The sequence below is a fragment of the Terriglobia bacterium genome (genome assembly GCA_036496425.1).
Lineage (GTDB): Bacteria > Acidobacteriota > Terriglobia > 20CM-2-55-15 > 20CM-2-55-15 > 20CM-2-55-15.
This window is the reverse complement of the sequence record DASXLG010000338.1, coordinates 1-42,277: the sequence shown is the minus strand read 5'-3', so window position 1 is coordinate 42,277 and position 42,277 is coordinate 1. Positions and strand designations below refer to the sequence as shown.

General features: G+C 57.4%; 35 protein-coding genes. 21 read left to right on the top strand and 14 right to left on the bottom strand.

The window, feature by feature from the left end; genetic code table 11:
• The 5 genes from VGK48_24615 to VGK48_24595 form a co-directional block, all read left to right on the top strand.
• On the top strand, window positions 1–181 hold a 181-nt coding region (locus tag VGK48_24615; GenBank protein HEY2384372.1), incomplete at its 5' end, for an ATP-binding protein.
• Window positions 181–1,590, top strand: a complete 1,410-nt coding sequence (locus VGK48_24610) for a PepSY domain-containing protein (protein ID HEY2384371.1) — start codon at window positions 181–183, stop codon at window positions 1,588–1,590. The genes VGK48_24615 and VGK48_24610, both read left to right, overlap by 1 nt.
• Before the next feature lie 146 nt (window positions 1,591–1,736).
• Window positions 1,737–2,885, top strand: coding sequence for a YncE family protein (locus tag VGK48_24605; protein ID HEY2384370.1), 1,149 nt, complete (start codon window positions 1,737–1,739; stop codon window positions 2,883–2,885).
• A complete protein-coding gene (locus VGK48_24600) occupies window positions 2,885–3,745 on the top strand; it encodes an SCO family protein (protein HEY2384369.1) in 861 nt (286 codons plus the stop codon). The genes VGK48_24605 and VGK48_24600 overlap by 1 nt, the downstream gene beginning before the upstream one ends.
• Window positions 3,735–4,067, top strand: a complete 333-nt coding sequence (locus tag VGK48_24595) for a cytochrome c (GenBank protein HEY2384368.1) — start codon at window positions 3,735–3,737, stop codon at window positions 4,065–4,067. Before VGK48_24600 ends, VGK48_24595 begins: the two co-directional genes overlap by 11 nt.
• A 102-nt stretch (window positions 4,068–4,169) precedes the next feature.
• Here VGK48_24595 and VGK48_24590 read toward each other — a convergent pair whose 3' ends face one another.
• Together VGK48_24590 and VGK48_24585 are read right to left on the bottom strand one after the other, a co-directional pair.
• Window positions 4,170–8,105, bottom strand: a complete 3,936-nt coding sequence (locus VGK48_24590; protein ID HEY2384367.1) for a carboxypeptidase-like regulatory domain-containing protein — start codon at window positions 8,103–8,105, stop codon at window positions 4,170–4,172.
• A 151-nt stretch (window positions 8,106–8,256) separates the two neighbouring features.
• A complete protein-coding gene (locus VGK48_24585) occupies window positions 8,257–9,174 on the bottom strand; it encodes a dienelactone hydrolase family protein (protein HEY2384366.1) in 918 nt (305 codons plus the stop codon).
• Window positions 9,175–9,395: 221 nt separating this feature from the next.
• Here VGK48_24585 and crcB point away from each other — a divergent pair, with 221 nt between their 5' ends.
• Genes crcB through VGK48_24570 form a run of 3 tightly spaced genes read left to right on the top strand, consistent with a single transcriptional unit; the run spans window position 9,396 to window position 10,972 of the window.
• A complete protein-coding gene (crcB, locus tag VGK48_24580; GenBank protein ID HEY2384365.1) occupies window positions 9,396–9,764 on the top strand; it encodes a fluoride efflux transporter CrcB in 369 nt (122 codons plus the stop codon).
• Between the two features lie 13 nt (window positions 9,765–9,777).
• Window positions 9,778–10,500, top strand: a complete 723-nt coding sequence (locus VGK48_24575) for a DUF190 domain-containing protein (GenBank protein ID HEY2384364.1) — start codon at window positions 9,778–9,780, stop codon at window positions 10,498–10,500.
• Complete coding sequence (locus VGK48_24570) at window positions 10,490–10,972, top strand: hypothetical protein (GenBank protein ID HEY2384363.1); 483 nt, start codon at window positions 10,490–10,492, stop codon at window positions 10,970–10,972. Before VGK48_24575 ends, VGK48_24570 begins: the two co-directional genes overlap by 11 nt.
• Window positions 10,973–11,068: 96 nt before the next feature.
• Here the strand turns inward: VGK48_24570 and VGK48_24565 are convergent, their stop codons facing one another.
• Together VGK48_24565 and VGK48_24560 are read right to left on the bottom strand one after the other, a co-directional pair.
• Window positions 11,069–12,076, bottom strand: a complete 1,008-nt coding sequence (locus tag VGK48_24565; protein ID HEY2384362.1) for a beta-propeller fold lactonase family protein — start codon at window positions 12,074–12,076, stop codon at window positions 11,069–11,071.
• A 217-nt stretch (window positions 12,077–12,293) separates the two neighbouring features.
• Window positions 12,294–15,263 carry an FAD-linked oxidase C-terminal domain-containing protein gene (locus VGK48_24560; protein ID HEY2384361.1) on the bottom strand — a complete coding sequence of 990 codons (2,970 nt, stop codon included), beginning with the start codon at window positions 15,261–15,263 and terminating at the stop codon, window positions 12,294–12,296.
• 601 nt (window positions 15,264–15,864) lie between these two features.
• Here VGK48_24560 and VGK48_24555 point away from each other — a divergent pair.
• Window positions 15,865–16,437: a hypothetical protein gene (locus VGK48_24555; protein ID HEY2384360.1), complete on the top strand. Its 573-nt coding sequence runs from the start codon at window positions 15,865–15,867 to the stop codon at window positions 16,435–16,437.
• Window positions 16,438–16,630: 193 nt separating this feature from the next.
• Here VGK48_24555 and VGK48_24550 read toward each other — a convergent pair whose 3' ends face one another.
• Together VGK48_24550 and VGK48_24545 are read right to left on the bottom strand one after the other, a co-directional pair.
• A complete protein-coding gene (locus VGK48_24550; GenBank protein ID HEY2384359.1) occupies window positions 16,631–17,389 on the bottom strand; it encodes a metal ABC transporter permease in 759 nt (252 codons plus the stop codon).
• Window positions 17,379–18,146 carry a metal ABC transporter ATP-binding protein gene (locus tag VGK48_24545; GenBank protein HEY2384358.1) on the bottom strand — a complete coding sequence of 256 codons (768 nt, stop codon included), beginning with the start codon at window positions 18,144–18,146 and terminating at the stop codon, window positions 17,379–17,381. The genes VGK48_24550 and VGK48_24545 overlap by 11 nt, the downstream gene beginning before the upstream one ends.
• Window positions 18,147–18,304: 158 nt before the next feature.
• On the opposite strand from VGK48_24545, the gene VGK48_24540 reads away from it, so the two are divergent.
• The 3 genes from VGK48_24540 to VGK48_24530 all read left to right on the top strand — a co-directional run bounded on the left by VGK48_24540 (window position 18,305) and on the right by VGK48_24530 (window position 21,060).
• Window positions 18,305–18,898, top strand: a complete 594-nt coding sequence (locus tag VGK48_24540; protein ID HEY2384357.1) for a hypothetical protein — start codon at window positions 18,305–18,307, stop codon at window positions 18,896–18,898.
• 356 nt (window positions 18,899–19,254) lie between these two features.
• Window positions 19,255–19,806, top strand: a complete 552-nt coding sequence (locus VGK48_24535) for a hypothetical protein (protein ID HEY2384356.1) — start codon at window positions 19,255–19,257, stop codon at window positions 19,804–19,806.
• Window positions 19,807–20,415: 609 nt separating this feature from the next.
• On the top strand, window positions 20,416–21,060 hold the full coding sequence (locus VGK48_24530; GenBank protein HEY2384355.1) for a fibronectin type III domain-containing protein: 645 nt from the start codon (window positions 20,416–20,418) through the stop codon (window positions 21,058–21,060).
• Between the two features lie 107 nt (window positions 21,061–21,167).
• Here VGK48_24530 and VGK48_24525 read toward each other — a convergent pair whose 3' ends face one another.
• Complete coding sequence (locus VGK48_24525; GenBank protein HEY2384354.1) at window positions 21,168–21,743, bottom strand: cob(I)yrinic acid a,c-diamide adenosyltransferase; 576 nt, start codon at window positions 21,741–21,743, stop codon at window positions 21,168–21,170.
• A gap of 144 nt (window positions 21,744–21,887) precedes the next feature.
• Between VGK48_24525 and VGK48_24520 the strand changes: the two genes are divergently transcribed.
• The 5 genes from VGK48_24520 (at window position 21,888) to VGK48_24500 (ending at window position 29,441) form a co-directional block, all read left to right on the top strand.
• A complete protein-coding gene (locus VGK48_24520; GenBank protein ID HEY2384353.1) occupies window positions 21,888–24,317 on the top strand; it encodes a DUF1592 domain-containing protein in 2,430 nt (809 codons plus the stop codon).
• Between the two features lie 30 nt (window positions 24,318–24,347).
• On the top strand, window positions 24,348–25,700 hold the full coding sequence (locus VGK48_24515; GenBank protein ID HEY2384352.1) for a DUF1552 domain-containing protein: 1,353 nt from the start codon (window positions 24,348–24,350) through the stop codon (window positions 25,698–25,700).
• A 9-nt stretch (window positions 25,701–25,709) separates the two neighbouring features.
• Entirely contained in the window at window positions 25,710–27,293 is a 1,584-nt protein-coding gene (locus VGK48_24510) for an ankyrin repeat domain-containing protein (GenBank protein HEY2384351.1), read from the top strand.
• Window positions 27,294–27,336: 43 nt separating this feature from the next.
• Window positions 27,337–27,807 carry a hypothetical protein gene (locus VGK48_24505; GenBank protein HEY2384350.1) on the top strand — a complete coding sequence of 157 codons (471 nt, stop codon included), beginning with the start codon at window positions 27,337–27,339 and terminating at the stop codon, window positions 27,805–27,807.
• 317 nt (window positions 27,808–28,124) lie between these two features.
• Entirely contained in the window at window positions 28,125–29,441 is a 1,317-nt protein-coding gene (locus tag VGK48_24500) for a tetratricopeptide repeat protein (GenBank protein ID HEY2384349.1), read from the top strand.
• A gap of 17 nt (window positions 29,442–29,458) precedes the next feature.
• Here the strand turns inward: VGK48_24500 and VGK48_24495 are convergent, their stop codons facing one another.
• The 6 genes from VGK48_24495 to VGK48_24470 all read right to left on the bottom strand — a co-directional run bounded on the left by VGK48_24495 (window position 29,459) and on the right by VGK48_24470 (window position 34,118).
• On the bottom strand, window positions 29,459–29,923 hold the full coding sequence (locus VGK48_24495) for a hypothetical protein (protein ID HEY2384348.1): 465 nt from the start codon (window positions 29,921–29,923) through the stop codon (window positions 29,459–29,461).
• 14 nt (window positions 29,924–29,937) lie between these two features.
• On the bottom strand, window positions 29,938–30,690 hold the full coding sequence (locus tag VGK48_24490; GenBank protein ID HEY2384347.1) for a hypothetical protein: 753 nt from the start codon (window positions 30,688–30,690) through the stop codon (window positions 29,938–29,940).
• Window positions 30,691–30,774: 84 nt separating this feature from the next.
• A complete protein-coding gene (locus VGK48_24485; GenBank protein HEY2384346.1) occupies window positions 30,775–31,599 on the bottom strand; it encodes an ABC transporter ATP-binding protein in 825 nt (274 codons plus the stop codon).
• The gene (cbiQ, locus tag VGK48_24480) at window positions 31,586–32,449 is read right to left on the bottom strand and encodes a cobalt ECF transporter T component CbiQ (GenBank protein ID HEY2384345.1); all 864 of its coding nucleotides are present in this window, start codon (window positions 32,447–32,449) and stop codon (window positions 31,586–31,588) included. Before cbiQ ends, VGK48_24485 begins: the two co-directional genes overlap by 14 nt.
• The gene (gene cbiM, locus VGK48_24475) at window positions 32,446–33,519 is read right to left on the bottom strand and encodes a cobalt transporter CbiM (protein ID HEY2384344.1); all 1,074 of its coding nucleotides are present in this window, start codon (window positions 33,517–33,519) and stop codon (window positions 32,446–32,448) included. The genes cbiQ and cbiM overlap by 4 nt, the downstream gene beginning before the upstream one ends.
• A 2-nt stretch (window positions 33,520–33,521) precedes the next feature.
• Complete coding sequence (locus VGK48_24470; GenBank protein ID HEY2384343.1) at window positions 33,522–34,118, bottom strand: hypothetical protein; 597 nt, start codon at window positions 34,116–34,118, stop codon at window positions 33,522–33,524.
• Between the two features lie 374 nt (window positions 34,119–34,492).
• On the opposite strand from VGK48_24470, the gene VGK48_24465 reads away from it, so the two are divergent.
• A complete protein-coding gene (locus VGK48_24465; GenBank protein ID HEY2384342.1) occupies window positions 34,493–34,936 on the top strand; it encodes a hypothetical protein in 444 nt (147 codons plus the stop codon).
• A gap of 4 nt (window positions 34,937–34,940) precedes the next feature.
• Here VGK48_24465 and VGK48_24460 read toward each other — a convergent pair whose 3' ends face one another.
• Complete coding sequence (locus tag VGK48_24460; GenBank protein HEY2384341.1) at window positions 34,941–38,552, bottom strand: carboxypeptidase regulatory-like domain-containing protein; 3,612 nt, start codon at window positions 38,550–38,552, stop codon at window positions 34,941–34,943.
• Window positions 38,553–38,715: 163 nt separating this feature from the next.
• Between VGK48_24460 and VGK48_24455 the strand changes: the two genes are divergently transcribed.
• From VGK48_24455 to VGK48_24445, 3 genes are all read left to right on the top strand, one after another.
• The gene (locus VGK48_24455) at window positions 38,716–39,105 is read left to right on the top strand and encodes a hypothetical protein (GenBank protein HEY2384340.1); all 390 of its coding nucleotides are present in this window, start codon (window positions 38,716–38,718) and stop codon (window positions 39,103–39,105) included.
• A gap of 67 nt (window positions 39,106–39,172) precedes the next feature.
• A complete protein-coding gene (locus tag VGK48_24450; GenBank protein ID HEY2384339.1) occupies window positions 39,173–40,498 on the top strand; it encodes a hypothetical protein in 1,326 nt (441 codons plus the stop codon).
• 258 nt (window positions 40,499–40,756) lie between these two features.
• Window positions 40,757–42,277, top strand: a 1,521-nt coding sequence (locus VGK48_24445) for a carboxypeptidase-like regulatory domain-containing protein (protein HEY2384338.1), incomplete at its 3' end; no start/stop codon positions are given.

Here is a 42,277-nt window from a genome sequence, read left to right as displayed (position 1 = left end):
CTTCTACCGCGTCGATCGGGCCCGCTCACGCGAGAACGGCGGCACGGGCCTGGGACTTGCGATTGCCAAATGGGCGGTGGAAGTCAACGGCGGCCATCTTACACTCGAGCCAGGGGACGGGGCCGGCAGCCGCTTCCGGATCACGCTTCCGCAAACCGTCACCACTTCCGTTGCGGTTTAATGAAAATATTCCGGAAATGGTTGATCCTGACGCACCGTTATCTCGGAATCCCTCTCTCGTTTCTGTTCTTCATGTGGTTTGCTTCGGGTATCGCCATGATTTTCGCTCGTGGTATGCCGGGCCTCACACCCGAGTTGGAACTACAGCGATTGCAGGCCTTGAATCTCGACGCGGTCAAACTCAGCCCCTCTGAAGCCCTCGAAAAAGCTCAATTCGACGGCGCTCCATCCCGCGCGACGCTTCTGATGATCATGGGCCGCCCGGCGTATCGTTTCAGCAGCCGCGGCTCGGTGACGGTCTTTGCAGACGACGGGGACCTTCTCGAACAGGTTGGCGAGCGCGAAGCGCGCAAGATTGCAAGCCAGTTTCTGGATCTGCCCGACGCCCGCCTGCATTACGCCGGCGAACTCACAACGCCGGATCAATGGACGTTCGAAGACACGCGCTCGCTGCCGATGCAGAAGATCATCGCAGACGACGGCGCGCGCACTCATCTGTATATCTCCGAAGAGACCGCCGAACCGGAAGTGATCACGACGCGAGGCGGCCGGGCCCTTGCCTGGTTTGCTGCGATTCCGCACTGGATGTACTTCTCATGGTTGCGATCGAACGGCGCCGCGTGGAGGCAGGTGGTTCTCTGGACCTCCGGAATCGGCGTGATTCTCGCCTGCCTCGGGATCATGCTGGCGTTCACACAGTACGCAACCCGCTATGCGGGATGGATGCGTTGGCACTACATTACCGGAGTTGCTTTTGGAGTGTTTTCCCTGACCTGGGTTTTCAGCGGGCTGCTTTCGATGGAACCGTTTTTCTGGGCATCGGACGGCGGAACCGGCAACCGCATCCCACAGGCGCTGCGCGGCGGCCAACTGGATCTTGCAGCGTTTCACAAATGGCCGCCGGCGCAGGAAGGGCTGAAAGAGATCGACTTTCTCCGCATTCAAGGCGAGCCGTATTTCGTGACGCATAGCGTGGGTTCCGAGCCACGGCTCGTCTCCGCGCAGTCGTTCGAAGTTCGCAGCCGGCTATTTCCCACCGACGCCCTGATGGCGCGCGTGCGGCAAGGTAATCCCGATGTGCCGATAGCCGAAGCAGCCGTGCTCTCCAGCTACGACTCGTACTATCACGCGACGGAACGAAAGCCGCCGCTGCCGGTACTTCGCGTGAAGTTCGGCGATCCGGACGCGACCTGGTTCTACATCGATCCGCAGATGAGCCAGGTGGTCGGCCGCTTCACCCGCCGTGAGCGCCTTCAGCGCTGGATTTATCATGGCCTGCACAGTCTCGATTTCAATTTCTGGGCCTATCAAGGGTGGGCCTGGACGGCGGCCATGGTTACGTTGAATGCAGGTGGAACGCTGTTGAGTGGAATTGGTGTGATCATAGGAATTCGGCGTTTATTCAGGTGATGTATTGCAACATTGCATCAATGGAAGTTGCTGCATTTCTTATATTTAAAATGAAACAACTTCCAATGATGCAATGTTGCAATGAGTGTTTTCTGCCTCTCGTGGTTTCGTTCCTTTGATACGATCGTGAATGAGGAACTGCGTCGATGTCTTCCACTCTCTTATTCGCATATTTTCTTTTCGCTCTTTTTGCCCAGAATGCGCCCGGAATGCCGCCGGTCATCGACCCCCACAATGTTTACAGCGAGTCGGTCACCGGCAAAATGAGTCCTGCCACAGCGGGTGCCCTCAACCGCGTCTATGTTCCCAATGTGAAGTCGGGTGATGTTTATGTGATCGATCCGGCGACCTTTCAGGTGGTCGATCATTTCGTTACGGGTGGAAATCCCCAGCATGTGATTCCTTCGTGGGATTTGAAGACGTTGTGGATTGCCGGAAGCGCAGAGCGCGGGCGGTCGGGGATTCTGGTTCCGATCGATCCGAAGACCGGGAAACCCGGTACGACCGTCAAAGTGCCGGATGCATACAACCTCTATTTCACGCCAGACGGCAAGTCGGCGATCGTGGTGGCCGAAGCTTTGAAGCGTCTTGAATTTCGCGATCCGCACACGATGGCGATGCAGTACAACGTCGCAACGCCGCAATGTTCCGGCGTCAATCACGCGGATTTTGCGATCGATGGAACCTACGCTGTCTTCACCTGCGAGTTTTCCGGCGGCGGCCTCGCGAAGATCGATCTGAAGCAGCGCAAAGTTGTGAGCTATTTGAGGCTGGCGCGTCCCGACGCTACTCCCGGCGTGATCGGGCATAGCATGCCTCAGGACATCCGTATTGCTCCCGACGGCAAAGTATTTTTCGTGGCCGATATGGAAGCCGACGGCGTCTACGTCATCGATGCTCAGACCTTCAAACAGTTGGCGTTCATTCCGACCGGACGCGGCGCGCACGGCCTTTATCCGAGCCGCGACGGCAAGAAGCTTTATGTGACAAACCGCGGCACCCATATGGGCGACGTGAAGGCCAAGGGCCCGGGCACGATCTCGGTGATCGACTTTGCGACCCGCAAGATTGAGAAGACCTGGACGATTCCCGGCGGGGGCAGTCCGGATATGGGGAACGTCAGCGCTGACGGCAAAACGCTCTGGTTGTCCGGCCGCTTCGATAAAGTCGTGTATGCCATCGACACGGCCTCGGGCGCAGTCAAAACGATCGCCGTCGGCACGGAACCGCACGGTTTGACGATCTGGCCGCAGCCCGGACGCTATTCTTTGGGTCACACGGGGGTCATGCGGTGATGAAACGCAGCTGTCTGTTTGTTTTTTCAGTTCTGCTCGTCGCGGCCTGCAAGCCCGCGACGCGTGAGTTTCAACTCCATGGGCAGGTCATTCAGAGCGATCCGGCCGGGAAGATGATCGTCGTCAGACACGGCGACATTCCCGGTTTCATGCCTGGTATGATCATGCCCTATAAGGTCAAACAGTCCAGCGACGCCAGCGGGCTGAGGCCCGGTGATGTCATCGATGCCAAGGTTTCCGTCCTTCGCGACGGAAGCGACTACTGGCTCAGCGGAGTCCGCATCACTCAACGTGGCGGAGCAAATTCCGCACCGCCGGTTGTTCACATGCTGAAACCCGGCGAGCACGTGCCGAATCTGGAATTGATCGATCAGGACGGCAAGCCGTTTCACCTGGCGGATTTCAAGGGCAAGGCTGTCCTGATGACATTTATCTATACGCGCTGTCCGTTGCCCGAGTTTTGTCCGCGGCTGACAAGTCAGTTCGCGAGGATTCAGGACGACCTTGCCAAAACGCCTGAGGATTATGCGCGCACGCACCTGGTGACGGTGAGTTTCGATTCTGAATACGACACGCCACCCATTATGCGGAAATATGGGCTCGCATATCTTCGCGACGATGCTTCCGGGTTTTCGCACTGGGACTTCGCTTCCGCCAAGCCGGACAAGCTGCGGGAGGTGGCGAATGCGTTCGGCCTTGTCTATATTGAAGAGGACAATCAGATCTCTCACACGATGAACATTGTTTTGATTGGACCGGACGGGACCGTTTCCAAATACTGGTCCGCCGACTGGACGGCTCCCGAATTGGAAGATGCGCTCCGGCAGGCGGCGCATTCATCCTCCGCGCATGGCGACTAAATTCGCGTGGGCCTTGTTAGCGGCTTCATTTCTCGCGGCCTGTTCCAAACCTTCAACCAGTGGCGACGAGCGGCAGGGAAGGGAACTTTTCCAGCTCCATTGTGCTCCCTGTCATGAAACACCGCCTCCTGATCTGTTGAAACAGCCGCCGAAACTCAACGGCCTGTTCGACGCGAAGACTTTACCGAGCGGCGCCCCCGCAACAGACGATCAGGTTCGGATGGTGATTATCGAAGGTTTGAGAACCATGCCGGCTTTCAAGGGCCGGCTTCAGGATCAGGAAGTCCGGGATTTGATCGCTTACCTGCATCATTTGCGCTGAATACCTTTTTAGCCGCAGATGACGCGGATGACGCAGATGGGGCGCCTCCAAAGTTCGTTTGGGCCCCATCTGCGTCATCCGCGTCATCTGCGGCTAAATTTTTCAGAAATTCACGCGGGTGTTGAACACGAACGTGCGGGCGCCGGTGGCGCTGGTGATACGGCCGAATCCGGAAGCGCCTGTCGAGTCGATGTTGACATTAGGATCCCCGAAATTGGGATGGTTCAGGATATTGAGCGCATCCACCCGAAATTCGAAGTTCATGGTCTCGTGAATAGGAAACCGTTTGACCATATTCATATCCAACTGAATGCTTGACGGCCCCTTGAGATAGGTCAGGCCCAGGCTGCCCACTTGTCCCGGCTGGGGATTCACCAGGACGACGTTTCCACTCGGGTCCGTAATCGCCTTGTTGCTGAAAGCCGTATTCAAAGTGTTGACGGACGTCACCTGACTGAGGTACGGATCCGTGATCTGTGAATAACCATTGAGATAAACGACGCCATTGACAACCTTGGTTACTTTCCCGGTACTTTTCGGGAACGCGCCCAGGATATTCGGCAGATCGTTCACGTTGCTGATGGTCTGAGTGCTGGACGTGACGGTCAGAGGGTCGCCGGAGTTGAAGTTCAAAATGCCGCCCATCTGCCATTTTCCGACAATCTCCTGAACCCAGCCGGGAGCCGAGCCAAGCAGAAAGTGGTTGGTTCCGAACGGCAGTTCGTACGTGCCGTTGCTGGTGATCTGCTGAGCGTGATCGTAGCTGAGCAACCGCTTGTCGATTGCGCGGCGGGTCGGATCGCGGTAGGTGGTGCCGCTATCGGTTTCCGCTTCGCCAAGCGCCTTGCTCCAGGTCCACGTGGTTGTATTCGTAAAGCCCTTCGCGAGCCGCCGGGTCATCTGGATCTGCATGGAGTGATAAGTCGAACTTCCGGGATTGCCCAACAGGCTCACCCCATTGTACTGAGGATCTGGGACTATGTAGTTTTCCGGGAAGCCGTTCTTGCGCAGCACGGCTCCGGTCGACGAACTGCCTGAACCTGTATTGATCGTGTTCAGCGTACTCACAAATGCGCCGACGCTGCCGTTGGCCAACTGGGTGCGGGTTGTCGTGTTCAGACGTACCGCATTGGCGCCGGTGCAGGTGGTGCCGTTAACGGTACAGGAACCCGTGCCCCCGAGATTCATTCCCATCATCATCTGCGTCAGGAGGGCGGAATCACCGCCGGCGCGGACCGCATTAAATGCATTGAACAGGTCGGGATTGTGGTGCAGGGCATCGATCTGGTTCATATTTACCGTTCCCCACAACTTCGTGCCTTTCGTGCCGATATAACGGACTTCGATCGTTGTATTCCTCGCAACTTCGCGCTGAATTTCGAGATTCCAGTTCTCCGTGTAGGGTGAAACGTGGTCGTAGGTGCCGATTGTCAGTGTTCGATCGGTAGTCGGAACGGTAAAAGGAGCGCTGGCGGGAGTCCCCACGGGAAACGGAATCGGGAGGCTGACGGTCGATAGCGAGGTAAAGGTATTGGGCGTGTAGGTGACTCCCGTCCCGCCCGAAGAGATCAGTGTCATGCCCGGGACTGTGCCGACGGTGCTATCCACAGTGATGAAGTTGCGCAACGACCCTTCATAGCTGATGCCGAATCCGGAGCGCAGGACTGTCTTTCCCTTTCCGAACCACGGCAGACTCCAGCTGAAACCGGCAGCAGGAGCGTAATTGTTGTAATCGTTGCCCTTGAGGTTGGTCGTAATATTCGGATTCGTCGAATTCTTGCCCACAAACTGCACTTGAGCCAGATTGCTGCACGTGCTCACAAAGTTTGGATTTCCGATATCGGAAGTACAACTGACATTTGCAAATGCGCTTTCGCCGCCGATCACTCTTGCGTCGAGACCGTGCTGTTCGTATGGCTGGCCAAAATATTCCCAGTGCATTCCGAGGTTGAGTGTCAAATCCGGACGGAACTTCCAATCGTCCTTCATGTAGACGCTCATCTCGCTCTGGATTTGTCCGAATAATTTGAAAGGCACCGCCGGCGGCCCCTGCAACAACGTATTGGCCGGGCTCAAGATACCGAAGGCTTCGTTGATCGAGGCGACCGATCCGGAAAGATCGGTCAGCAGGTTGCGTGCAGCCGCCTGGTTATTCGCGCTCATGCCATTCGTCGCATCGATGACGGATACCGGAGAGCTCCCGGCGCCCAGGGAGACGAGCGGCGTGTTATTGGAATCGCCATGTCCGTAGGAACTGACGCGACGCCATTCGACACCGCCTTTGAAAGCATGTTTGCCGTGAGTCCAGCTCAGGTCATCGCCAATGGTGTATGTCGGACTGGCCTGGAAACGCCAGACGCCGAAGCCGCCGTATTTATCGAACGACGTCCATTCCGTTGGAGTTATCGAATAGATGATACCGTTCGTGACCGGTTCGAATTGGAGAGCTTGCTTACCGATCGCATCGGATCGATTGGCCGGTGCATCCTGACTATTGATTGTCCGTTTGCGGCCGATACGAAACTCGTTCAGCAAATTGCTGGATAGCGTCGAAGTAAAGGTGAACGCATACAGATCGGGATGCTTCTTTGCAATTCCGTCAAAACCGTTCGGCCAGGCGCGCTGGCCGGCCTGGGCGGCGCCGCCCCAGGTATGTTCTTTGGTTGCAATCAGGCTGAGCTTGTTTCTCGAATTGAAGTTGTAATCCAGCCGTGTATTGAACTGATCGCGATTGACGTCGGTTCCGTTTCCATTTGCCAGGTCCAGGCCTTCGACACGGCGGGTGAAGCGAATGCTTGCCGTGTTCAAACCGTCACCCCCTGTCACGAAATCGTTGGGAGACGGCATGCGGCGGAGGGTTTCCTGCATATATGCACTGTTGTCGATTGCGGGACGAAGCGGATCATGCACGGAGCGGCAATTTGCAACCGGAGCTCCCTGGAACGTACAGTTACCGAAAACATCAACCGCGGCTAAGGGACCGGTAGCGCCGGTCGGCATTACAGGTACTCCGCTGCGGTTGACCGAGGGATTGAGGGCCGCGGCATTGGCATTGTCGACTCCCGGCCAATACCTGTAAATGCCGCTTCTGGCCATATCCGTGAGCGTATTGCCCGCAGCCTGCTGCCTTTTCAGATCGCGCTGTCCTTCGTAAAGGAAGAAAAAGAATGCCTTGTTCTTTTGTATCGGACCGCCGAGGCGGCCGCCGAACTGATTGCGGTTATCGTAATCCTTCGAGGCGCCGGCAAAATTGTTGAACCAGCTGCTGGAGTCCATGAGGGAGTTATGGTTGACCCAGAACAGACTGCCGCGGTACTGGTTGGTTCCCGAACGCGTTACCATGGCGACCTGGCCGGAACCACGGGAGGTTTCGGCGTCTATCGGAGCCACGACGACTTTCACTTCTTCGACCAGATCGGGACTCGTATACGTGCCGGAGAAGGCGCCGTTCTCAAACCGTCCTTCAGTCACGCTGATGCCGTCGCGGGTCGTATTGACGGCACTCAGGCGGCCTCCCGCAAAGTTTCCGGTGAAGCCGCCGCTCGACTGCACGCCAGCCGTGGTCGCAACAAGGCCGAAGACGTCGCGCGTCGCCAGCGGCAGATCGCGAACTTTGTACTCGGGCAGGACCGCTCCTATGGAATTGGATGCCGTCGTCAAAGCAGCATCGGCCGTGGTTGTGACGTCCACAACCGTAGTGGTCGCACCGACCTGTAGCGAAAAGTTGACCGTCGCCTGCGCCGATCCACCGAGCGCGTAATTGTTCACAACCGAGATCGCGAACCCGGGCAATTCAGCCTGCAGCTTATAAGTTCCCGGCTGGAGACTGGGAAACTGATACGTTCCCGATTCGTTCGACACCGCCGTATTGACGACTCCCGTGCCGGTATTGGTCGCCGTGACCGTCACTCCCGGAATCAGCGCCCCCGAAACATCCTGTACCGTTCCTCCAATAATGGAGTTTGCCGACTGGCCGAAACCGTTCAGGCAGAAACCCACAAGACATAGCAGTATGATTGCTCCAATACATTTTTTCATTCATCCCCCTTCAACCAAACAAGAACCAGTACAAAATCCTGCATAAGGATCGCGTGAAATAGTTGCGAATCATTGTCTATATGAAGCGGAAGGTCAAGCCAAACCTGTTGGAATTGAGGATTGGCCGGACGAATCCGGCCAATCCTCAATTCTAAGATGCGGCGCGGGCGTACTGATTGAACCACTCGATGGTTCGACTCCAGGCCTGGGGAGCCGTGACTTTGTTGTAGCGTTCGGGCGTGGCGTCATTGAAGAAACCATGCACTGAGTTTGGCCAGATGTGGCCTTCGCACGGAACGTTGTTTTTCTTCAGTTCCGCTTCAAACGCGGGCCAGGCGCCGGCCGTCTGCGTGTCCAGCGCTCCGTGGTGCACCAATATCGCCGCCTTGATTTTCGCCACCTCCGCCGCTGCAGGCGCGGCGCCATAAAACGGAGCAGCCGCCGCGAGGTCCGGGCCCAGCAGCGTCGCTAGCGTATTCGACGCGCCGCCGCCAAAACAGAAACCGGTGACGCAGACTTTCCCGCTGGAGAGGGCATGAGACTTCAACCATTGCGCACAGGCGGCAAAATCCTGGGTCAGCTTGGGTTTATTGATCCCGTTAAACAACTGGCCGCCCTTGTAGTCGTCGCTCGGATAACCTCCAACGGTCGTCAGCGCGTCCGGAGCAAAGGCGATGAAATTCTCCAGCGCAAACCGCCGTGCAACATCCTCGGTGTGCGGATTCAATCCTCGATTTTCGTGTATCACAAGAACGGCGGGCAGTTTTGTCGCCGCCGCGGCGCGCGTATCCTGGCTGAACGGCCGGACGAAATAGCCCCGGATATAGCCGTTGCCATTCGGCGACGGAATGGTTTCGTAACTTGCTTTGATGCGCTCGTCATCCTTCCGAATCTGCTGCCCCAGCGCATAATTCGGCATCAACCTTTCGACAATTGCCGCTGTTGAAAGGCCGGCGATCGCGAATCGTGAGACTTTACTGAAGAACTCGCGGCGATCGATTTCACCGTGAATGTAACGTGAATACAGTTCCACCGCCTCCGCGGGGATCTTGATTTTCTCTTCTTCCATAGCTTGCTCCTTTCCCGCAGGTACGATACTCACTTTTGGGAAAAATCGCGACATCTTCAGGGTCTCCATTTGCGGTGAGCTCGGACAATGTCGTATATTTCCGCCAGCGGTGGAGTTCGCTTAATGCTGCCCACGCAGCCAATAACTCCTACAGTTCGTGCTGTGGGAGCCCTTCCGGTTATCACAGCCGTTTCAAGTCAAAATCCTGGAGACGCCTGGCATTGGATAGATATCTCATGGTGCTGTTCGGCGGTGGCGGTGGCGCTCTTGCGCGCTATGTGATTGGCACCGCGATTGCGGAGAAAGCCGGTGGTCGTTTTCCTTCACTGGGCACGATGGTCATCAACATAACAGGCTCGTTTTTAATTGGTCTGATGATGACGCTCTTGACCCAGCGGCTGGCAAATCCGAATTGGCGGCTTCTGCTGGTGGTAGGTTTCCTCGGAGGGTATACGACGTTTTCCAGCTTCGAATACGAGACATTTCAGGCCGTACAAGCCGGTGCGATGTGGATGGGATTGATCAACGTGGTCGGAAGCGTCGCGCTCGGGTATCTCGCGGTTTGGCTCGGTTCCGCGATCGTCAAATGACTCGGGAGTGATCATGCTTCAGAAAGGCTCGGCAAAGAAAGTCACCATTTATGTCAACGAAGACACCCAGTATCACATGCAGCCCCTGTATGAGGCGGTTCTGACCTATCTCATGCACAAGGGGGTTGCGGGTGCCACCGCGAGCCGGGCGCTGGCAGGCTTCGGCCCGCACCACGTGATGCACACGACACGGACGGAACTGCTGACGGAACACCTGCCGATTCGTGTCGAGTTTGTGGAGAGCGAAGATAAAGTTAACGCTTTGCTGCCGACGATATACGACATGGTGACGGATGGCCTGGTCGAAATTCACGACACAATAATCGTCAAGTCCGCCATGCAGGGGAAAACAGAGGAATCCACGCGGTCCCACCAGAAACAGCAGGGCAAGGGAAAACTGCTGCAAATCTATATGAACGAAGGCGACAAGTGGAACGGTGAACCTTTGTATGACGCGATCGTCAAGCAACTCCGCATGATGGACATCGCGGGCGCCACGGTTTACCGGGGCATTATGAGTTACGGCCTGACCGGCGAGACGCATAAGCAAGGCGCGTTTCACCTGTCGCACGACCTGCCCGTGATGGTTTCGGTGATCGAATCGGCGGAGAAACTCGACCAGGCGATGCCTACGATCGAATCGATGATCGAAGACGGTCTGATTGTCACCTCCGACGTGGAATATATCCGCCTTGTCCGCAGTCCCATGCCGTCGGATTCTTCAGATGCAAACTAGCTTGAAGAAGACGATCTACATAGTGGGGACGCTATTCCTCGCTTCGGCCGGTTTCGGCGCGATGAGGCAGGCCACGGTCGAGCTGCCCGAGGGCCCCGGCAAGCCGATTTTCGAGATGGCGTGTACGTCCTGTCACGGGCTGGATGCGGTCGCAAAGAACGAGGGACTCGGTCAGGACGGCTGGAAAATGGTCATCGACCGGATGATGCAGAACGGCGCGGCGCTCAGCGCGGAACAATCTCCGGTCCTGGTTCAATATCTTGCCGACTACTTCGGAGAAGGCCGTAAGATTCTGGACACCAGCTGCACGGCCTGCCACGGATTAAACGAAGTGAAAAAGTTTCAGGGCTTTTATAAGCGCGAAGACTGGCAGGACGTCGTCACCACGATGGTGAAGTACGGTGCAGATGTGAAAGAGGCCCAGGTTCCCAGCCTGGTGGACTACCTGAACAGGGCCTACGGCAAGAAATAAGCTTATTGGAAGTTGCATCATTGGAGGTTTCTGCATTTCAAATTTAGAACTGCAGAAACCTCCAATGATGCAACCTCCAATAAGTCTTCACAGTCCTTACTTCATGACGACCGTTATATTCCGCTTGGGGTTCTCGCCGACCGGGATGCGCGCGACTTCTTTCCTCGCGACCGTGTCTATTGCCGACACCGAGTTGGATTCGGCATTCGCCACGTAGACCATCTTTCCGTCCGGTGTCATGGTGATCCAGTCCGGATCGTTGCCGACCGGCACTTCGGCGAGCAGCTTCAGATCGGGAAGCGAATACGCGTAGACGCGCCGGTTCATCCGGCTGGTAACCCACAGCGTCTTTCCGTCCGGAGTGACGCCCATGCCGTGCGACGGCGCGCCCTGGAATGTTCCTTTCGCGCGTTCTTCGACCGGGATGTCGGGCAGCTTGATTCTGGCCATTTCTTTATGCCCGGCAAAGTCGACGGCGACAAAACCGTGGAATCCGGAAACCTGAACGAAAGCGCGCTTCGTGGAGCCGTCGGAATCGGTTTCGAATACGATGGGCCGCACGCCCTCCGTTTTTAGTGTCCAGGCGAGTTCGTCTGTTCTGGAATCGAAAACCGACATCATGCCGCTCGCGATCGATCCGGAGACCAGGTATTTCCCATCCGGCGTCAGGTAAACGTTGTGGACGCCGCCCATTGCCGGGATCGTTTTGATCTTTTCCTGTTTCGCCGCGTCGATGACATCGATCGCACCGGGCTCGGAAACGATCGCCACGTACACGCGTTTTCCGTCTTTGCTCGCCGTGATGTTGTTCGGCCGGCCGCTCAGTGCGATCTTCTTTGTAATCGTCAGGGTCTTTCCGTTCACGACGTCCAGCGTCCGTTCGGCTTCGCTGCTGAAATAGAGGGTTCTTCCGTCCGGAGACGCGGCGGCGCCGTGATTGACCGGGACGCCTTTGACTTCGCCGACAACCTTGTTTGTCGCCGGGTCGATCAGGTGAATGTTGTCGCCCCCGGAATTGGTCTGGACGATACGAACCTGAGCCAGGCCGGAAAGCGGCAAACTCAGACAGGCAAGAACCATCACCATCACTCGCTGGAAAGTCATGTTCTCTGTGCTCCTTGTGTGCGCGGTTTACACCGTGGGATTCTATTACGAATCGTGCCGCCGGCACAGCAGAGAAGGAACCACGAGAAGCACAAAAGGCACAAGAACAGCACCGTTCTCCTTGTGCCTCTTGTGCATCTTGTGGTTTCGTCCCCCTTCAGTCAGATTCCGGCTTCTTCGGTAGTCGACGTCGTTCGTTCGAGGACCGCGCGAAACCTCATTTCTGAGATTGGGACGCGAGGTAAATCAATTCCGCCAGGTGAATCGCGCGCCGGCCGGTTCCATGCGCGATCTGTTCCTGACAGCTGAATCCGTTGGCCACGATCAGCGTGTCCGGCGCAGAGGCCCTCACGGCAGGTAGCAGCAGGCGCTCCCCGATGATCTGCGAGACCTCGTACTTGCTTTTCTCGAATCCGAACGGCCCGGCCATTCCGCAGCAGCCTGCATCCGGCGCCCTGACTTCGGCGCCCATTTTCTTCAGCAACGATTCTTCGTCGGTCATCTTGAGGATGGCCTTGTGGTGGCAATGACCGTGGACCAGAACCTCGCGGTTCAACCGGGGAGGTACATAGCGCGGGGCTTGCCGTTCCAGGAATTCGCTGAGCAGGAAGGTTTGCTTCCGCAGGCGTTCGGCCCGCTCATCGGACGGAAACAGGTTGCGCAGTTCGTCTCGAAACACGGAGGCGCAACTCGGTTCGAGCACGACGATCGGGACACCTGCATCGATGGGCCCGGCCAGCTTCCGGAGAATCTCCTGCAAATACGATCGCGCGCGGCCGATCATGCCGAAATCGTAGAGCGGCCGCCCGCAGCAGAAGTGTCCGGCCGGCACACTGACTTCGAAGCCCGCCTGCGTCAGCACTTCGTAGGCGGCTTCACTGGTTTGCGGATGAAAGTAGTTGTTGAACGTATCCGCCCAGAGGATCACTTGCCGGCTTCCGTTGCGGGTTGCTCCGGCCGTGACGGTATCGGGCACATGCCGGCGGCGAGCGAACTGCTGGAACGTATGCGTGGCAAAGCGGGGAAGCTGGCGCTGCGGAGCCAGGTGCAGAGCGGAACCGAGCAGCTGCCGGACACCCGGCGCATTGTTGGCGAAGTTCGCCAGTCGCGGCGCGACTGAAGCCAGCTGCGCCCACCGGTCGATCATGCCGAACACGTAAGCCTCAAGCGGGCGCGAGTGCGACTCGTAATAATGCGACAGAAACTCGGCCCGGTAGGTCGCCAGGTCGACGTTGGTCGGACATTCCGATTTGCAGGCCTTGCACGACAGGCAGAGGTCCATGGCCTGTTTGACCTGTTCGCTTTTCCAGCCATCCTGGATGACCTCGCCCTGAAGCATCTCCCACAGCAGGCGGGCGCGTCCCCGCGTGCTGTGTTCCTCCTCGAGTGTCGCCATGTAGCTCGGGCACATCATGCCCTCGCTGCCTTTGCGGCAGGCGCCGACACCAATGCATCTGAGCGAAGCTTTGGCGAACGACCCCTGATCCTCCGGAAAAGCAAAGTGCGTTGGCGGATCCTTCGGTTTGTAATCTGCGCCCAGCCGCAGATTCTCTGTAGGCGGATACGGATCCACGGCCGCCTTGTGCGGATTCATTTTGTTTTCCGGATCCCAGACGGCTTTGAAATCACGGAAGGCCTGCATCAGTTCCGGACCAAACATCTTCGGAAGCAGCGCGCCGCGGGACTGTCCGTCGCCGTGTTCTCCCGAAAGCGAACCTCCGTATTTCACGACCAGATCGGCGGCGCGCTCAATGAAGGCGGCATAGTTGCGGATTCCCTGGCCGGTGAACAGGTCGAAGCTCACCTGCATGTGGATGCAGCCGTCGCCGAAGTGACCGTAGTACGCGGCCTGATAGTTGTAGGAGTCCAGGAGCTGCCGCAATTCCCGCAGGTAGGGGCCAAGCTTGTCCGGAGCAACGGAGGCGTCATCCCATCCTTCGAAGCGAGGCGGCATGCCGGGCCCGCCGCCGGCGGCCCGTGGTCCCGATTCGCGAATGCGCCACACGGCTTTCGCCGCTGCCTTCGTATACAGACGCATGTTCGGAGGATCCGGAAGCCGCTTTAAACGCTCGATCAGCTCGCTCGCGCGTTGCTCGGAGGCGCCGGGGGCATCGGCTCCGAACTCGACGAGCAGGTAACCGCGGCCCTCGGGAATCAATTCGAGATTCGGCGCGCCCTTCCGCCGGAGTCCGTCGATCATCGCTCCTTCGAAGCCTTCCAGGCCGATCGGCTCGAGGGCAAGTATCTCCGGGACGTGGTCCGCGGCGGCAAACGCGTCGCGGTAACCGAGGCCGACCAGCGAGCGGTATTGCGGACTTGGAATGAGCCTGGCCTTTGCCTCGAGCACAGCGGTACACGTGCCTTCCGTTCCCACCAGCGCCCGCGCGATGTTGAAACCGTTTTCGGGGAGCAACTGTTCGAGGTTGTAGCCCGACACCCGCCGCGGAATGGCCGGGTATTTCGAACGGATCAGGTCCGCATAGCGATCCCGAATCCCGCGTAAAGCGCCGTAGATTTCGCCGCGCCGCCCTCCCGCCGCCACGATGGCATCGAGTTCCTGCGGTTGAGTCGGCCCGACGGTCAGTTGCGTGCCGTCGTACAGGAGGATTTTGAGTTCCTCAATATTGTCCGCCGTCTTTCCCGCGAACAACGAATGAGTGCCGCACGAGTTGTTGCCGATCATCCCGCCCAGAGAGCATCGGTTGTGCGTGGAAGGATCGGGCCCCCAGGTGAGCTGATAGGTTTCCGCAGCATCGCGAAGCGTATCGCAGACGACACCGGGCTGAACCCAGGCATACCGTTGCGCCGGATTGATCTCGAGAATCCGGTTCATGTACTTCGTGTAGTCGAGCACAACCGCAACATTGCAGCACTGCCCGGCAAGGCTGGTTCCCGCACCCCGCGACAAGACCGGCGCGCCGAACTTGCGGCAGGCCGCCATGGCCGCAATCACATCGTCGTTATCGCGAGGAACGACCACGCCGATTGGGGCCTGGCGGTAGTTCGAGCCGTCGGAGGCGTAGATCGCGCGCGCACCGGCGTCGAAGCGGACTTCGCCGCGGACCACACGCCGCAGCTCGAGTTCGAGCTCCATCGCAGGGCCGAAGGTATTCACGGGCTTCGCATGCGAACTTGGCGGCAAGGGGATTCCGTCCGGGTGAGGATTTCTCTCGGGAACGTGGTTCATGCGGTCATAAGGCCTGATCAAATTCGACGTACATCCTATAACAAGTAAGAGATTAGCCACAAAAGGCACAAAAGTCTGCGTCCCCTTCTGTGCCTTTTGTGGCTAATCTCTTTGTTGAAGATTGGATATCGGCTAATCGGACTTTCTCACGCTGGAGCCGTTAGCCCCGAAGAAAGTCCTCAATCGTCAGTTTATTCGGAAACCGGTCAACCGATTCCAGTTTGCTGCCGCAGACCCGGCACTTCATTAACTCTTTCTCCTCCTTCTTAAGTCTGCTTCCCATTCCGATAAATCAGGCCGATAGGTCGTTATGGTTCCCGCCGATATCGACAGTCATGGGGCCGCGCCATGATCACCGGCAGAGGCTTCCGCCAATCCCGATCCTGGTAATACGCATCGTATTGATCGAGAGTTCGAAGCTCCATTCCGCAAATCAGATCGATTGTTCGCAAGGTGTCGGACGGATTTGCCAGGGAACTCCATCAAGACTGACGTCGAACCTGATGGAGGAAACAACGAAGTATGAATCTGTCGAAAACTTCAGAAACTTTCGAGAATTCCCTCGCCGTTTTTCACCTAGAATGATGTACCGCAGACCGTTATGAGAATATCCAACCTGTTCCTGGCCGGCGTCCTCGCTGCGGTATCGGGCGCGTGCTCCAGAGCGCCCGCGCCACCTGATCTTTTGAAACCCGCAACGATCAAGGACATCATGGATTCGATGGTCGATCCCAGCGGAGACTTCCTATTCGAATCAGTTCAGGAAATCGCCGACGAGAACGGCGTTAGAGAAAAAGCTCCGCAGACGGATGAAGAGTGGGAGGAAGTGCGTCATCGCGCTTTCATTCTTATGGAAGCGCCGAATCTATTGACGATGGAGGGCCGGAAGGTCGCGCATCCGAGCGAAAAGTCCAAGAATCCCCAGGTGGAACTCCAGCCGGAGGAAATCCAGAAGCTTGTGGACGGGGACCGTCCAGGCTTTTTCCGGCGCGCGCGAAGGCTTCAGGATGCGGCGGCGATGACACTGAAGGCTGTCGACGCCAAAGATAAGGACGCATTGTTCAAGGCGATCGACAGCATCGACAAGGCTTGTGAAAATTGCCACCTTCATTATTGGTATCCCAACGACAAGCGCGCTCAACAAGCTGCAAAGGAAGACGGAATCGTCGACTGATTCACGACAGGACACACAAATCCGATTCGCGAAAGTAGCTTCGGTGTTGGTTTTGTTCACAGCAGCGATCGGCCTCTCTTCGGCCGAGGACAAGATGACAACGGCTTGCGCGAACTGCCACGATAAGTATTGCGAGAAGCCCACGCTTGCCGCCAGGTGCCAATAGGAGAATACCCTCCGCTCGGCGTGGCATTTAGGCGGGCTCTCGTGTAAGACTAAGCAGGAAGACGCCTGTCGCCGTCATCACGATCAGCGGGCCGCTGGGCCGGTTGAGGTAAATCGCCGCCCAGGTACCGACGACGGTGGCCAGTACAGCGATACCGGCCGCCATGTACAGCATGCCTGTGAGATTGCGTGCCAGTCCCTTTGCGGTGGCGGCGGGCACAATAATCAGAGCCCCCATCAACAGCACCCCCAGGTAGCGCAGCCCGAGCGCAATCGTCAGCGCGAATGCTTCAAGATACAGCAGATTCAGGCGGCCGACGTTGATCCCGGCCGTGCGGGCCACTTCTGTCGACACGAGCATCAGGATCAGCCTGTCCCGTTGTGTAATGATGAAGACGATCACTGCTACCGCGCCGACGAGGCCGAAGATCAACTCCGGCCTGCTGAGCGCGCTGTTGGTGCCGAACAACGCCCCTATCAGATCCTCGCCCGTGGTGATCATGCTTCCGACAGCCAGCGCCGCGGAAAAGACAACGCCGATCATCGTTTCGGTGGCGGCACGGGTCCGTTGCTCGAGCGCCCACACCAGGAGCGCGCCGAAGAACAGCAGCGCCGCGGCGCCGAAGATCGGATGGATCCGTAGCGCCAGGGCGACGCCGATACCGGGCAGCGCGACGTGCGAAAGCGGATCGGCCGCCAGCGACATCCGCCGCATCACGGCAAAGCAACCGATCAGGCCGGAGGCCACGGCCATCACTACCGCGAGGGCCAATACATCAACGGCCATCGGCGTGATCGTGGATGTGATAATGCACGTCCGTCCCGTACATGTCTCGCAGGATTTTCGGCGTCAGAACGGTGCGTGGCGAACCAAAGCATGCGGCGCTCTGGCTCAGGCAGAGCACGTTCGTGGCGTAGCGGGTCACCACCGTGAGCTCGTGCGAAATGAACAGCACGGTAAGCGCGTGATCGCGCTGAAGAATGCTGACAAGCTCGTTGATTTGTTCCTGCCCCGGCTCGTCCACTCCCGCGGTCGGCTCGTCGAGCAGCAGCGCGTTCGGATCGCCGAGCAGCGCGAAGGCGAGCAGCAAACGTTGGAACTGGCCGCCCGAGAGCACGCCTATCGGCTGTCTCACCACGTCGGGGGCAATGCCGACGAGCTCCAGCACACGAGAGACGTCGGCCCGCGTGCCACGCGCGAGCGCGCTGCGTGCGGTCAGAAAATCGAGTCCGGTGATCGGGATGTCACGCTCGAGGTCCAGCTTCTGAGGCACATAGCCGATACGCGTGCCGGCGGCCCAGCGCACCGTGCCGTCAAAGGGCGTCGCACCAATCAGCGACCGAAACAGCACGGTCTTGCCCGCGCCGTTCGGCCCGAGAATCGCGAGCGAAGTGCCGCGTTCGACCTTGAAGCTCAGGTCGCGCAGCACATGGCGCCGACGAAAGTTCACAGAGAGGTGGTGTACATCGAGGATGCTGTCCATGGTCCCGCCGACCAGCATATCTTGAAAGCACTGGTGCACGGTGAGTGAACTGGAAGCCATAGCCAGTATTTCCGGAGAAGCCGCAGGAGTCCCACCAATGAACGGTCGGCGAAAGGCCGGACTTGTTGCTCATCGCTTTCTTAAGAAAAATTCAGCGATTCTTCAGATACAATCCGGGCAGCCCGCGATAACATGCCATTTTTTTGAGGAGGGTTTCAATGCGAAGGTTTTTGGGATTTGTCTGCACGATAGCGGCCGTCATGACGGCTTCATGTGCGCAGCAGCAAACTCAGCCGGCTGCCAAGGTTGAGCCGCAGCCGGAGTATCAGCTTACGGCGAGTGTAAAAGACATCATGGATGCTCTTGTCGATCCGGGATCGGATTACATCTGGGACTCCGTCGAGACCATTGTCAGCGCCAAGGGTGTCGAAGAGAAGTATCCAAAAACCGACGAAGACTGGAAGCAGGTCCGCAATCACGCCATCATGCTGCTGGAAGCCACGAACCTGCTGCAGATGCCCGGCCGCAAAGTTGCGAAAGAAGGCGAGAAAGCCAACGATCCGAACGTTGAACTCGCCCCGGACCAGATCGAAGCCGCAATCAACAAGGACCGTGCAGCCTGGTTCAAACATGCGCACGACCTGCATGATGCCACCATGAAAACCTTGCAAGCGGCCGAGGCCAAAGACAAAGACAAGCTTCTCGACGTCGGTAACGACATCGACGAAGCCTGTGAGAAATGCCATCTGCAATACTGGTACCCCAATGAGAAGCGGCCCGACGCGGCGCCCAGCTTGAGGAAGTCCGATTAGCCGGTTTCCAAGCTTAGACGGGGAGATTAGCCTCAAAGGGCACAAAAGACATCCCTCCCTCTTGTGCCTTTTGTGGCTGATCTCTTTGTTGAACGGCGACTTTGAACAGCAATCCAGGAACTCTTCAGGAAACCAGAAACCGGCTAGCTTGTCCATTCGGACGATCGTCCTTCGGCGACTAACAATGGTGTATTCGAATGTCTCTTAAACACACGCTATTAATCAGAAATTTTTTTTTGTTTCTTTTGTCATCCGCTTTATCGCTTCTGGCCGGGGGGTGTTCCTCGAAACCGGCGGCTCCCGCGGGATCTATCAGCGAGCCGCAGTACCGGCCTACTGCCACAATCAAAGATCTGATGGACGCTGAGGTCGACTATAACTCCGACTGGCTCTGGGATGCCGTTTCAACCGAGGAGACCGCCACAGGCGTGATTGACCGAAGGCCCAAAACCGACGACGATTGGAAGGAGGCCCGCAACCACGCGATCGCGCTTCTCGAAGCCAGTAATCTTCTTCAAATGCCAGGCCGCCTGGTCGCGAAACCCGGAGAAAAATCCGAGAACCCTGGCATCGAGGAAGGTCCTGAAGAAATCAAGGCGCTGATCGATGCCGATCGAGCCGGTTGGGTAAACTATACCCATGGCCTTTACGACTCCACGAAGCTTCTGCTGGATGCGATCGACAAGAAGGATGCCGATCAAATGCTCGACCTCGGCGATCAGCTCGATCAGGCCTGCGAAAAATGCCACATGCATTACTGGTATCCGCACCAGTTTGACCCGCATCCGGCAGGAGTGCCACTTGGCGAAGGGACATCCAGGGACCATGAATTTTCCGATCACCATAAGGGCTATAGCGATGCGGAAAGCCGCGGCCAAATAGCAACCCCTCCAGGCCCGAAGAAGTAGCCGCCAAAAGTCTCTCTGGGCGGCCTTTTGCCGCGCTACTGGAGGCTCAATGCGACTGCGCCGTCTACTGGCACCACTGCTCTCGATCGGACGCGCGGTCTCCATCGACGTACAACCGGAGTCCGCCGTTCGACAACGTCGGTTGCTGCTTGACGAGATGAAATTACGTCCGACAACGTGAGATTTGGCCCGACGTTGTGAATTTTCGCTCGACAATGTCAACTTTCGCTCGACGAGATGAAATTACGTCCGACAACGTGAGATTTGGCTCGACGTTGTGGATTTTCATTCGACAACGTCAATTTTCGCCCGACGTTGTGACTTTTCGGTCGACAATGCGGGCGCGGCTTTGACGTCTCAAAGGCGGCCGGCCACCTCCGTTTTTCGCACTTCTGCGAATGGTTTTTCGCACAAGTGCGAAAAACCCGATGTCGAATACCCATCGCATTCGCTTAAGTCATTGAAAACACATAGTTGCGCTTTTGGGCGCCATCACGCCGTTTTTGGGCACCCGCTTGCCTTAGTAGAAGCATCCGCGGCGCAACCGAGACGCGGTCCACAACCCAACGCTAACCCATTACAAAGTCCCGAAAGGGCAAAAGGGGAACTATGTCCAATTCAACGACTAAACTGGCGCGTGTGGCGATGATTTTCAATCGGCTGACGCCCGATCAACTTGTATCCGCGGGCACGGCCGCGGTGAACGGTATGGATGGCAACCCGAAGCTGACGGCACCGCCGATCGCCATAGCCGACTTGAAAGGCGGGTTGCAGAGTCTCAGCACTTCCGTTGCAGCGGCTCAGGACGGCGGCAAAACTGCCATCGCCGAGAGGAATAAGCAATTCAGGGCGTTTGTAAAGATGCTCAAGAAGGAGGCGGTCTACGTCGAGGACGTCTCGGGTACCGACCCGACGGTGATCACGGCCGCCGGTTTCCAGGTGATGGCGGGCCCGACGCCGGCCCCGCCATTGATCAAATCGGTAGTCGAAAAGCTCGTGCAGGACGGTCCCGGCCAGCAGAAGGTTTTCGTCGAACCTCAAGCCGGCACACGCATGCTCGAAATCCAATCGGGTGAGCAGGGACCGAACAACACGCCGCCGGCGTCCTGGACCACAATACAGGCCCCGAGCGCCCGGCCGGCGCCTGTGGTCAGCGGCCTTACTCCAGGCAAAGTCTACGTTTTCCAGGCTCGCGCTTTTGGAAAATCGGGCTGGAGCGAATGGAGTGATCCGGTCATCAAGATGACGACGTAACAACGGAGGGGAAAGGAACACAAGAAGCACAAGAGGCACAAGAGGCAGAGGAATGCATCCGCTCTTGTGCCTCTTGTGCTTCTTGTGTTCCGCCTCGCGCGAGCGTGCTACCAGGCACGCGACCAGCGTGGTCCTTTGTTATCGTCGTTGCGCAGCTTTGAATTGATCTGGAGTTCGACCTCGACCAGACGGCCACACAGCCAAAGCAGATCGGAGAGTCTGTTGAGATACCGCAGAACGTTGGGCTGTATCGAAACGCCGCCTTGGGCCAGACGCACGGCGAGGCGTTCGGTTCGCCGGCAGACTGTACGCGCAACGTCAAAGGCTGCAGATGAGGGATCCTCGCCGGGAATCGACCAGTCGGCCAACAGGCCTTCGGTCGCTTCGATCCGATGGACCTCTTCCGTCAGGCGCTGAACCATTTCATCGGCGATGACCGGCATCGGTTTTCGGCTTTCCGGTGGCGTGGCCACGGCCGAGCCCACTTTGAACAGTTCGCGCTGGATGGACTTCGTGAGTTCCTGAAGATTCGCATTCGGGCAAATAGCCCGGGCAAACCCGATCGAGGAAATCAATTCATCGAATGTGCCGTAAACCTCGACTCGCAGATCCGCCTTCGAAATGCGAATGCCCCCGGGCAGGCTCGTTTCGCCCGCATCGCCGCGCTCCGTAGCAATGGACATGGTGAACTCCTCTCGAAACCATAGCACAGCACTTTCGCCTGAAAGTCTGCCTTAAAAAATCTTAAGCGACTTGTAAGTTGCCAAACCATCTTGTTCCAAATAACATCTCAAAATCGGTAAGCTTCGACGACGGTGATTACATATATGAAGAGCTGTTTTTCGTGCGGCATTGTCGGTTCGTCGGCAGGCCTTCTATTGGCGCTCGTGACGATGGCGCTGGTCACGCCCTCCGGCACGAGGTTGCAGGCGGCCCAGGCGCCGGCGGCCCAGGAGGCGGGGCGCGAGCGGGCCGTCCTTGATGAATACTGCGTGAGTTGTCACAACGATAAGGCCAAGACAGGCGGGCTCAGTCTGCAGGGTCTCGATGTGGCCAGGATCGGCGAGCATGCGGAAATCGGCGAAAAGATCGTACGCAAGTTGCGCGCGGGGATGATGCCTCCGCCCGACATGAAGCGTCCGGACGCGGCGACTTACGATTTTCTGGCGTCGTCGCTGGAGAAGCGCCTGGATCTTGCCGCAGCCGCGAAGCCGACGTTCACTCCGCCGGGTCCGCACCGGCTGAACCGCCGGGAATACGCCAATGCCATCCACGACCTGCTGGGGATGGAGGTCGATCCGGCCACTTTTCTGCCAGTGGATGACACGAGCGACGGGTTCGACAACATCGCGGGCGCGCTGGGTACCTCGCCCGCTCTGGTTGAATCCTACGTGTCCGCAGCCGCGAAGATCAGCAGGCTGGCGTTGGGGCATGAATTTTCGACAGTGCAGAAGTCATACGTGGTTCCATCGGACTATTCCCAGACCCGGCAGGTTGAAGGGATGTCGTTTGGAACCCGCGGCGGACTGGAGGTCCATCACTTCTTTCCAGCCGACGGAACCTACGCATTCAACTGGACACCGGTGAGATCGAACGCCGGAGGGCTGCACGGCGATGCGGCCGGCGAGCAGTTGGAACTGACCGTGGACGGTATACGGCTGCACGTGTGGAGCGTGGAGAAAGAAGCGCCGCGTAATGCATCAGATACAAAATACGAAGTGCGCGTGCCGGTTCGGGCGGGCCTTCGGACCGTGGAGCTGGCTTTCATCGGACGGAATCTGATCCCCAGCGACGATTTCAACAAGTATTTCGATCGCGCATTCCATTTGCCGGGCAACGTCAATGGGTTCACGTTTGTGCCGCACGTCAACGCATTGCTCATCACTGGGCCTTATGACGGACTTCGTCCGGAGCACACGGGCCCTCGCGATCTCATTCTGCTATGCCATCCCGCCAGCGCAGCTGAAGAGGCGCCGTGCGCCCGGAAGATACTCTCGGGGCTTGCCGCCAAGGCTTTCCGCCGGCCTGTCACAGCATCCAGTCTTGAAGCGGTGCTGGCGGAATACGATGCAGGCCGCAAGGAAAGCGATTTCGAAGCGGGAATCGAACGCGGCCTTCAGATGATCCTCTCCGATCCGGAGTTCATCTACCGGACGGAAGCCGTACCGGCTGTGGCCCGGAATAGCGGTCCCGCTCAATCTTATACGATCAGCGATATCGAGCTTGCTTCGCGCCTCTCCTTTTTCTTGTGGAGCAGCATACCTGATGAAGAGCTTCGAACCATCGCAACCCAGGGCAGGCTGCGCAGTCCAGGGATGCTGGAGAAGCAGGTCAAGCGCATGCTTGCCGATCCCCGATCGCAAGAGTTCATGAGCAACTTTGCCGGTCAATGGCTGCAATTGCGCAACCTCCAATCCGTCACCCGCGTCGACGATATTTTTCCGAACTTCGACGATAACCTCCGGCAGGATTTCCGGACCGAAACGCAGATGCTGTTCGAGAGTGTCGTGCGCGAGGACCGGAACGTCGTGGATATGTTGAATGCGGACTACACATTCGTAGACGAAAGACTTGCAAAGTACTACGGGATCCCGGGTGTCTACGGGAGCCGTTTCCGCCGGGTCCAGCTCGGTCCGGAGCTGGATATGCGCCGCGGACTGCTGGGGCAGGGCAGCATGCTTACCGTCACATCGAATGCGGACAGGACTTCACCAGTCCGGCGCGGGAAGTGGGTGCTGATCAATATCCTCGGCGTGATTCCGCCGGATCCGCCGCCCGGCGTGCCCGCATTCAAGGAAAACAACTCCAGAGGTCCCGCTCCAGCGACCATGCGGGACCGCATGGAGCAGCACCGGATCAGCGCTACCTGCGCTTCGTGCCACAAAATGATGGATCCCATCGGATTCGCTCTGGAGGCATTCGATGCTGCAGGCGCCTATCGCACGACAGACGCCGGCCGGAAGCTGGATTTGACCGGAAGTCTTGTGGACGGCACGAAATTCAATGGTCCCGCGGAACTGCGGCAGGCACTCCTTCGCTACTCGCCGCGCTTTGTGGAGACCTTGACCGAGCGGTTGTTCACTTACGCTCTTGGCCGCGGCGTGAAATTCTACGACATGCCCGCAGTTCGAAAGGTCGCCGCGAACGCCAGGGCTCATGATAATCGGTTTTCATTGTTGATTCTCGGGATCGTCGAGAGTCAGGAGTTTCAGAGGAATCAGGTTCCAGGTAACGCTGTCGCCGACAGCCGCCATTAGAGTTCTTAACAACATTAATCGGGAGATACCATGTTCAATACTAAGCAACACATGTCCCGCCGCACACTTCTCCGTGGTGCCGGCGCTGCGATTGCGCTTCCTTTTCTCGATGCCATGTGTCCGGCCGGGACTCTGCTGGCAAGAACCGCGGCCGTTCCCGCGGCGCCGCGGTTTCTTGGTTTGGTGTCTGCCCACGGGTGGGCGTGCACATACTGGCACGATTCGAACGATACGGACCTCGCCCCCACTTCGGGACGCAACATCGGTCTGGGCTTCATCCACAAGCCGCTGGAACCGTTCCAGGAACAGTTGACGATTGTTGCGGGTCTGGACGCCACGTCTTCCATGCCCCCTCCGGGAATGACGGGAGGCGATCATGCCCGCCTTGCCGCATCAATGACGGGAGCGCCGCCGAGCAGGACCGGCATATTTCTGGGCCCCAGTGTCGACCAATTGATCGCGCAGAAGTACGGCCAGAACGACCTGCTGCCTTCACTGCAGGTCGGCATCGAAGATCCCGGTTCGAACACGGGCGTGTGCGGCTGGGGTTACAGTTGCTCATACACGAATTCGATTTCCTGGGCTGGAGCCACCAAGCCGCTGCCGCATGAAATCAGTCCTCAAGTGGTTTTTGAGCGCTTGTATGGCGATGGGGCGTCGCCCGAACAGCGCCTGGCGCGCAAAAAAGCAAATGCGAGCATTCTGGATCGCGTCATGGGCCGCATTTCCTCGGTGAACCAGACGCTGTCACCCGCCGACCGCTCGCGCTTGAACGATTACCTCGAAAATGTGCGTGAAGTCGAGCGCAGGGTGCAGCTGTCGGCCAATGCCGTATTGGAAGCGCCAGACGTGGATGTTTCAGACGGCGCCGCGCGATCCATCGACGAGCACATCAAGCTGATGTGGGATCTGCAGTTCCTGGCCTTCCAGGCCAATATCACGCGCGTTTCCGCGCTGTTGCTGGTGCGTGACGAAAGCTCGACGTCATATCCGGAATCCGGCGTGAACACCGCCCACCATGCTTCGTCGCATCATGGCGAAGATCCGGTCCGGCGTGAAGACTATGCCAAGATCAACCGCTACCATACGAAGCTGCTGGCGAACTTCCTCCAGAAGATGAAGGACACACCCGACGGCGACGGCAACATGCTGGATAACTCGCTGGTACTTTGGACAAGCAACATGGGTAACGCGAATCAGCACAGCCACGTTAACGTCGGGAGCCTGATCGTCGGAGGCGCGAGCGGCCGGCACAAAACCGGTACGGTGCGGAATATCGTCGCAAAGGGCCCGACATCCAACTTTTTGCTGAGCCTGCTGCACATGTACGGCATTGAAAAGGAAAGTATCGGTGACAGCACCGCTACGGTGTCATTGACCTAGCGAGCCACTATGAAGCAGAAACTGTTATTGAGCTTCGGATTGCTGGCGTTGCTCCTTCCCCTCGCCGCTGCAGGCGCCGGGGCTGGGAGCAGCGTCGCGGCCGACGCCGTCATGAATCGTGATTTTGCCGGTCTCCCAAAACTGATCGTCCAGCACGCGGACGTAAACGCCCGGCAGAATGACGGCAGCACGGCGCTTCACTGGGCGGCGCACTGGGATAACGTCGAAGCAGCGGACATGCTGATCAAGGCGGGCGCCGATCCCGCGGCGTCCAACCGGCTGGGCGCCACACCGTTGTTTATCGCCGCGGAAAGCGGTTCTCCGGCTATGGTCTCAAAGCTTCTCGCCGCCGGCGTGGATCCCAACGCGCCTTTTCTTTCCAACGGCGAGACGGCGCTGATGGTGGCCTCGCGCTCGGGCGACATCGAAAAGGTCAAGCTGCTGCTGGACGCCAAAGCGAACCTCGAAGCCAAGGAGACACTGCGAGGAACGACTGCCCTGATCTGGGCGGCCGAACAAAACCATGCCGATGTCGTCACCCTCCTGCTTTCCCGCGGCGCAAATCCCAAGGCCGCGTCGAAGGTCTCCGCCGGCGCCGGGCGCCGCGGCGGTGATGACGACGCCGAGGATCCCGGATCCGCGCCCGCGGCGAGCGCCAATGCCAAAGGCGGCGTCACGGCCCTCATGGAGGCGACAAGGGAAAGGGGCCTGGACACCATAAAAGCCCTCATCGAGGGCGGCGCTCCCATCAACCAGCAATCCGGCAACGGCACGACAGCATTGATCGTCGCGCTGCAGAACGGCGATGCCGCCACCGCCAAAGCCTTGATTGAGCGCGGCGCCGACGTCAAGATCGCAAACGCCAAAGGCTGGACGCCGTTGTTCCTTGCGGAGAAGGCGCGAACCCGGGAAACGGGCACCGTCCCGAATCCCGTCATAGACAATGCTGCATTGCTCGACGTCATTCACCTGATCGTCGAAAAAGGCGCCGACGTCAATGCCCGCATCAAAGCGGGCTCCGAACTCTACGGCGCCACTTCATGGTTGAAGGATTCCGGGGCCACCGCTTTCCTCCGGGCCTCTTATTGCGCAGACCTGGAGGTCATGAAATATCTGCTGGCACACGGCGCCGACCCTAAGATTACAACCGACGATGGAACGACGGCTTTAATGGCGTTGTCCGGCGTCGGCTACGGCGACGGTTTCACGAAAGATTTCGGCACGCCGGATGAAACATTTGAAGCTTTGAAGATTCTGGTCGATTCCGGAATTCCGATCAACGCCGCCAACAAAGACCACGTGACGGCCTTGCATGGGGCCGCTCACAAGAACTTCGTGCGCGGCATCCAATATCTGGTGGATCACGGAGCCGATCTCACGGCCGTCAGTCAATTCACGGCCGGCACATTTATCCGGACCGGATCGAAGGGACAATCTGTCCTGGACTGGGCCACGGGCGTCATGGTCAACATGCAGTCGTCGAGCTATAAGACCGAGGCGGTCGAACTGGTCACCAGATTGATGAAGGAGCACGGAATTCCTGTAGAGAGACTCACCACGACCAAGGGCGGGCTCAACGCCGCCACACCATAGTTTCCGGGGGCTTTCAATGGATTCATTGCTTGTCCGAGGGGGAATGATTGCTATTCCCCTTACGGGCGGACTTACTGCCGCGCAGGCCTTCGCGCCCGATATGACGGGCCGGGCATCCCTGCGGCTGGTTTCCGTCCTCCCTAACTTCGTGCGATGGTTCTCTGCGAAGCGCGAAGCCGCGGCGGCGCCTCTCAGTCTGGAATGGTTCGAACTTCAGCGTAATGCATCCCACTCCGCAATCCTCGCAGCCTGGAAAGATGATACCGGCGTCGAAACGACCCTGGCGGCGGCGTATTGGCTGATCACGCAGCAACCTGCAGGACAGCCGGGCCTGCTTGCCACGAACGGCTTCGGCAGCGCGTTTTATGTGCGTGACTCGTCCGGCTCGTTGCGATCCGTGAACATTCACTGGTGCGGCGACGGCTGGAGCGTAGATGCGATGTCGATTGAGTCGCATACCGATTTGCCCATCCGCGACCGCGTATTCCGCCAGTCGATCCAGACAAAAGGTTAAGAAACTCTTCAGTAGTTATAGGGCTGGCAGTCCCTGAGCGGGAACTGCCAGCTTGGCGGGAGTATTTATTACTACGAAAAGGCAGGAGAGGCAGGCATTCAGGTATTAACTCCAACCTGACAATGAGCCTGAATCTGGAATGAAGTTGATGTGACATTTGCAGAGGGCTTAGGTTAATTCCAGAAAGAATGGTTGCCTACTGAAGAGTTCCTTAATTCTTCTTTAAAGTCTCGAGGGACGCCGGGCAATTTCCTGAATAAAACTTCAGGAACTCTTAGGTTGCATGTGGCGGCCCGGCAGCTGAGATAATCGCCAACATGGCGAAAAAGATCCTCCTCTCCATCTCTGTCCTGATTTGCGCAATTTGCGCTTTCGGTCAGTCACCAGTTGAGATTCGATCGGCCGGCGAACAGAAGATTGCGAATGGCGAGACAGCCGAATCGGCAAAGCGGTGGGCTCTTTATGGCGCGACGAGGACTGCTCTATTGGAAGCCTCAGCCAGGCTCCAGGCATTCGACGAGGTGACAGCTCTCAAACTCACGCCGGCTCAAGTCAACGCATTCACCATGACGATAGTCGAACCGCAGGAACAGCCGCCTCAGGCTGCGGCAGCAAAAGGAGTAGTGCATGTCGATGTTCTCGCGCGCCTGGATCTTCCCGCCGCCGCGAACCGCTTGCGGAGACTGCGTAAAGATCAGGAAGCCGCAAACGCGCTGACCGAAACCTGGAAAGAGATGGAGGAATTACATCGGCAACTGGTGGAACCAGCGGGTTCCAAAACGTCTCAGGAACGGCAGATCCTTCTGACGAAGCTTCAGGTGAAGCTCATGGCCGCACAAGTCACTGCAGCGCTGGCCAAGACCGAAGAAAGTCTTACTTCGGCGCGCATCCCCTTGCCGGACGGCAAAGCTCGCGCCAAGAGGATTGCGGAGGCAGCGATCGCGACGGCTCCAGATTTTCCGGACGCGCATTACGCAATGGGCGACGTTTTGACCGATGCAGACGATGGCGAGCCGGCTGAAGCAGAATACCGGAAGGCGCTGGCGGCGGACTCATCCTCCGCCGCGGGCCATATCAAGCTGGCCGGCGCTATGCGGGTCGAAGGGAAACTTCCCGAAGCCGTCACAGAACTGCGAGAAGCGCTGCGATTGGATCCGAACTCCGTCTTAGCTCACAGCGATCTTGGTCTGATTCTGGCAGCTCAACAGAACAACGCCGACGCGATGACCGAATACCACGAGGCGATCCGCCTGGATCGCGACTGGATCGATGCTCATAACAACCTCGCTATCGCTCTCGCGCGGCAGCGGCGTATCCCTGAAGCCGTCATCGAGTTTCGCGAAATCGTCCGGATCGATCCGGATTCCGCAATGGGCTACTACAATCTCGGAATCGCGCTGGCCGATATGGAAAAGGATGCGGAATCCGCCGAGGCTCTGCGCGAGGCGGTTCGGATTAATCCGAACCATTACAACGCCCACTTCGACCTCGGCGAACTGTTCCGCTTGGAGAGCAAGTTTGACGAGGCCGTAAAGCAGTTCAAGGAATATCTTCGCCTGGCACCGGACAACCCCCAAACCCAGCGAAGTATCAAACGGGCCAAAGACTTCATTCAGGCCCACGAGAATCAGTAAGAGAACGAGCCGCGAGCCTATGAGCTCGTTACCTCGCATTCCCCGTAATACTGCTCGGGACTGGAGGTCGAGCCTGCCAGGGGAGTCGTGTAATATTCGTGCCGCGAGTGCACCGCTTTCAACTTGCCGTCGGGCGTCTCCTTATCGAAGACCGTCGTGGTATACAGCGGACCGGTACGGAATGCCTGGATGAAATTCAGATAACCGCCGCCTTGCTTGACGATGATGTCCGAATCCTCGGTTCCATTTTTCAATTGAGCCGTGCCCTCATCGGCATTGATGGAGTCGAATAACAAGACCAGCGTCACCGGTTTCACGGCCGCCTCCGCGGCTCCCGCTTTGTTCCAGGTGGCCGTGGTATAGAGCTTGAACGTGCACCGGAGACTTTTGGCCGTAGCCGTTTTTCCTTGCGGTGAAGCGCCGAAGGCGTGCGGCGCCATCAGAAACGCGGCAGAAATCAGAAGCGTGTGTTTAAGAGACATGTGACAGTACCCCGTCAGTCGGCGTGAAGGATGATCGTCCGTATGGACGAACCCGCCGGTTTCTCGTTTCCAGTATAGATGAGGTCGACGTCCGCTACCGCGCCCGGTTTGACAACGATGGACTTTGTGATAAAGCCGTACTTTTCCTGCCACGCCTGAACCGTGTACGTGCCTGCCGGCACTTTGTCGATTTCGAACTTGCCTGACGTATTGGTGACGGCAAAATAAGGATTCGTAACGACGCCGACGTAGGCGGTCATCCACTTATGGATATCGCACTCCAGATGCAGCATGACTTCTTCGCTCTTCGGCTTGAAGTTGTAAACCAGCCCGGCGTGCGACTGGCCTTCATTGAAGCTGTTGTTCTTTGCCGAATAACCGTGGACATTGTGCATGAACGAATCGCTATTCTTGATCTGAAGAGTTTGCCCTACCTGCACGCCAATGACACGCGGCGCATACATGCAACCGTGCTGATCGATCATCACGGGCTGGGCAGGAACCGGTACCGGTGCTATGTTTCCCTGCAACCTGACGAAGACGTTTGCGAGGCTGCCGTCAATTGTAGCCGCGACATATTCCTGGACGACACGCTTGCCTGCATTCGCTTGAGCACACATCGGATCCATACCCATTCGAATGTACGGATTGCCGGGCAACTTCCCGGTCAAATGGACGTGACCCTTGATTGTGCCCGTATTGCTTTGAGACCAGCCGTTAACGGCGAGGAGAATCGACAGAACTGGCAGTATGATGCGGATTTTCATCTACTAATCGTAAAGCACGGTGCAATGGGAAGTTTTCTGAAGAATTTCTGAATTGTTTTTAATGAGCTGTTCAACAGAGAGATGTCAGTCCTGACGGTGGGGATGGGAGTGTTTGTGCGAATGTATCGATCCGTCCGGATGACGGTGACGATGGGCATGGACAAGATTCGCTTTCTCCAGAAGGCCGGCGTCACCCAGGAGGGTTGATGGGGGGCCCTCCGCGATGACTGCACCCGCCTGCAGAAGAACACAATGGTCCGCAATATCCTCCACCAGGCCCAGATCGTGAGTTGCAGTAATGAGGGTCTTCTTTCCGTCTGCCCAGCCAACCAACAGATCGATCACCTGACTTTCACTTCGTGGATCGAGAGCAGATGTCGGCTCATCGAGCAGCAGCACATCAGGTTCAAGAACCAGGACTGAGGCCAGGGCAACCCGTTTCTTTTCGCCGCCTGATAAACGATGAGGCGGCCTCTCCTTCAAATGCGCGATTTCCATCCGGTCCAGAATGGCGGCGACGCGCGTGCGAATTTCATCCTTCGGCCATTTCAATTGCAGGGGAGAAAATGCAATTTCGTCGAAAACGGTGGCATTGAACAGTTGCACGTCCGGATTCTGAAAAACAAGGCCCACACGGCGGCGAAAGTCAAAGTGAAACGGATCGTGCTCGAAGCTGCGCTCTTCGAGAGTCTTGCCGTAAAACGAAATGCTGCCGGATTGCGGAAAATAAAGGCCGTCCAGAAGCCGTAGAAGTGTGGATTTCCCGGAACCGTTGGCGCCGAGTAACGCAACCCGCCGGCCCTCTCCGATCGAAAGCGACAAATTGTTCAAGGCTGTGACGGTGTTGTAGCGGTACACCACCCCCCGGACTTCAAAGACCGTTTTTCCCGCTACATCAATGTCCTGCATATATCGTCAGCGCCGAGAACGCAAAAACAACTCCGAGCCACAACCAATCGCGCGGAAAGGCTCTGAAATTGTGCAATGTATACAGGTCTCCGCGGAATCCCCTCGACAGCATTGCGAGGTGAACGTCGTTGCTGATTTCGAAGCTCTTGCTAAGCAAAACACCAATCGTAGCCGCTGCGATGCGCCTGCTTTCCTTTGAATCCAGCCTGCCGACGGTTCGGGATTTGCGAGATTCCGACATGTCCGCTGCAGTCTGCAGCAAAACGAACATGTAACGATACGTTGCGCTCAGAATCACGATGAACACAACAGGAACACAAAATACCCGAAGGGCCTTAAGCAAATATGCCCAGGGCGTCGTCAAGGCCAGCAACGCCGATAGCGTCGCCGCGGTTTCCGCCCGTGAGACGAGGTAGGAAGCGGCCCGTAATCCCTGGGCGGTGATGTGCCAGCCCGGAATCGGTAAAACGAAGAGCGTGCGTCCGGAAGTAAGAAACAGCGCCGGTAACGCAATCGCGCCTGTAAACAGAAGAACAGGCGACCACACCATTATGAGAAGCGCTTGAAGACGGACCTTTGACAAAACAGCCAGAATCAAGCCGATCAGAAATACGAACAGTATTGCGGCTAACTGCCGCGAAACAACCACGGACACCACCAGCGACAGGATCCCGACAAGTTTTATCCGTGGATCGACAGCTTGCAACAGCCCCTTCCGGTTTCCCAGTTCTTCCGCGGAAGAAACGTATTGGTTGAAGCGGGCAAGGCTCGCGAGCAACCAGTCTGCGGCATCGCCCGAACCGTGGGGCAGCCGTTCCAGCGGCGCGTTGGGAAAGCGGCTCGGATTCATGGTCGAAGGCTGGCTTTACCGAGAAGCCGGCTAACCAGAAGTGTAGCCAGAATGATCAATCCGGTTCCAGCCATGGCCGACATTATGTAACCGAAACTTTCGCTCTTCAAATAGGGCGGCGCGTAGCGGGGAAGCGGCGCTGTCCAGAACGAAGAAAGCCGCTCGAGACCGGCGGGAACGTTTTCGGGAAGAGTAGCTTCCGCTGATGTGGCCTCAATCTGGACCCGTGCCGCCGGATCCGAAAGGTCTTTCGGGGACCACTCTCCCCACGCAGCGCCGGCCGCAAGAATACCAAGCGGTGTGAGAACCAGCAGAACACCGAGCGCAATCCAAAGTGGACGGGTGAGGCGCCATGCAGCACCGGTTTGTCCATTCGCGCCATCCCTGGCGTTGAGCGCTGACGCGCGCAACAGACCCGGTTCTGCGCGTTGTAAGTACGCCAGTACACCACCGGAAACCACCATCTCTGCCAGTCCGGCAATAGTCAAATGTCCGATCATCATGGCGGGAATTGCGATACGGAGGGGATATGGGGCATAGAGCGGAGTTCCCGATGCGTCAACGTAGAGCATGGGCTGAATTCCGAACTCAATGGCGGTAATCAACGCTGCAATGTTGATTGCGACGTATCCCGCCAGCCCGGCAGCAACGATTCGCCGTCTGGATTCGATGGGAGAACGGCCGGCGGCGACCCGGTATACCACCCAGGCTACGAGCGATCCAACGATCGCCATGTTGAAGCAGTTGGCTCCAAGGGTCGTTATGCCTCCATCGCCGAAGAAAATCGCCTGAATAACCAGCGCGGTCGAAATTGCCAGGATGGAACCCCACGGTCCCAGCATGATCGCCGCAATGCCAACTCCGACTGCATGGCCCGTCGTTCCCCCCGGCAGCGGCAGGTTGAACATCATGATCACGAAAGAAAATGCCGCAAGCAGGGAGAGCAGCGGAACGACGTGCGTATGTAGAATCCGCTTCATGCGACGGAGCGCAAGGTACCAGAACGGCGCGGCCGCCGCATACAGCGTCGCACAAGTGGTCGGACTGAGGTAGCCATCAGGGATGTGCATATTCAATCGTCACCGCGGCAGAAGGGGCAGAATACGATGCTCCCCAGAAAAAGCGCATGCCTGGCCGTTCCGCGATTACCAACGAGATATGCCGCGACGATCGTCTTTCCATGACCGGGCGTCAGGGCGTGCAGTGCGCCCAGCGAGAATGCACTACCCAGTGCGATGAAAACAAGTTGCAGGGGCAGGTTACGCGACTGAAGCACTTCGGAAAGGCGATCCGGCCCTTGCTGTCTCTGCTTCGGAGCGAATAACGACGAAATGGCCTGGTCCAGCGCGCGAGTCAGGGTTGCATAGCCGGGGGAAGGTGCAATCCGCAGCGAGATTTCCTGTATATGCCGTACGTCCGCCACCGGATCGGACGAATAATCGGTCAAACCGCGTGTCGGGTCCACCGCATACCGATTTCCTTCCGGAAAATAGATCGAACCGTTTGTTGTGACCACGACATCCTTCCAGCCGACGCGCTCACGGTAGTTCAGGTCCTTGAAGCTCAAAAGAGCATCATATCCGTTCCACGGACCCTTCAAGCGAAGAACAACACGAAGGGTCGAGAGCCCGCCGGCGCCCGGGTTCTTTTGCGATCCGATATCCGTCAATTCCAGCGGAATGGCGTTTCCGTTCGTCTGGACAACAAGGCGTGATATCCAAACCGCTGACCATAAGAGTTAACCCGATCGAGGCGAACACTTATTTCATCGTTTGGTCCTCAAATCTGCTCCTTTCGTCTCTTCTTACTTTCTACGTCCGTGGATACAAAATTGGACGTCCAAAATGCAATCTGAGCCGTATATTAGCCAGAACGTTCAAGGAAGGGAGTCGCATATGAGTCGCTGGCGCGGCCGCTGGGAAAAGTTCTGAGAGTTAGCCGTTAAAGGCGGGCCCCCGGTTCGGGGGGACGAAACTGATGGCATGGCAAACCCCGGCACTGATCTCGTCTATCGAGCAAAATCCGAGGCCGGCAGGTTCACGTGTGCCTGAAACACAGCGCCGTCTTATCGCCCAAACCCGCAAGACCCTCTCGACGATCGCGGAGGATGTCCGCCGGGGATTGCTCGAAACAGTCGGAATTCAAAGCAGATTGCTCGAAAGCGAAAGAACAGCTATCGAAATCGACCTTCCTCCCGGCGCGGATATGGAATTAATTGCCCGAGCTATCGATCTGGAGAATGTCGAGGCCTGGCTTGACAAGGGGAGCCGCGTGCATGTCGCTATCGGCCCCTGGTACAGCACTAAAGACGTGGACCAGGTCGTCCTCTCTGTAACGAAAGTGGTTCACGTCCTTCTCGGTTTGCACGCATCGAAGCCCGAACCGCAGGGTGTGCTTCACCGGTGGCTGGCGCGCGGCTGTGGATGGGCTTTGCACAAAAGCTGTCCGAATTTTGTTGAAGTTACTAAATTCGCCATCCGCCCTTAAGGCTTTAAAATAAGAACTTCAACGCTGCCTGCATCACCCTTGGCGGGGCGGCATTAACGACCTGCCCGAATAAAGGTGTCGTGATGCCGCCGTCCACAGCCGTCGGGCCAAAGAACTGCGTATGATTGAAGGCATTAAAAGCCTCCAGACGGAATTGCAGTGTCCTTTCCCGGCTCAGAGTGAAAGATTTCAACAAAGCGAGATCGACGTTAAAAGCTCCAGGTCCGTGGAAGAACCGTCGCGATGCGGTGCCGGGCTCTCCTAACTGGTTCAAGCTGAACGCTGAGGTGTCAAAATAAGGTTGCCCGTTGCGGGGATTTCCGTTCAGATGCAATGGGGCTCCGTCATAGTCGGGCAGATCGATGCTGTGATTGTTGACACCATTGGGAATGCTGCCCAACAACGAATTGTCCCCGTCGGAGTGCAACGTCACCGGCAGCCCGCTGGTGGCGCGAACAATCCCGGAAATATCCCAGCCATTCGTCAATGCTTTCGCACGGCCGAAGAAACGATCGAGCGGAAGCGAATAGCGGGAGGTCGCAACGAAATTGTGCGTCATATCCCATGAGGACAGTGCCCTCGTGCGGCGGAAGTTGTAGGGATCGACGTCATCGCCCAGCGAAGACGCCGGGTCAATGGATTTGCTGTATGTGTAGGCGAACGTCATGTCCAGGGTCCTGCCGGTGCGCCGGAGGCTGGCCTCAAACGCATTGCTGGTGGAGTTCCCCATGCTGGAGATGTACATGTCGTTCGAGAAATTTGGTCCAAGCCCCACTCTCGTTCCTTGCACGACCTGGCCTGTCGCCGTCGTGTAGGTGTTGTCCTCACCAAACGGACCGCAAGTCGGCGAACCCGGCGCTACATTCGCCGGATTGCTGAGGAACAGGCACAAACCGGGGTTACCCGGGTTCGCTGAATTAATAACCAGCAGATGGTGCGCTTGAGAGCCAACGTAGCCGAGGCTGAGGACTGTATTGGGCGCAACCTCCCGCTCAATGGAAAGAAAGTAGTTTTCGTTGTACGGATACGTGCTCGATATAGCGGGCGCAGTCATTCCCGCCTGAGGTAAAAAAGGACTGAAGTCGATGCTCGAATTCGGATGGTTTATGGAAGGATTGAGCGGCGGAAACGTGAGCGGAAACGGATTCACATGGACGCTTCCGTCGATGGCATTAACAAATGGAGTCGCAAACAAGACTTCACCTGCGCTCGAATACGACAGGCCTGTCGGAGGCTGGGGTTCGTCAACACCAATCGTGTTTCCCTGAATCACGGAATAGAAGAGCCCGAAGCCGGCGCGAACGGATGTTTTGCCGGGTTTTCCGAGGACTTTGCCGAGGAAGCCGCTATCTGCGCTTGGGGAATAAGCGAGACCGACACGCGGCGCAAACTTGTTGCCTTGCGGGACGAACGTCGAGGGAATTCCTTTGTCCGTTACATAGACGAGACTTGTAGGGGCCGTCGGATAGACCTGCGACTGTTGGCCGAGAGAAAATGTCGGAATCTGCCTGTACTTTTCCGACCAGTACTGCATCAAGTCCCAGCGGACGCCGTAGTTGAACGTCAGACTGGGTTTGACTCTCCAGCTATCCTGTAAGTAGGCTGCCACATACTTATGCCTGGGGTAGTAGGCTTCGGAACCCGCCTGTTCATAGTTGCTGGCAACTCCGAGCAGAAAGTCGGCATAATCTAATCCGGTTTCCGACCCTGTAAATATGAAGGTTCCGTTCAAGGTGGCATCGGGATTCACATTGACTTGTTCGTAGTTCAACTGGAACCCGGCCCGCCAGCTGTGAGCGCCGCGGACGATCGAAAGATCATCCATTAACCCAAGAGTGTTATTGGCCTGATCCAGATTCGTAATCGGAACGCCCAGGGAGAATGCGTTGAAAACAGTGCTTTCAATACCTTCGATTTGGGGAGCCTGCACCACGATGCCCGGCGTTCCAGGGCCTGTAACGAATCCCTGCGAAGCCAGAGTCGGGCCGACACCGCCCCTAGGCTGGCCGATCGTGTTTGTATTCCGCATCAGGCTGAGGCGAAGCTCATTCACCATCGATGTTCCAAATGCCTTGCTGTGCGAAATCGTCGCCAGATATCCGCGGCCGATGTTCAGCGCGTTGAAGCCGGGTACACTGGCGCCGCCCTGGCCCACAGGATAAGGATTATCCAAATCATAATCGTCAATGTAGTAGTACCCGGAAAGCGCCCCGAAGCGTTCCGAGTTGGCATCGATCCGGAAGCTGCCTTTGTCGTCGCGTAAAATTTTGCCTTGTGAACTGGTCGTGAACGTTGAGCTGCCGAAATTGGGCGTGGGAATGTAGGGCAAAAGATGATTCGTCGGGGCCGACCAAACACGCTGCGGGATAATAGCATTCGGGAAAACGCACTGCGTATTCGTCACGCAGCCAGGCATGTAATAGGGCGTGCCTTTAGAAACCGCATATCCAAGCTTCTGGCTCAACAAGCCGGCGAGATAGGGACCGCTAACCCGATTCGGGCTAAGAGTCCCATCCGGGTTCGTGGTGTAAAAATTACTTGCGGAGTCACTCAGATCTCCGTTTCGATTTGCAAAGGATGGAACAGGGATCAGTCCGGTATCCACTCCCTGGCTTTGCCGGGTACCCTGATAGTCCGCAAAAAAGAACAACTGATTCTTCTTAATAGGCCCGCCAGCCGTGCCGCCGTACTGATTCTGGCGGAAAAAGCTGCGCTCCGGCGAAAAGAAGTTGCGCGCATCCAGGGATGTGTTGCGTAAGAACTCAAAGCCGCTTCCGTGCCAATTGTTGGTCCCGGATTTCGTCACAACCGTGACGACACCGCCGGAATAATTGCCGTATTGCGCGTCGAAATTGTTCGTCAGGACCCGGAATTCAGCGATGGAATCGAGGTTCGGCACGATAAGAGTGCCGCCGTTCATCAGTTCCTTGACGTCGCCACCATTAACGATGAAGCCGTTGGCATCTTCACGTTGCCCGCTGATGGACTGGTTGCCTGCGTTCAAAACTCCTGACGGAGCAATAGCCGTCGTGACGCCGGACATAATAATGGAGTCCGCAGTTTGTGTCGACACCGGCACGATGCCGGGCTGCAAAGCCAGCAGGTCCGTGTAGCTTCGACCATTCAGGGCCACCTGGGTAATTTGGGTGCTCGATACAACCTCGCCCAGTTGGGTGCTCATCGTTTCCACTGTAACCGGCGCTGCAGCTGCATCGCCGGTGACGGTCACTTCCTGCGACACATCGGCCAATTTCAGCATCACGTCGACTTGAAGGGCGCTGTTAATATCAATGACAAGATTCGGCCGGCCTTCCGTCTTGAAGCCACCCGCTTCGATTTTGAGGTCATAACGGCCTACCGGCAGACTCGGGAACGTATAGACCCCTTTAGCATCGGCGATGCTTTTATTCTGGGTTCCCTGCGCCGTATTGGTTACCGTCACCATGGCCCCGGCAACCACGCCTCCGGACTGATCCGTGACTGTGCCGGTGATACGCCCCGTGACGGACTGTGCGGCCGACGGCAGGGAAGACACCGGCGCGATAGCCACCGCAATTGCTATCAAGAATTTCCAGTGAAAGGCCAACTTGTATGGACGAATCGTTGTAATCATCATCTGGACAGAAATTTTGCCTGCGCATGCTTTCCGCGCCTACTGAAGACTTCCTGAATTCTTGTTCACGAAAAATTCCGATTGCTCGCTATCGCGCCTTCGTGTCGCGGACGGTGCCTACAGCGAGAATCCATTGCGCGCTATGCTATCCTTCACGAACGCCGGTATGAAAAAGGTCGTCGTGCTTCTCACTTTGAGTCTGGTTGTCCACCTCCAGTGCGGCGGGTCCTGCCTTGCCGGATCAGCAGCGGCAACGGCAGCCGTAAACGAGACAACCAGCGAACCTCCGTGCCACCAACACGCAGAGAGTCCCTCGAAGCATCGCGAAGACCCGTCTCACGCTCCAGCCCACGCTAATAACAGTCCCTGTAGTCAAGGACAGGGCATCGAGGCGAAATTATCTGGTGCCCGCAAGCTGATTTTGCCTTTGGCTGCGATCATGCCGGCCGCGGCCGCGAACCTGACGCCGCACCGGCCGGTCATCGTCCGGTTTGGTTTCGGAACGCCGCCCCGTCTGGAAGATCCGCCCACTCTCTTTCCCGTTTTGCGAATCTAAACACCTCACACTCCAAAGCCAAACTTTTTCAATTTGTCTGCAGTCATGGCTGTACGTGTGGAGTGCTATGCCGAGAAAGAATATTTCTGTTTTGAGCCTGCTGGTTGCAAGTATCTGTGCCCTGACGACTGAATCATTATCCGCGCAGATGACCATGCCGGGGATGTCGGCAATGGAAAACTCCGTCGGATTTCTGTCCTCCGGAACAAGCGTCGAACCGAGAACAACCTCCGAGTCCGCTCCGATGTTTCACACGCCGCTGGGCAACTGGACCTTGATGTTTCATGCAAACGGCTTTCTCGTGGATACGCAACAGACTGGACCGCGCGGAGAGGACAAGTTGTATTCGGTGAATTGGTTGATGCCGATGATTTCGCGTGATTACGGCCGGCAGACCGTAACCTTCCGCACCATGCTCAGCCTCGAACCTGCGACGGTGACGAAGCGCCGATATCCGGAGCTGTTCCAGTCGGGCGAAACGGTGTATGGATTACCCATCGTGGATGGTCAGCATCCGCATGATCTGTTCATGGAAATTGCCGGGCGCTATGACCTGAAACTCAACGAGCGCACGCGGCTTTTCGTGTATGGCGGCCCGATCGGGGAACCCGCTCTCGGACCGACGGCCTACCCTCATCGCGCCTCTGCTTCAGAGAACCCGGTTGCCGTTCTGGGGCACCACCAGGAGGATTCCACTCATATTTCAGACAGCGTCATCACTCTTGGCTTTTCAGGAGGTCCCGTCCAACTGGAGGCTTCGACTTTTCATGGCCGGGAGCCCAACGAGAACCGGTGGAACATCGATACAGGCAAGCCGGATTCGTTTTCGTCACGGCTGACGGTACGTATGAGCAGCAGCCTCTCCGGCCAGTTTTCTGCTGGACGGATCAACCATCGTGAAGATTTGGAACCGGGTCTAGCCACGCTCCGTACCACGGCGTCCATTCACCACAACCTTCGGTTTTCGTCAGGCCACGTTGCGTCCAGTCTCATTTGGGGCAGGAACAAAGACCTTCCCGGACAGGGAGCGCGGATCTTCAACTCGTATACAGCGGAGTCCACGGTTGATTTCCTGAATCGCAACTGGGCGTGGACCCGGATCGAAAACGTCGATCGCGACCGCACCCTCCTCGCTGGAGAAACGCCGGCGGCGTTGACTGCCGGGGAAGATCCGGCGGGACGCATTCAGGCCTATACGTTCGGTTATGAGCGCGATCTCCCGATTGGACCGGCGTTCTTGAATATCGGAATGGGCGGACAGATAACCACTTATGGTGTGCCGCCACAATTCAAGACGGTCTACGGCGATCATCCCGCCGCGGTCACAGTGTTTCTCCACCTTCGGCCGACCGGCAACATTGGAGCGCATATGCAGATGATGCATCAGCACTAGCCAAGACGATCTCAGCTCAACGGCTCGAACTCGCATAGCCGTCAAAGCCCCAACAAACGCGATTGGTTGTCTCAGCGATCGAAGCGGATTTTTCGCTTGACACGAACGTTAACAGAATCTTAGTATTCGCACAACTTACTGCATAAAAAATAGATAAGTGCGGTCGAACCGGATCGTTGTCACAGGACTTGGGCGGGGCCGTTCGCAATGCCTCGATGTGTCGTCTTCGACGGTTTAGAAGGATTGGGAGGGCAAGTGATGAGCAAGTCGACTGTCTTGGGAGCATTGTTGCTTTGCGTTCTATCCGCTTCGGGATTCGCGCAATCCAACGCGACTTTGGGCGGAAGCATTGGCGATGAATCGGGCGCGCTGATCCCGGGCGTGACGGTCACAGCAACGAATACACAGACCGGAGTGGTGACGACCGTTTTAAGCAACGAAACGGGGACGTATCAGTTTCCGAATCTGCAGAGTGGAACATATAAGGTGAGCGCGGAGCTCGCTGGTTTTCGAACACAAAGCTATAGCGATGTCGCACTCGGCATCGCTCAGCAGGTTCGTTTGAACTTCAAATTGGACGTGGGGACCGTATCGCAGCAGGTTGATGTTTCGGTATCGGCCGACACCCTGCTTGCGACCTCGTCGTCGTCCGTGGGTGCGGTGCTTGCCGAAAACACGGTTCGCGACCTGCCCTTGCCTTCGCGCAACGTTCTCGATCTGGTTGGCACGGCAGCCGGTGTTCAGGGAGACAACTTTGCGGGCCATCGCATCAATGAAGTCGAGACATTGCGCGACGGTATCAACGTCTCTGACGGGCGCTATGACCTCGGCGTCTTCTCTCAGACTTATGTGAGTCCCGACCTGGTCCAGGAGATTCGGATCGTGGTTTCGGCTGCCGATCCCGAAGCCGGAAAAGCAGGCGGCGTGCAGTTATCCACCCGGTCCGGAACGAACACGCCGACTGGAAGCCTGTTTTGGACAAATCACAACACAGCGCTCGATTCCAATTCATGGAGCAACAATCGCACAGGCGTGCAGACGAACTATCTCAACCGGAATCAGTTCGGAGGGCGTCTGGGCGGGCCGATCAAAAAGAATAAAGCTTTCTTCTTTTTCCTCTATGAAGGGCAACGCGATATCACGCGGGCGGTTGTGACCACGCCGGTGCTGACCGGACCGGCGCGCGCAGGCATCTTCCGATATTTTCCGGGTGTGGTGAACGGCAACGTCATTTCCACCGTCGTGGCGGGAGCGAACCCGCAGGCGCCGGTCGTGGACGCATTGGGCAATCCGGTAAAGCCCGCAGCGGCCACCGGCGACCTGATGGCCCTGAGCCTGTACGGCCGCGATCCTCTTCGGCCGTCCATAGATCCGACCGGACGTATTCCGCTCACCCTTACAAACTCGCCTCTGCCGAACTTTTTCGAAACGGGCGACGGCCTGAATACCGCCGGTTATCGGTTTGTCCGCCACACACGGGGCGTTGACGGCGCGAGCGGAGATGGCGTGGATGTCGAACGGAATCAGGTCAATCTCCGGATCGACTACAACTTCAACGCGAGTCATAAGCTGTTCCTGACAGGGACGCGTGAACGTGTCCCAAGTGATGGCAATCCGCCGCCCTTTCCTGACGGCAAATTCAGGGGCATCACTTTGCGGCAGCCGCAGGTCTATACCGGATCGTTCGTATCGACGATCTCGCCCACGATCCTTAACGAAGCGCGCTTCGGGTACAAGAGGGGGAAGCAACTTGTAGAGGTTCCATACACCAATCCCTTC

What these genes read in the sequence shown, in the direction of transcription:
- VGK48_24610 (HEY2384371.1), top strand. Translation starts at nt 181, where the DNA reads ATGAAAATATTCCGGAAATGGTTGATCCTGACGCACCGTTATCTCGGA.
- VGK48_24605 (HEY2384370.1), top strand. Translation starts at nt 1,737, where the DNA reads ATGTCTTCCACTCTCTTATTCGCATATTTTCTTTTCGCTCTTTTTGCC.
- VGK48_24600 (HEY2384369.1), top strand. Translation starts at nt 2,885, where the DNA reads ATGAAACGCAGCTGTCTGTTTGTTTTTTCAGTTCTGCTCGTCGCGGCC.
- VGK48_24595 (HEY2384368.1), top strand. Translation starts at nt 3,735, where the DNA reads ATGGCGACTAAATTCGCGTGGGCCTTGTTAGCGGCTTCATTTCTCGCG.
- VGK48_24590 (HEY2384367.1), bottom strand. Translation starts at nt 8,105, where the DNA reads ATGAAAAAATGTATTGGAGCAATCATACTGCTATGTCTTGTGGGTTTC.
- VGK48_24585 (HEY2384366.1), bottom strand. Translation starts at nt 9,174, where the DNA reads ATGGAAGAAGAGAAAATCAAGATCCCCGCGGAGGCGGTGGAACTGTAT.
- VGK48_24575 (HEY2384364.1), top strand. Translation starts at nt 9,778, where the DNA reads ATGCTTCAGAAAGGCTCGGCAAAGAAAGTCACCATTTATGTCAACGAA.
- VGK48_24570 (HEY2384363.1), top strand. Translation starts at nt 10,490, where the DNA reads ATGCAAACTAGCTTGAAGAAGACGATCTACATAGTGGGGACGCTATTC.
- VGK48_24565 (HEY2384362.1), bottom strand. Translation starts at nt 12,076, where the DNA reads ATGACTTTCCAGCGAGTGATGGTGATGGTTCTTGCCTGTCTGAGTTTG.
- VGK48_24560 (HEY2384361.1), bottom strand. Translation starts at nt 15,263, where the DNA reads ATGAACCACGTTCCCGAGAGAAATCCTCACCCGGACGGAATCCCCTTG.
- VGK48_24555 (HEY2384360.1), top strand. Translation starts at nt 15,865, where the DNA reads ATGAGAATATCCAACCTGTTCCTGGCCGGCGTCCTCGCTGCGGTATCG.
- VGK48_24550 (HEY2384359.1), bottom strand. Translation starts at nt 17,389, where the DNA reads ATGGCCGTTGATGTATTGGCCCTCGCGGTAGTGATGGCCGTGGCCTCC.
- VGK48_24545 (HEY2384358.1), bottom strand. Translation starts at nt 18,146, where the DNA reads ATGGCTTCCAGTTCACTCACCGTGCACCAGTGCTTTCAAGATATGCTG.
- VGK48_24540 (HEY2384357.1), top strand. Translation starts at nt 18,305, where the DNA reads ATGCGAAGGTTTTTGGGATTTGTCTGCACGATAGCGGCCGTCATGACG.
- VGK48_24535 (HEY2384356.1), top strand. Translation starts at nt 19,255, where the DNA reads ATGGACGCTGAGGTCGACTATAACTCCGACTGGCTCTGGGATGCCGTT.
- VGK48_24530 (HEY2384355.1), top strand. Translation starts at nt 20,416, where the DNA reads ATGTCCAATTCAACGACTAAACTGGCGCGTGTGGCGATGATTTTCAAT.
- VGK48_24525 (HEY2384354.1), bottom strand. Translation starts at nt 21,743, where the DNA reads ATGTCCATTGCTACGGAGCGCGGCGATGCGGGCGAAACGAGCCTGCCC.
- VGK48_24520 (HEY2384353.1), top strand. Translation starts at nt 21,888, where the DNA reads ATGAAGAGCTGTTTTTCGTGCGGCATTGTCGGTTCGTCGGCAGGCCTT.
- VGK48_24515 (HEY2384352.1), top strand. Translation starts at nt 24,348, where the DNA reads ATGTTCAATACTAAGCAACACATGTCCCGCCGCACACTTCTCCGTGGT.
- VGK48_24510 (HEY2384351.1), top strand. Translation starts at nt 25,710, where the DNA reads ATGAAGCAGAAACTGTTATTGAGCTTCGGATTGCTGGCGTTGCTCCTT.
- VGK48_24505 (HEY2384350.1), top strand. Translation starts at nt 27,337, where the DNA reads ATGATTGCTATTCCCCTTACGGGCGGACTTACTGCCGCGCAGGCCTTC.
- VGK48_24500 (HEY2384349.1), top strand. Translation starts at nt 28,125, where the DNA reads ATGGCGAAAAAGATCCTCCTCTCCATCTCTGTCCTGATTTGCGCAATT.
- VGK48_24495 (HEY2384348.1), bottom strand. Translation starts at nt 29,923, where the DNA reads ATGTCTCTTAAACACACGCTTCTGATTTCTGCCGCGTTTCTGATGGCG.
- VGK48_24490 (HEY2384347.1), bottom strand. Translation starts at nt 30,690, where the DNA reads ATGAAAATCCGCATCATACTGCCAGTTCTGTCGATTCTCCTCGCCGTT.
- VGK48_24485 (HEY2384346.1), bottom strand. Translation starts at nt 31,599, where the DNA reads ATGCAGGACATTGATGTAGCGGGAAAAACGGTCTTTGAAGTCCGGGGG.
- cbiQ (HEY2384345.1), bottom strand. Translation starts at nt 32,449, where the DNA reads ATGAATCCGAGCCGCTTTCCCAACGCGCCGCTGGAACGGCTGCCCCAC.
- cbiM (HEY2384344.1), bottom strand. Translation starts at nt 33,519, where the DNA reads ATGCACATCCCTGATGGCTACCTCAGTCCGACCACTTGTGCGACGCTG.
- VGK48_24460 (HEY2384341.1), bottom strand. Translation starts at nt 38,552, where the DNA reads ATGATGATTACAACGATTCGTCCATACAAGTTGGCCTTTCACTGGAAA.
- VGK48_24455 (HEY2384340.1), top strand. Translation starts at nt 38,716, where the DNA reads ATGAAAAAGGTCGTCGTGCTTCTCACTTTGAGTCTGGTTGTCCACCTC.
- VGK48_24450 (HEY2384339.1), top strand. Translation starts at nt 39,173, where the DNA reads ATGCCGAGAAAGAATATTTCTGTTTTGAGCCTGCTGGTTGCAAGTATC.